The following is a 57671-nucleotide window of genomic DNA, read 5'->3' on the forward strand; positions in this document are numbered from 1 at the left end:
GCGAAAGCATCTGCGGTGCCTTCGGCATCTGTCTGCCGAGTGCTTCGGCGGCCGGAACAAAACGTTCGGCCCGTTCGGGAATATGGCTTTCGCGCAACTGATAGGTCTGCAGACAATTCGGACCAAACCTCGCGGAAACCTGATCCACGAACGTCGACAGAGCCAGATGTCTGCGGTCGTTTTCCGCCAGATCGGACTGGATGTTTTCGAAGGGCTGATGATGCAGCACATTGATACGCAGGATCTCGAAACCGAAACCGGCTTCGAGATCCTGCAATGCGGCAAGACGCTGCGAGAACAGCGCAGTGATGCGTTCTGCATCCCGCAGGGGGCGGGAAGCACCGGCGGGAAGACGAAAGACCTGCCCGTCGACCCGGAATAACACCAGTTCGAACAAACGACCGCCCACACCACGCGCCTCAAGCCCCGACAGCAAGCTTTTGGCAATCTGTCTGGTCAGGAACAGGATGTCCTCTTCCGACTGGATCGGTTCGGCAAGGCGCCGCTCCGCCGAAAGGCTGGCAACCGGCCGGCGCGGCGAAATCGCTTCTTCGTCATCGCCCCGTGCCTGGTCGAGACGCAAAAGGACCTCCGGACCAAAACGCCTGACAAGCGGCGCACGCGGCGTTCGCATGAGGTCACCAACACATTTCAGACCGAGTTTATGCAGGGCTGCGACCGTCTTTGGATCAAGCCGCAGCGCGGCAACCGGCAGCGGCGTCAAAACATCTTCGCGATCCTCATCACTGACGATACGATCGGCACCATGACGGCAAACCGCCCACGATAGGCCAGGCGAGGAGGAAATCGCACCGCGTACCTCAAACCCCATCTGGGTGAGACGTTTGAGAATGTCTTCCAACAGGCAGGCTTCCCCCCCCACGAGATGCGCACAGCCGGTGACATCAAGGAAAAGGCCATTCCTTCCTTCCAGCGCCACCAGCGGCGTGTACCGATCGCACCAATCGGCAACGGCTTCGAGAAGTCGCTGATCGGCAGCCTGATCCTCATCGATGACGATCACGCCGGGGCAGATGGCACGAGCTTCGGCCAAGCCCTGCCCTGATCGTAGCCCCCACCGCATGGCCTCGTCACCACAGGCGACGATCCGCAGGGTATTGTCGACATGGGCAACACAGACGACAGGTCCGGCGTCAGGATGCCCGGTGGAACGCCAGGCGTTTCCCCATTTTTTCCTGAGCACCCTGTCGATCGACAGACGCGGAAAGGCGAGCGCCAGAATGCGCTGTTGGCCTGTTTGAACCAGCAGATTTGACTGGCGTGCTGACGAAAAAGCGGCGGTCATGAGAGTTCCATTCCAGAGATAAGGAAAGCAAGGCCGGATTTCGGCTCCTTTCCAGAGTGAGACGAAAGACGGAATGCCCGATGCTGCCGCCAAGCATGGTTCCATCAGCAAGATACCGGTTCGCTGCCGGCGCAGTTTCGATAAGAAAGCGGAAACCGGCGCTGCTCGCCTCCTGCTCCCCGGCGTGCCGCAGGACAACAAGGTGCCGTCCCGACGCCTTGGCGCGAAGACTAAGCCTTCGGCTTTCGGTGAGCCCGAAATGCTTGAGGTTGCCGCTCACCTCAAGGATCGTCATCGCAAAGGCGCCGCTTGCAACTGCCGCTTCCGCAAGCCACAGCGCATCCTCCAGCTTGCGCGGCCGCGCATGCAGAAATGTTTCGGGTGCTATGCCGAAATCCTGAAGTCCCGATGCGTAGGGCATGCCGGCTTCCAGCACCGCGAGACGATCGGCGATCCAGAGGATCGGCAGTTCGTTTTCTCCCGACTGACGAACTGAAAGGCCATCCACCCGGTTTTGCAAAAGCGCTGCGATCGCCAGGGCAAACCCGCTTGCTGCACCGGCATCCTTCATGGCGCTGGAACGGATTTCCGTGAGACCATCCAGCGGTAGGCCGCCATCCAATGCCCCATCCAGCGCATCTATGCCAAAAGAAAGCCTGCCCCGCTTTTCCTGCGCATCCTGAATCTCATCAGCCCTGTCATCCGATGCATCAAACGACCGGTTATCTCGACCCTCCATGCGGGCTATGGTTTCACGCAGGGCAAAAACTGTCTCCTGCGTCACAGCTTTTCCAGCCATGACGTCAGCTCCCATTCGGATATGTTCACTTTATGTTCTTATGGATTCCAGAGCTGGCTTGAGGAGTCAACAGCAATGTGAAATGGTTCCCATCCGGATTGCGCGAACCCTTGAATCCGCACTCGAAAAATTTTCTCAAAAAGCATATATGCATGGCCATAAGGAGTACCCATGGCCCGTATCGACCAGACAGACGATTGGCGTGATCGACATGCACCCACCATCAGTGCCTTTGAATCGCTTGCGATCGAGGCTTATGGTGTCTTGCCTGCCGAATTCAGAGCACTCACAGCCAATCTGACGATCGAGATCGAGGATTTTCCCGATGACGACGTCTTTGAAGACATGGCTTTGGAGACGCCTTTCGACCTGCTCGGCCTTTTCGAAGGCCGCGGCCTTTCCGAACGCTTCACCGTAGAGACCGGCGAGTTGCCGAACCGGATCAGGCTCTATCGTCGTCCGATCCTGGATTATTGGGCGGAAAACGAGGAGACGCTGGGCGATATCATCACCCATGTGCTGATCCACGAAATCGGCCATCATTTCGGCCTTAGCGACGACGACATGGAGCGGATCGAGGAAAGTGCCGATGCCGCCGCAGCTGCGGAACGATGACGCTTATTGCTCGCCGAGTTTCATGTCGGGATGGTAGTCCTTGCCTTCGACAGTCTTGGTCACGGGCTGGGCGCACTGCATTTCGCCTGTCTTGGCGTTAAACGCGTAGGCTGGCGAACCTGCCAGCTCCCATCCCTTGTTTAGGGCGAGTGTCACCTTGTGGCAAAATGCGGCGTCATCAACTCCAGTGAGAAGGCGATAAAGTTTCATGCGCGTGTCCTTCGTTCTGCTATAAGCCTTGATTGTTCGACCAGTTTTTCCGCCTGCACCAGATGCAGGCGCTCGACCATTCGGCCATCCATGGTGATGACGTTGAGATTTTGGGTTTCGGGTCGGGCAAAGGCGGCAATGATCGCCTGCGCCTCTTCCACCGCTTCGGATGCGGGACCAAAGGCCTGATTGGCGGCTTCGATCTGGGCCGGATGGATCAGCATCTTGCCGTCAAACCCCATGTCACGGCCCTGTTCGCATTCCGCTTCGAAAGCTGAAGAATCCCTGAAATCGTTGAAGACGCTGTCGATGACATCCAGACCATAGGCGCGGGCCGCCAGCACCACCTGCATCATCCAGGGCACGAGATAGATACGGCCGGCACGAGCCGGGACGCCGGTATCCTTGCGCAGATCGTTGAGACCGATCACGAAACAATCAAGCCGATTTTCGGCGGACTGCGCCATCCGCGCGATCTCGACCGCATTGGAAACACCGCGTGCGGTTTCCATCATCGCCCAGATGCCCAGATTTGGTGATGTACCCGTGAGCCGTTCTTCAAGACCGGCAATCGATGCAACATCGTCCACTTTGGGCAAAGCAACGGCATCCGGCAAAAGATCTCGAACGAGTTCAAGATCGTCCTGACCAAACTCTGAATCAAGCGCATTTATGCGAATGATGACTTCACGCCCTTGAAGCGGACTTTCCGCAAAAAAACGCCGCAGATTGCACCGCGCTTCTGCCTTCTTTTCCGGCGCCACTGAATCTTCGAGATCGAAAATCACCGCATCGCAATCAACGATATGGGTCTTTTCCAGAGCTCGCTGGTTGATGGCAGGAACACTGAGAACGGATCGGCGCAGTCGGACAATTTCTGAAGAAACAGGCATGACGCTTTGTGCCAAGCTTTCAACGCACGCGCAATATCGTGATCACGCCTTGATCATGCCCAGCACCCCACCCCTCTTGCAAGCGTCGCGGGAAAGGCCCACATTGCCTGTATCGAAAGGGATAAAACCATCATGCAGAACGTCCGCGCTTTCTTTTTTGCTCTGTCCGGCATTGCCGTCATTGCATTTGTGGCTGTCCTCACCGCGTCTCTGACGGTTGCCTTCGCTGGCATGCTAGCAATTTTCACCGGCATTCGCCTGCTTTCGGCTCGGCTGAAACCGGTTCCTGTCCGCACCAGAACTGCCAAGCAGGAAAACATGCGCGTCTGGAACGACGGCCGCGGAACGATCATCGATCTCTGAGATCAACCGTACCGACAGGTACCGTACCGGTTAAACACGAATCGACCTTCAAATTCGGGCGGTTTTGCTCTATTGGCATGATCTTCTGTACGAGATGAGCACCCGAAGGTTTGCCATGGAAAAGTTCACCACCCTGACCGGCGTTGCCGCACCCCTGCCGGTTGTCAATATCGACACTGACATGATCATTCCGAAGGATTACCTGAAGACGATCAAGCGGACCGGTCTTGGCAAAGGACTTTTCGCGGAAGCCCGTTATAACGAAGATGGCAGCCCGAACGCCGATTTCGTGCTCAATAAACCTGCCTATCAGAACGCCAAGATCATTGTTGCCGGCGACAATTTCGGTTGCGGCTCTTCGCGCGAACACGCGCCGTGGGCTTTGCTCGACTTCGGCATCCGCTGCGTGATCTCGACGTCATTTGCCGACATCTTCTACAATAACTGTTTCAAGAACGGCATTCTGCCGATCGTCGTTTCGCAAGATAATCTCGACAAGCTGATGGATGACGCTTCGCGCGGCTCCAATGCCATCCTGTCGATCGATCTCGAAGCGCAGACGATTTCCGGTCCCGATGGCGGCTCGATCACGTTCGATATCGATCCGGCGCGCAAGCATATCATGCTCGAAGGTTTGGACGACATCGGCACGACCCTGAAGAACGACGCAAGCATCGGCAGTTTTGAAAACAAGATGCAGGCCGAGCGCCCCTGGCTCTAATTGGAGCCATCGCGCCACAGTCGTGAAACGGATTTCTTCAGGCGCCTTCCGGCATTCCATCCCAGCCTGATAAATATCATATCCGGCTCCGCCCTTCGGCAGGTTCGGGCGGAGATCCAGGCATCGCGCAAAGCGAGGCAAGGAGGGTGAGCCTGCGAACGCAAGGGAACATCATGTCCAATACAATCTTCCTTCTACCTGGTGACGGCATCGGCCCCGAGGCGATGGGCGAAGTGCGCAAGATCATTGCGCATATGAACGACACCATGGGCACGGGTTTCATCCTTGACGAAGGTCTTGTCGGCGGCTGCGCCTATGACGCACACGGCGTTGCCATTTCGGAAGAAGACATGGCCAAGGCCATGGCGGCGGACGCCGTTCTGTTTGGCGCCGTCGGCGGTCCGAAATGGGATAGCGTTCCTTACGAGGTTCGCCCGGAAGCCGGTCTGCTGCGCCTGCGCAAGGACATGCAGCTTTTTGCAAACCTGCGCCCGGCAATCTGCTATCCGGCACTGGCCTCCGCTTCCTCGTTGAAGCCGGAATTGGTCGAAGGTCTCGACATCCTCATCGTTCGCGAACTGACCGGTGGTGTTTATTTCGGGGAACCGAAGGAGATCATCGATCTCGGCAATGGCCAGAAGCGTGGCATCGATACGCAGATCTACGACACCTATGAAATCGAGCGCATTGCCGGCGTCGCCTTCGAACTGGCACGCACGAGACAGAATGCTGTCTGCTCGATGGAAAAGCGCAACGTCATGAAATCCGGCGTGCTCTGGAACCAGGTCGTCACCGAGGTCCACAAGCGCACCTATTCCGACGTCAAGCTGGAGCACATGCTGGCCGATGCCGGCGGCATGCAGCTCGTGCGTGCGCCAAAACAGTTCGATGTGATCGTCACCGACAACCTGTTTGGTGACATGCTGTCGGACGTTGCTGCCATGCTGACAGGCTCACTCGGCATGCTGCCGTCCGCATCGCTTGGCGCACCCGATGCCACTACTGGCAAGCGCAAGGCGCTTTACGAGCCGGTTCACGGTTCGGCCCCGGATATCGCTGGCAAAGGCATCGCCAACCCGATCGCCATGATCGCATCGTTTGCGATGTGCCTGCGTTATTCGTTTAACATGGTGGCCGAAGCCTACCGTCTGGAAAAGGCGATTGCGACCGTGCTCGACAAGGGTATCCGCACCGGCGACATCATGGGTGAAGGTTGCCGTCAGGTCGGTACGTCCGAAATGGGTGATGCGATCCTCGCAGAGTTCGTCGCCACATCTGCCTGATGATGGACTGACACAAATGTGTTGGGTTTTCTGCTACTTCGTTATTGGCCCGGCTGGCTTTCGCTTGCCGGGCTTCCCATATCCCTGTTCCCGTAAGCCATAGCGGCCATTGAAGAACAGGTGAGCATGACATCGACATTTTCCAAGCTACGACAACGCAGACAACGTCATGGCGGCGGCCCAGCCTCTCCCGCATGGTGGCCATATGCCCTTGTAGCCGTCAACCTCATCCTGATTGCCTTCTGCACGCTCGATGCGCCCATGGGCGCTTATGCAACGCATACCCCAAATGTTCTTCTCCCGATCGGTGAAAAGGTCACGGACTTTGCCCGCTCCGGCTGGATCCTCGTCGTTGCGGGACTCTTGTTCCTCGGCGCATTTATCTATTCACGCCGACCCATGCCGCATCGCAAGCGCTTTAAGGTCATCTATACCACGCACATAGCCGCCTATATTTTTCTGTCCGTGGCGATATCCAGCCTGATCGCCAACATTCTGAAAATTGCCATCGGTCGCGCAAGACCTACCCAATATGAAGAATGGGGTACGTTTGGCTTCTCACCGCTGCATGGAAACTTCAACTTCGAGAGCTTTCCCTCAGGCCATTCGACTGTTGCTGGCGCTTTCATGGCGGCCTTGGCGCTTCTTTTGCCGCGCTATCGGATTTTCTTTCTTATCGTAGCTCTCTGGCTCGGCATGGCCCGTGTCATCATCGGCGTACATTATCCGAGTGACGTTTTTGCCGGGCTTTCATTTGGCGCATGGACAGCATTCGTGACTGCCATTGCATTTTCCCGCTATGGCATCCTGTTCAGTTTCACTCGAGGTCGTTTACCGCGTCTACGCCGACCGCTCCGATTGCGGCCGTCAAAGACATCGGAGACGGTCTGACGACGGCCTTCCCGATATTCAGGAAGCATGACTATCGGGTTTGAGCGGAATATCTATGAAATCAAAAAGAATGCTGCGGGCGAGTGCTTCATCTGCATTAATTATGGACCCTTGCAGCTCCCCCAGCGCTTTGGCGATATTACGATCGGCGTGATTTGCCTGCGCGCGCATGATCTTGGGATGCTGCGTGTTGAGAGCATTGGAAGCGTCATAAAAAAGCTCCTCAAAAAGCTTCTCGCCAGGCCTTGTGCCCGTCACCTGAATTTCGATGCTGCCAAGGGTATTTTGCTGGTTTCGAACATTAAAACCAGCAAGACGGATCATGTTTTCGGCAAGATCACCGATCCGCACCGGCTGGCCCATATCAAGCAGAAACGTGTCCCCGCCCGTAGACATTGCACTTGCCTGGACGATGAGTTCCGACGCTTCCTGAATGGACATGAAATAACGCGTCATGTCCGGATCCGTCACCGTCACCGGCCCGCCATTGGCGATCTGCTCACGAAACAACGGAACAACCGATCCGTTTGAACCAAGAACATTGCCGAAGCGTACAGCACAGAAGTGCTGACCGCCATGTTTGGCGGCTTCCATTGCCTTGTCACGAATGATCAGTTCGGCCCAGCGCTTGGTCGCGCCCATAACGTTGGTTGGCCGCACAGCTTTGTCCGAAGAAATGAGAACAAACTTCTCGACACCAGCCGAGAGAGCGACATCTGCCACAGTCAACGTGCCGAAGACATTGTTGCTGATGCCTTCCAGTACATTTGCTTCCACCAGAGGCACATGCTTATGGGCCGCAGCATGATAAACGACTTCCACACCATTACGAACGATCGCGCTGCGCACCTGCGCGGCATCGCGAACAGACGCCAGTACGGGCACAACGTCACAATGCCCTCCACCGCGCAGTTCACGATCGATCCTGTAAAGGGCAAATTCATTTGCTTCGAAAAGCACAAGGGATTTTGGTTGCCATTGCGCGATCAGTCGACACAGCTCTGACCCGATAGATCCGCCAGCGCCCGTCACCATGACAACCCGGTTCTGCAAGACATTGCGCAACAGATTTTGATCCGGTGGGACGAAGGAGCGTCCCAGCAATTCATCGATTTCGATCTCGCGAATTTGGTTTACGAGATACCGCCCGTCAACGAGATCGGTAATATCCGGTAATGTCCGAATTTTAACACCAAGCCCACTCACCAGGCTGATCACCGCCTGACGCCTGTTGAGAGGAATTGAGGACATGGACAGGATGATTTCCTGGATCCCATATTTCTCGATTAATCGGGGCAGCTGATTTGGGGGAAAAACCCGATACCCACCGACATCGCGGCCATGGTGCTGGGGATCGTCATCAACCAATCCGACAACATAACGTTTGCCATGACCACGCAAGACAGTCGCCAATTGTACACTGGATGGTCCCGCCCCATAAATCAGCATTGGGTGCTCGTCGCGACGAATGCCCGTTCCGGTACTCAGGATCAATTTCGCCGCAAATCGGCTGCCGCCAACCAACAAGACCCCGATTGCAAAATAGAAAAACGGTACCGAACGCGGAACTATGTCTCGACCAGCCATAGCCGTCAGAAAAACCAGGATGACCCAAATGGTTGTCGAGATCGCCATTGCACGCAGGATTGTCCAGATGGCCGTGTCTGGAAGGTAGCGCAGAACAGCGCGATACAGACCCATCCGAATAAATACAGGGATAGCAATGACAGGAGCTAAAAGACCGAGCAGCAGACGTTCATCGGTAATCTGCGGGGCCCAATCGGCATAGCGCAGCGCATAACTTGCCCACAGAGCAAACATAAGCGCAGAAAAATCAAACCCGATGAGCAGGATACGTTTCCACAATCTCGGGGTCACCGTAATAAGCCGGCGCAGGAATTCGATCACGCTCATTTCACCAAACCAGACCGATATTCCAAGCGTTATCTCTTATCATCGTATCAGTTCCGCGCTTCCGGTGGACCTCTGAAACTTTCAACCGTCGCGCGCATTCCATCTTCTGAAGAAATCGGCGGCAACCATTGCAGGAGACGACAGGTCTTGCCTATATCGACCTGCAGGTTGGCAAGCAAGCGCTCTCGGTAGGCCGACTTTCCTAAAAGTTGCAAAACGGCACCCAGAAATGGCACTGGAATCGGCAAATGTATCGGCTTTTTTCCCTGCAGCTTTGCCAGTCTGGAAAACAGATCTGCGGTAGAAAGATCGATGCCGTCGCTGACGAGAAAAATCTGGCCTGCCGCTTGAGGATGCTCTGCAACCCGCGCCAAGAGGTCGCATAGGTTTTCGACATAAACCATCGAGCGGCTATTGGTAACTGCACCAAAAACCGAAGGCAGCCCACTACCTGCCCATTTCAACATCAGCGCGAAATTGGCCGGCACATCCGGCCCGTAAACAAGCGGAGGGCGGACGACAGTGATTTCCATGCCGGTTTCACGACCAAGCTGAAACAGGCGCCGCTCCGCCTCCAGTTTCGAACGTCCGTATTCATCAACCGGTTTTGGCATGTCGTCCGCCAGAAAAGGTTGTCTCGTGACGCTATGGCCCCCGCTTGCCTTGATCGAACTAACAAAAACGAAACGGCGCACGCCGACAGCAGCGGCCTGGCGTGCCAGCGCCAGCGTCGCTTCAACATTGACCAACCTGAAAGCCTCTGCGGGGTCGGCTTCTTCTTTCAGGACGTGTGCCCGACCTGCAAGATGAATTACGACATCGATATCGTGCAGCAGGGCTGTCCAATCGAATTGCCTTGTCATATCCCCGACAGAGATACATCCGGGTGCCGGATTGCGGCTGACTGCGCGGACGGCGGTCCCGCGCTTCTCCAGAAAAGAGATCAGGAACCGACCGATAAAGCCATTTCCGCCAGTAATCAGAATCAAAGGTGAGGTCTCCTTTCCTGCGGCATGCCGGTTAATGCCTGCCACGTCCAAAATGCCCACCCATTTCATTGTCCTTCAAGCCTGCACCGACCCATAGGCAGCCAGCGGCAAGACAAGCATAAACGATAGTTACAAAGCCGTAGGCGAAAAGCGGTGATGCAGGAAGAAATACGGTTGCCGGCAAAAGAAACACCAGATTGAAAATAGCTGCAGCACCTGTCACGCGTCGAGCGCCACCCAAACTCCGGAACAGACGTTGATAAGCATGAGAACGATGAGCTTGCGTAACATTCTCGCCGCGTAAAAATCGAACCAGCAAGGTGACCGTGGCATCTGATGCAAACAATGAAGCTATGAGAAGCCATTGCGGAACTATCATCCAACCGAACGAAATACTGAACAACGCAAAAGCGAACAGCATGAAGGCAAGAAACGTGCTGCCAGCATCTCCCATGAATATACGCGCTGGCGGCCAATTGAATATGAGAAACGATAAAGTCGAAACCGCGACAGCAGCCATCATCCACCATGTCGGCGACAAGCTTCCACCGTGACTCCAGATCACCAGCATGGCTGAAAACAGCATGATCACGGCCTGCTGGCCGGCAATACCGTCGATTCCATCCATGAAATTAAACAGGTTTATCCACCAGACACCCGCCAGCAATAGCAAGGCAACGGCGAGTGGCCAGAGAGCGGAGAAGCTTGATCCGAAAAAATCAGTGGCAACGCCGGAAAGAAAGATGGCTCCCGCAACAGCCACGGCCTGAACGAGAAAACGCAGCCGGGCCGGCAGTGGGGTCCGATCATCGATCAAACCCAAGAGAGCGATAACGAGACCCAAGCCGCACAGGCCCAGCGCTACAAGATCATTTCCGGCAAAAACCACACAGGCAATCAACGCACCAACAACAATCCCGATGCCACCGCCCGTTGGTGTTGGTGTCTTGTGCGACGAACGTGCGACAGGCGCTTGAACCAGTCCAAATCGCCCCGCATTCAAGATCATCAGCCATATGACCAGCCAACTCGATGCAGCAGCAGCAATGCAGAGAAGCAGATTCGTCATCATGACGGATATTATCGTCCTGTTTCAAAAACTTTGGATCGGTGTAAGGCGAAGCCTGCTGCATTGTCCAGCTTAACCGGCTTGCGTTACACCGCGCTTGACTCTGCCTGCAAATCTTTTAATGAATTCGCGCGAAAAGGAAGCACCATGGCCCATATGCGGTTCGACATCGCTGCCCATGTTCAGCCGGCACGGATTGCCGGAGGATGCTTCTTTGTTTCCAAAACCAAGGCCAAAACCACGACGAAAATTATCGTCTGACGTCTCTGGCCACCGCTCTCTCCCCGGTAAGGCCGGGGATCAGGATCCGGCGAATTGTGCCGGTTCCCCTCACCGCCGAGGAGAGAAGAGAAAGAGAGCATATCATGGGTTTCAAGATCGCAGTCGCAGGCGCTACCGGCAATGTCGGCCGGGAAATGCTGAACATTCTTTCCGAGCGTGGCTTTCCGGCAGATGAAGTCGTCGCACTCGCTTCCGCTCGCAGCCAGGGCACCGAAGTCTCCTACGGCGACAAGACACTGAAGGTTTCCAACCTCGAGCATTACGATTTTTCCGACACCGATATCTGCCTGATGTCCGCCGGTGGTGACGCTTCGAAGAAGTGGTCGCCAAAGATCGGCGCGCAGGGTTGCGTCGTAATCGATAACTCGTCGGCTTGGCGTTATGATTCCGAAGTCCCGCTGATCGTCCCGGAAGTAAACCCGGATGCAATCACAACCTTCGGCAAGAAGAACATCATCGCCAACCCGAATTGCTCGACGGCCCAGCTCGTTGTCGCTCTCAAGCCACTTCACGACTTCGCCAAGATCAAGCGTGTCGTCGTCTCGACCTACCAGTCCGTTTCCGGTGCCGGCAAGGAAGGCATGGACGAACTCTTCACCCAGACCCGCGCCGTATTCGTCGCCGATCCGGTCGAAGCCAAGAAGTTCACCAAGCGCATCGCCTTCAACGTCATTCCTCATATCGATAGCTTCATGGAAGACGGTTACACCAAGGAAGAGTGGAAGGTTCTGGCCGAAACCAAGAAGATGCTCGACCCGAAGATCAAGGTCACCTGCACCGCCGTGCGCGTACCGGTCTTCATCGGTCACTCGGAATCGGTCAATATCGAGTTCGAAAACGAGATCACAGCCGATCAGGCTCGCGACATCCTGCGAGAAGCACCGGGTTGCCTTGTCATCGACAAGCACGAGAACGGTGGCTACATCACCCCGCTCGAATCCGCCGGTGAAGATGCGACCTATATCTCGCGCATCCGCGAAGACGCGACTGTCGAGAACGGCCTCAACATCTGGGTCGTTTCCGACAATCTGCGCAAGGGTGCAGCCCTCAATGCCATCCAGATTGCCGAACTTCTTGTCAATCGTGGCCTGATCAAGCCGCGCAAGCAGGCCGCTTGAACCATTTAGTAAGCATGTAATACTAAAAACCCCGCTGAAAGGCGGGGTTTTTAAATACGAATCGCAGCAAGGATCACGAACTGTTCATGCTTCCTTGCGTTGCGAGCGTCGAAAACTCTGCCATAAGCTTAATATCGGTGGCCCTGCAGTGAGTAACCTGATCGCTGCTTTAACAGAACGATGGACCTGACACGCATGAAAAAGCTTTTGCTCTCCGGTATACTCGCAATCGGCTTCGGCTTTTCCGCGGCACCCGCTCTGGCAGCGGCGTGTGGAAACGACAGCAGCGGCTTTGCCAACTGGGTCCAGGATTTCAAGCAGACGGCTCCATCAAAGGGTATATCACCGTCGGTTCTCGACCGCGCCTTCGCCAATGTCAGCTACAACCGCGATACGATCCGCGCGGACCGCGGTCAGCGCAGCTTCAAGCTTTCCTTCGAGGAATTCATGAAGAAGCGTGGAGGCCAGGCGATCATTTCGCGTGGCAAGACGATGAAGAAGAACAACGCCTCGCTGTTTGCATCCATCGAGCGTCGTTACGGCGTTCCGGCTGGTCCGCTCCTGGCAATCTGGGGCATGGAAACCGGTTTCGGCGGCTATATGGGTAACCAGCACACGCTTTCCGCTGTCGCGACGCTTTCCTATGACTGCCGCCGCTCGGCATTCTTCACCGAGCAGCTTTATGCTGCCTTGCAGCTTGTTGCGCGTGGCGACCTGAGCGTGACGGCCAAGGGCGCGGCCCATGGTGAAATCGGCCAGACGCAGTTCCTGCCGCTGAACGTCATCCGCTATGGTGCCGATGGTGATGGCGACGGCCATATCGATATGGTCCGTTCGCGTGCAGATGCCCTGGCATCCACCGCTAATTTCCTGCGTGGCCATGGCTGGCGCGCTGGCGCCGGCTATCAGCCGGGCGAACCAAACTTTGTTGCTATCCAGGGATGGAATGCTGCTTCTGTCTATCAGAAGGCAATCGCCTATATGGGCGCCCAGATCGACGGCCAATAAGCCGTCGATCTCATTTCAACGAATATGATGCTCAGAGGTCAGGGCGGATAAAATCGCCCGCCTCGTTCATGATCCAGAGCTCGCCGCTCGAAATATCGAACCACGCGCCGTGGACGTTGAGTTCACCTTCTTCGTGAAGCGTCTTCACGAATGGAAAGCTCATCAGATTGGTGATCGAGTTGCGGATAGAGACGCGCTCGAGCGCGGTCTGGCGCTCGCCTTGTGTCATCAGATCATTGTTCTGGATCTGCTCGGCGGCGGGCTTCAGAAGCTGCATCCACCTGCCTATGAAATCGCCGGGAGAAAGTGGCTCCATATCCGGGTCAAGAGCCGCCTTGATGCCACCGCAACGACCGTGTCCCATGACGACGATATTGCTGATCTTGAGCACCTGGACGGCATATTCAACAGCCGCAGATGTCGCGTGATACTGGCTGTCCGGCTCGAAAGGCGGCACCATGTTTGCAACGTTGCGAACAACGAACAATTCACCGGGACCACAGTCAAAGATAAGTTCCGGTGCCGCGCGTGAATCGCAACAGGCAATCAACAGCGTATGAGGGGTCTGGCCCTGCTCGGCAAGCACGCGATAACGTTCGCGGGCATCGGCATAGCGGCCGTTCATGAAGTTGCGGTAACCCGCGAGCAAAAGTTCGGGAAAAGTGTCCATGAGAAGACGCTTATAGCGCACGCTGACGGGAATCAACGTGCACGATATCGCCTTATCGGCGAACGTTCTGCAAAGGGTGAATCAAACGGCGCAACTGTACCATCGCCATGGGCGTCGCCAGGCTGGAAGCGTCGGTCTCAAGTGCCAGTTCATCACCACCGCGTTTGGCCGTCCGTGCCAGCACTTCGTAGACGCTGGCCGTCGCCATCTGCAGGGACTTTTCCTCATCCATGCCAGACAGCAGGCGGGCAAGAAAAACCGCAGCCAGCAAATCGCCCAGGCCGTTCGGCGGATTGTCGATCAGGCGATGTTCGGCCAAGAGCGCGAGCTTGCCTGTCAAATAAAGATTGCCGGTTCCACCGGTCATCATGGGCACGGCCGAAGTCACCAGCATTCGGGCCGGACCAAGCGCCACGGCCGCATCCATGATTGCTGCATTGGTTTCAAGCGCGGCACCGGAAAGCCAGGCCAGTTCATATCGGTTTGGTGTTGCCAGCGATGCAAGCGGGATAAGTTCGTCGCGGATAGCCTCCGCTGTCGGCAGAGGGATGTAGAGCCCGCCGAGATCACCCATGACGGGATCGCATACATACATCACGTCCGGATTTTTCTGCCGCAGGGCCCGAATGAGGCGCGCAACCGCCTTGGGTTGGCCCGGATGACCGAAATACCCGGTCAGTACAGCTTTGACCTCACCGATCCATGGTGCCGCGATCAGATCATCAATGACCTTCTCGAACTCTTCTTCAGGAAAGACCATGCGTGTCGAGCGGCCATGCCCGGGATGCCAGGGCAAAACAACTGTCGGCAGTGCCCAGACCGGAAATCCCAGTGTTTCCAAAGCGAACACGGCAGCCCGGTTGCCAACCGACCCGCGCACGACGTGACTGGAAATGACGATGACAGCGCTTGGGTTTTCGGACATGGCAAAGACTTTCGATCGAATGCGTTGTTGATCAGTTTTTCAGGCCTTTATGTCAACAAGTCTTCGCTGATCGGTGGAATAACCGGGTGGCAATCGGTTAACATGAGACAAATGTCTGCTTCGCGTCGTCCGCGTCAGACGCCAATAATATGATCTGGGAGAGGAATGCCCGTGGATAAGAAGCGCAATCCGAAAAAAGACAAGCAGATCGACGCGGCACGCCGCATCGCCACCAAGAATGCACTCGATCCGCATCTCCTCTTCAGCCGGGCCAGCAAGGATGACCTTGCAGATTATACCCCCGAAATGCTTGCTCTTTCCGCAGAGGAAGCACGGAAGGCCCTGGCAGGCTGGGATCAGAAGACCGCGCACGTTCTGATCGAAGCAGTTCCCGGTATAGAACCGGCCGGGACAGCAGTCTCAGTGCTGACGATCATCGATCGCAACCAGCCCTTCCTTTATGATTCCATCATGGGCGAGGTGACGAGCAGCTATCGTGACCTGACTCTGACCGTTCACCCCATCCTGCACGTCGAAAACGGCAAGGAACCGGTCTTTCAACCAAGCGACGCACCGGCCGATCCCGAACACACGGTCAGCCTGATCCAGATTCACATGCCGTTGCTGAGCGCGGAACAGGCAAGTGATCTGGAACAGCGCATCGGCAAGGTTCTGGAGCAAGTTCATCTGGCGATCGTGGACTGGCAGGCTATGCTTGCCCGCCTTGAGACCGCGATCTCTGAACTCTCGGCGATCTCTCGCAAAAAGACCGATCGTGACGAAGCGCTGGCCTTCCTTGAATGGCTGCGTGACGACAACTTCACCTTCCTCGGCATGCGCGAATATACCTATTCGGGCAACGGTGCCGAAGCCCGCTTCGAGCGCGCCACTGAACGCGGCCTCGGCATTCTGTCCGATCCGGACGTTCTCGTTCTGCGTCAGGGCAAAAATGCCGTGATGACCACGCCGGAAATCCTCGAATTCCTTGAAGGACCTGATTTCCTGATCGTCACCAAGGCCAACGTCAAATCCGTTGTCCATCGCCGTGCCTATATGGATTATGTCGGCATCAAGCGCTTTGACGAATCCGGCAAAGTCATTGGCGAACTGCGTGTCGTCGGCCTGTTCACGGCAACGGCCTATACCCATTCCGTCAGTGAAATTCCGCTCATCCGCGCCAAGAGCAAACGCATCAAGGAGCATTTCGGCTTTGACCGTCTGAGCCATTCCGGCCGCATGCTGAAGAACACGCTGGAATCCTATCCGCGTGATGACATGTTCCAGATCCACCCCGATGTTCTGATAAAGTTCTGCGAACAGATCATGGAACTGGCGGAACGCCCGCGCGTGCGCGTTCTGCCGCGTATCGACCAGTTCGACCGTTTCGTGTCAGTGATTGTTTATGTTCCACGTGAAAACTACAACTCATACGTACGTGAAAAGGTAGGTGACTACCTTTCCAACATCTACGAAGGGCATGTTTCCGCCTATTACCCCGCTTTCCCGGAGGGCGGGATAGCCCGCGTCCACTTCATTATTGGCCGAACCGGCGGCAAGACGCCGCGCATTCCGCAGCAGAAGCTGGAAGCGACCATTCGCGATATTGCGACCCCCTGGAGCGAACGATTTGCAACCCTCGCGGGGCCGCACCAGCCCACACTCCATACGACCCAGGCCTATCAGGAGACCTTTACGCCGGAAGAGGTGTTCGGTGATCTGGCGGATATCAATGCCTGCGTCGGCGGCGAGCCCATCCGCATCGAATTCTATCGCAGCAGTGACGATGACGAGGCCACGCTTTCGCTGAAAATCTTCCATCAGGCCGGCCAGCTTTCACTGTCACGCCGCGTGCCACTTCTGGAAAATCTCGGTTTTCAGGTGCTGAGCGAGCAGACGTTCGAACTGGAAGTGGAAGCCGAAGGTGGCCGCACGCTGGTCGTTGTGCACGATATGGAATTGCGGATCGATGGTAGCCACCGCATCGACTTCGCACGCCAGTCACAGCAGCTCGAAGAGGCATTCCTCGATGCCTATTTTGGCCTGATCGACAATGACAGTTTCAACAGGCTTGTTCTGCTTTGCGGCGTTTCCTCACGTGAAGTGACGGTGCTGCGTGCCTATGCCCGTTATCTGCGCCAGACAGGCATCGTTTATTCGCAGAACCATATCGCCGACACGCTGGCACGTTACCCGACGATCGCCGCCGATCTGCTGAAACTGTTCCATGACGGCTTTGACCCGAAACTGAGCGACAAGAAGCGGGACAAAAAGCTCTCCGAGCGCCATGCCGAAATCGAAACGGCATTGGCTGATGTGCCCAACCTCGACGATGACCGCACGCTTCGCCGTTTCGTCAACGTCATCGATTCGACCCTTCGCACCAACTATTTTCAACGCGACGAAAGCGGCAAGCCAAATGCCATGCTGGCGTTCAAGCTGGATCCGAAACAACTCGACAACCTGCCGGAGCCGCGTCCGTTCCGCGAAATGTTCGTCTACGGTACCGAAGTCGAGGGCGTGCATCTGCGTTTTGGCAAGGTCGCCCGTGGCGGCCTGCGCTGGTCCGATCGCGGCGAGGATTACCGCACCGAAGTGCTGGGCCTCGTGAAGGCACAACAGGTCAAGAATGCCGTCATCGTGCCGGTCGGTGCCAAGGGGGGCTTCTTCCCGAAGAAACTGCCGGTCGGCGGCACGCGCGACGAAATCTTCAATGCTGGTCGTGCGGCCTACATGACATATATCCGCACGTTGCTGTCGATCACCGACAACATCATCGATGGTGAGGTGGCCGCGCCCAAGAATACGGTGCGCGTCGATGACGACGATCCCTATTTCGTTGTTGCCGCCGACAAGGGTACCGCCACCTTCTCCGACACGGCTAACGGCCTTGCGCAGGAAGCCGGCTTCTGGCTGGATGACGCTTTTGCCTCGGGTGGTTCCGCCGGTTACGACCACAAGAAGATGGGCATCACGGCCCGCGGCGCCTGGGAAACCGTCAAACGCCATTTCCGCGAGCAGGACATCGATATCCAAACCACCCCCTTCACCGTTGCCGGTGTCGGCGACATGTCGGGCGACGTGTTCGGCAACGGCATGCTGCTGTCACGCGAAATCCGCCTGATCGCCGCTTTCGACCACCGCGACATCTTCATCGACCCGAATCCGGATACGACAAAGAGCTTCGCCGAACGTGGGCGTATGTTCGCCCTGCCCCGCTCCAGTTGGCAGGATTATGATCGCTCGGTCCTGTCCGAGGGAGCAATGATCATTTCGCGCTCGGAAAAATCAGTAAAGCTGACGCCGGAAGCCGCTGCTGCGATCGACCTTGGCAAAACGACTGCGACACCGTTCGAAATCCTGACTGCTATTCTAAAAAGCCCCGTCGATCTGCTGTGGTTCGGTGGTATCGGCACCTATATCAAGGCCGCTTCCGAAACCGATGCCGAAGTCGGCGACCGCGCCAATGATCCGATCCGTGTTACGGCCGGCGAACTGCGCGCCAAGGTCATCGGCGAAGGCGCCAATCTGGGCGTCACGCAGAAGGGCCGTATCGCCTATGCGCTGAACGGTGGCCGATGCAATTCGGATGCGATCGACAACTCGGCAGGTGTCAATTCCTCCGACGTCGAAGTCAATATCAAGATTGCGCTGAGCCCCGCGATGAAGGAAGGCCGCCTGCCGCGTGAAAAGCGCAACCGCCTCCTGACTTCGATGACGGAAGAGGTCGCGGCGCTTGTCCTGCGCAACAACTACCTGCAATCGCTGGCAATCTCGCTATCCGAGCGCAAGGGTATTCGTGATCGTGAAGTGCTGTCCCGCCTGATGTCGGTTCTCGAATCCCGTGGTCAGTTGAACCGCAAGGTCGAAACCTTGCCGGATGATACGACCATGGCCGACCGGTACATTGCCGGCAAACCATTGACCCGGCCGGAAATCGGCGTGCTTCTTTCCTACGCGAAGATCGTTCTGTTTGACGACATTCTCGAGAGCGCGCTGCCGGACGATCCTTATATGGCAGACACTTTGGCCGACTATTTCCCGGCCGGCATGAAGAAGGCTTATGCGGCGGACATCGCCGGACACCGCCTGCATCGTGAAATCGTTGCGACATTGCTTGCCAACGAAACGATCAATCGGGGTGGGCCGGGTTTTGTTCAGCAGATGGTCGACATTACCGGCTGCGCGCCGGCAGATGTCGTCAAGGCCGCGTTCCTCGCCCGCGAAAGCTTTGGCCTGACCCAGATCTGGAAGGAAATTGACGCGCTCGACAATGTTCTTCCGGGTGCGACCCAGAACATGCTCTATGCACATGTCGAGGATATTTTCGCCGACGCGACCCGGTTGATCCTGCAGACCAAAACCGCCGATGGTCCGCTGGAAGCAGCAAGCCGCCGCCTGGCAACGGCGATCAAGGGTATGCGGACATCGTTGAAAGATCTGCCGGCCGATACAGAACTGGAAACAGCCGGTATCTCGGAAGATCTTTCGCAAAAGCTGCGTGCCCTGCCGACCCTCGTGCTCGCGCCGGAAATCATGGTCGTCGCCGAACGCACCAGCGAACCTTTGGCCCGTGCGACGGAAGCCTACTTTGCCGTCAGCGAAATCTTCCGCATCGGCCGGTTGCTGGAAGCAGGCGAAAGGGTGGCGACCAGCGATCATTATGAAAGCCTGGCACTGACCCGCAGCCTGCAGCAGATCACCGTTGCCCGCCGGGACATCGTCATTGCCGCCTTGTCCGCACATGCAAAAGACAAGAAGCCGGTCGAGGCCTGGTATGCCGGTGATCGTCAGCGCGTGAACCGCATCAGCGGCGAACTTATCGCACTCAGCGACGGCGCGGATGTGACTTTGGCGAAGGTAACGGTGGCTGCCGGCCTGCTGGGCGATCTCGCCCACCGCAGCGCCAAGTAATCACTGATATAATCATCCATGGAGACCGGCCCCATGTCGACCGACCACCCTGCCCCAGATCCGAGAACATCACGTCTTGGCATCTGGGGCTGGATGTTGTTCGACTGGGCCGCTCAACCTTTCTTCACGGTCGTTACGACCTTTATCTTCGGGCCCTATTTCGTGGCCCGAATGACCGAAGATCCGGTCGCGGCTCAGGCCGCCTGGAGCAATATGGCAACTGTCTCATCGTTGCTGATCGCTATTCTATCACCGGTTCTCGGTTCGATCGCCGATGAATCCGGCTCACGAAAGCCGTGGATTGCCTTTTTCGCCGTCATCAAGGTCGCCAGCTTAGCCATGCTTTGGTTTGCAGCACCTGGCTCACCGATCATATGGCCGCTGCTGTTCATGGTTCTGGCGTCGCTTGCGGCGGAATTTTCGATCGTCTTCAACGACTCGATGATGCCACGGCTTGTGAGCGAAAAGGAAGTCGGGCGTATTTCCAACATCGCTTGGGGGTTGGGTTATCTCGGCGGAATGCTGGTGCTGATCCTCGTGGTCGCGCTGCTGGCCGGCGATCCGCAATCCGGGCGGACGATCATCGGCACGACACCGCTGTTCGGTCTCGATCCGACAACAGGCGAGGATTCCCGCGTAACCGGCCCGCTGTCGGCAGCGTGGTATCTGATCTTCATTCTGCCGATGTTCCTGTTCACCCCGGATGCGGCAAAGGGCCTGCCGCTACGCCAAGCAATCGCCTCGGGCTTGTGTCAGTTGCGCGGCACGATCGGCGAGCTAAAACACCGGCCGCATTTGCTGCGCTTTCTCGTGGCCCGCATGCTCTATCAGGATGGCGTCAATGGTCTTCTGATCCTTGGCGGCGCCTTTGCTGCCGGCATGTTCGGTTGGGCAACCATCGAGATCGGCATTTACGGTATTATCCTGAACGTGGTTGCAGTGTTCAGCTGTATTGCAGCAGGTTGGGTAGACCGCGCGATAGGCTCGAAAACCGTGGTCATCATCAGCCTGACGCTACTTTTGACCGCAACAGTGGGCATCATCTCGACAAGCCCTGGCAATGTGTTTTTCGGCCTACTGCCGTTATCGGCGGAAGATAGTGGTGGCCTGTTCGGCACGGCCGCGGAAAAAGCCTATATCCTTTTCGGTATGCTGATCGGCATCGCCTTCGGACCGGTGCAGGCATCCTCCCGTTCCTATATGGCGCGCAGTGTTAGCCTGTCGGAAGCGGGTCGTTATTTCGGCATCTATGCGCTGTCAGGCAGGGCCACGAGTTTTCTCGCCACGTTGTCCTTTTCCGTCGCAACCTATGCCACAGGCTCCGCGCATGTCGGCATGGCAACGCTGACCATCTTTCTCTCGGCAGGCCTCGTGCTTTTGATCAGCACGCCTGAGCCCAAAACGAGGCCGGAAGAGCTTCCGACCTCGTAAATTTTGCACTCAATGGCGGAAGTGGCGCATTCCGGTGAAGACCATGGCAACGCCATGCTCATCGGCAGCCGCAATCACCTCGGCATCGCGCATCGACCCACCTGGCTGGATGACGGCGGTCGCGCCTGCGGAAATGGCCGACAACAGGCCATCCGCAAACGGGAAGAAGGCCTCCGAGGCAACCGCCGAACCCTTGGTCATCGGCTCGGCCCAGCCCATAGCCTTGGCGGCTTCTTCAGCCTTGAGGCCGGCGATGCGCGCGGAGTCGATGCGGCTCATCTGGCCGGCACCAATACCGGCTGTCTGGCCTTCCTTGGCGTAGACGATAGCGTTCGACTTGACGTGCTTGGCAACCTTGTAGGCGAACTTCAGGTCTTCCAGCTCGGTCGGCGTCGGCGCGCGCTTGGTGACGACACGCAGATCGAGATCTTCGATCATGCCGTTGTCGCGGGTCTGGACCAGCAGGCCACCGGCAACGGTCTTTGCCGTGATGCCGCGCGAGCGCGGGTCCGGCAGGCCGCCGGTCACCAGAAGGCGCAGGTTCGGCTTCTTGGCGATGATCGCCTTGGCCTCTTCCGACACTTCAGGCGCGATGATGACCTCGGTGAACAGTTTGACGATTTCTTCCGCGGTCTCGCCATCCAGCAACTGATTGAGCGCGATGATACCGCCGAAGGCAGACGTGCTGTCGCAGGCAAGTGCCCGCAGATAGGCATCCTTCAGCGTAGAGCCGGTAGCAACGCCGCAGGGGTTTGCGTGCTTGATGATCGCACAGGCAGGCCCTTTGTCGGCCGTAAATTCGCCGATCAGCTCGAAGGCACCATCGGTATCGTTGATGTTGTTATAGGAAAGCTGCTTGCCCTGCAGAAGAGTGGCCGTGGAAACACCCGGACGGTTCTCGCCGGTTACATAGAAGCCGGCGCTCTGATGCGGGTTTTCGCCGTAACGCATTTCTTCCTTCAACACCCCGCCGATGGTGCGGTAGCGCGGGATCTCGATATCGAGCGCTTCGGCGAACCAGTTAGAAATCGCCGTGTCGTAAGCCGCGGTTCGGGCATAGGCCTTTGCCGCCAGTTTCTGGCGGAAAGCATAGGCTGTATGGCCATCATTGCTGCCCAGCACCTCGATCAGCGCCGGATAATCAGATGGGTCGGTGACAATAGTGACATAGGCGTGGTTCTTCGCCGAGGCACGGATCATGGCCGGGCCGCCGATATCGATGTTTTCAACCGTCGTCGGGTAGTCCCCACCGGCCGCACGCACTTCCTCGAACGGATAGAGGTTGATGACGCTGAGATCGATGCCACCGATGCCATGTTCCTTCATGGCAGCAACGTGGTCTTCGTCATCGCGGATGGCGAGAAGACCACCGTGAACGCCCGGATGCAGCGTCTTGACGCGACCATCCATGATTTCCGGAAAACCGGTCACTTCTGAAACATCGGTGACCTCAAGGCCGGCAGCGGCGATTGCCTTGTGGGTACCGCCGGTCGACAGAAGGCGCACCCCCTGCTCCGCCAACGCCTTGGCAAGCTCGATGATACCGGTCTTGTCCGAAACCGACAAAAGCGCGGTACGAATTTTCACCTTGTCGGGAGCGGGAATTTTTTTGGACACGACGGCCATCGGGCTTCTCCATCTGGTCGCGCCCGCAGACGATCGGGCGCCCTCAAGGCGTCGCGTTAGCACAGGTTTGACAGAGAAGGAACCGCACTATTCCGATCGTTTCAGCATCCAGCGGATTTCATTCACCATCGGCAGGGTGAAGGTTATCGTCAACTGCTCCGTCTCGCGCACGCCGGAGACATCCGCAAAGAAGATATCCTCCTCGATTTCCACCTCGAGCCCCGGCGCCGTGAACAGCCATGCGTCACCATCCGGCGCGTCCATCAATACCGTTTCACCATCGATACGCGACAAGGAGATTGAAGGATGGATGTGAAAGCGGGCGACGGCCGCAAGCTCCTTGCCGCTGCCGCGTGTATTGCCATCGGGCATAATGAATTTGTCATGGCCCTTGATCTTCGTGCCCTTGACGTTCATGCCGATCTCACGGGCATGCAGATACCCGAAGCGCGCGAGATAGCCGTCATGCGTTGCACTCAGCCAGTCATTGCCCTGCGTATCTTCGGATCGATCGCAATGAACGATGCTGAACGGCTCCATGACAGCAAGGCCCAATGGCGATTTCGTGAGCCTTGAAGACGAGGTTTCGCTCAAAGTTACCGTCGAATGAGTGGCGGTTGCGCGGGCAAGCGTCCGGTAGCTGCGGCCGGCAAATTTTGGCATGCCCGCGTTGATAATGTAGCGATGTCGGCCAGCTGACATTTCAAAGGCAAGGCAACCCGCATGGGCCGAATGTGCCGCTTGAGCCGACTGTGGCGATCCGGTGTCGACAATGACGGTTGTTTCACCGGCTGCCAGCCTGTGATAGTGGATATGGGGCAGAGCCTTGAACGGTTTTCCAGAGGTCTCGTCATATCTCAACACTGACAGAAGTTCGGTAGCCGGCGTAGCGCTCGCACCATTGAACAATGCAAGATCACCATCCTGATGCCTGAAAAAACGCAGGGCTGGATACATGCGATCGATTGTCGGAATGAGTTTTTGCGGGATGTCATGACCGAGATTGATATAGGTTTGTCTCAGCGGCAGGAGATCAAGCAACAAGTCCAGAACAAGGCGGGGGTTGCGGGAGGCATGGCCCCCATCAGCCAAAATCTGCCGCTCCAGTTCGCGATCAAGTTTCAGTCCCTGGCGCCGCACCGCAGCCGCAGAATTAGGCATGGCTATCGCCGCCATCGCGAGCGCGATCTGCAGCCTTAGCCGGGTTTCTGTTTCGGGCAGATAATCGCCGATCTTGCGCAGATACTTTGCCTGGTAGGCAAGGCTCTTCATAAAGCGGCGGTAGAATCCGCTATCGCTTCCCTGCAGTATGACGGTCGAATGAGAGAGCAAGGCAATCATTCGCTCAGCGACGACATGCGGCTCCCAGGCAATGCCGGAAATTCTTTTGCCGTGGAGCGCTATCCAGCTTGCCGTAATGGAACGGGCATTTGCGCAAGCTGCATCCGTTTTCGCGGTTCGGATATGGCGCAGCCAAGAAAAGGAATGCAGTCGTTCCGCAAAGCCACGTGATGGCAATTGCAACGTGAACGGAGATTCACCGTCCGTCACCAATACGCGTCCAGCCAACGGAAAACGCCCCTCAAGAATTTCCTCGGCAATATAGGGGTCGGTGGCTCGCAAATCAGTCGGGGCCACAATCAGACGATCTGGAACTCGCAAGGTTGGGCGCGTTAAAGGCATGCGCAATGCCAGCCACGCCAGGCAGAACCTGTAACGTGCCTGCTGCAGGCCGGCGGACAACGATCCCCGGCGTTCTGCGGCGTGACTCGACAATCAAAAAACTCCGACAAGCGTAACGCGCCAGCCGCTATGCGGCGGCGGAATCATCCTGCAAACCTAAAAAAGTATTGTCTTTTATGATGAAGAAACGGTTAGCGAGGGGAAAGCACGGCGGCAAAGAACCCATCCATGCCACCTGCAAACCCGTCTACCGGCGGCAACATTGCCGGAGTGGTACGGAATTCCCCAAGAGAGGTGATCGCTTTTTCCAACCCCGGCCATGCTACCGGATCGACCGGAACGCGGACAAGGTTCGGGTTGTCCGCCAGAACCTTGGCAACGACGGTTTCACCTTCAAGCGGATCAAGCGAGCAGTTCGAGAACACCACCAGACCGCCCGGCTTCACCAGAGTGATTGCATGACGGAGCATGCGCTCCTGCAGAACGGCCAGTTTACCGATATCCTCAGGTCCTTTGGTCCAGAACACATCCGGATGGCGGCGGGTCGTGCCGGTGGAAGAGCAGGGGGCGTCAAGCAGAACACCGTCCAGCAGTTCATCCGGTTTGAAATCAAAGAGATCGGCCTGGCGCACCTCGACCGACAGCTTGAGACGATCAAGGTTTTCCTGCAGCCTGCGCACACGATTAGCGGATTGCTCGATAGCGACCACATCTGCACCCGCCGCGGCAAGCTGCGCCGTCTTGCCTCCAGGGGCAGCGCAGAGATCGGCAATACGCTTGCCCTTCAGATCGCCAAACAGTTTGGCCGGAATGGCGGCAGCGGCATCCTGGACCCACCAGGTACCATCCTCATATCCTTCAAGCCCCGAAACCGAACCATCGAAGGCCGGAAGTCGCACGCTGCCGGTGGCCAGTATCCGGCCATTCAACTTGCTCGCCCAGGCTTCGGGATCGGCTTTGACTGTCAGATCGATCGCAGGCGGCCAGAGTTGTGCTTCGGCGATGCGCATCGCGTCGTCTGCCCCATAGGCCTTTGCGAGGCGAGCGTGGAACCAAGCCGGCACGGGCGAGATTTCGGATGTTCTTGCGAGAAGATCGTCCTTTTCCCGTACCATGCGACGCAGCACCGCATTCACCAACTTGGCAAAACGGCGGTTACGCGGATCGCGATTGGCCTGTTCAACGGCGAGATCAACGGCTGCGTGCGCCGGCACATCAAGATGCAGGATCTGCGCAGCGGCCACGATGAGAACGTGATGAAGAGCGCGCGCACCTTCCGGAAGCGGTGCATCGATCAACGAAGCGATGGCAGCTTCGAGACGCAGGAGATGACGCAGCGCGGTCGTGAGAATGGCACGCGTCAACGCCCGGTCAGCATCACTCAGAGCCTTGTAGGCAGCATTGCCCTGGTTGAGATCCAGCATGCCATCAAGGGAAATCTTGCGATCGATCACCGCGCCGAGAAACTTGGCAGCGGTCATGCGCACTTCCAGGCCCGGCTTGTCGGATGCGACCGGGCGAGAGGGCCGCGCACCGTTTGTCGATTTGGAAGGCTTCTTGTTTTTATTCTCGTTCAAGACCAGGGACCTTTGCGCGGTTCATCAGAGCCGCGGCCCCAGCCTGTATTGGGTACGGAACGTGCGGCGCGCTGCGGTCTAGCAGCCTGAAAGCCGCCAGTCGAGGCAGTAGAAGCAAAGGAGGATGCCATTTCCTGCAAGGCAGCGATGCGGTTCTCGGTATTTGGGTGGGTAGAGAACAGATTGTCCATGCGCTCACCCGACAGCGGATTGATGATGAACATGTGCGCGGTGGCTGGATTACGCTCGGCGTCGTAATTGGGGATAGCATGCGCAGCACCGGAGATCTTAGCAAGCGCCGAGGCAAGCCACATCGGATTGCCGCAGATTTCCGCCCCGCGACGGTCGGCTGAATATTCGCGTGTGCGGCTAACAGCCATCTGCACAATCATCGCCGCGAAAGGCGCAACGACCATCGCCACGATCGTGCCGATCACACCCAACGGATTGTTGGAACGATTTCCGCTGAAGAACATGGCGAAATTGGCAAGCATGGAAATAGCACCGGCAAATGTCGCAGTTATCGTCATGATCAGGGTGTCGCGGTTCTGAATATGCGCCAGTTCATGCGCCATCACACCTGCCACCTCTTCCGGCGTCAGGCGCTCCAATAGACCCGTCGAGGCGGCAACGGCAGAATTCTCCGGGTTGCGACCTGTGGCAAACGCATTCGGCTGCGGGTTGTCGTAAACGTAGACGCGCGGCATTGGCAGGCCGGCATTGGCCGACAGATCACGGATCATATGAAACAGTTCGGGCGCATTGCGCTCGTCCACTTCCTGCGCATGATAGGCAGACAGAACCATCCTGTCGGAATTCCAGTAGGAAAACAGGTTCATGCCGGCAGCGATCACCAGTGCGATCATCATACCGCCCTTGCCTCCGATCAGCAGGCCAATCCCCATGAACAGCGCTGTCATAAAGGCCAGAAGCATGGCGGTGCGCATCATATTCATCGTCATCTCTCCCGTTGCCAGTAAACCGAAGGGTTTTCCATTCTCGTTCAACGGCCTATGATGTGGTGAATTCAGCCTGTTTTTTCAATGAACCATCCGGTGAGCGGAATGCAAACTGCCGATAATGACAATGCCGAAACCGTAATAGAACCTGTTACTGACCCAAAGCCACTCTCACCTGCCGCACAACGCGCGCTGCAAGAGGCCGAAGAGCGCCGCCAGGCAACGGTTCAGGCGGCGCAGATGCCGGAAGAATTCGGCGGTCGTGGCGGCGCCGATCCCGCGCGATTTGGCGACTGGGAAATCAACGGCCGGGCTATCGATTTTTAAGTAAATATTCCTATTGAATTCTGAGATGAATTGGAATTTATTCCTTTCATGTCAAACTTTCTCTCACTCGCCTGTGCTCTTCTGCTTGTCTTTGCCACAGAGGTGTTGGCACGAGACGAGGTTGTTGGCCCGGTTGAGGCCGAAATCCTGCGTGTCGTGGATGGCGACACCTTGCTGGTGGAGGCACGACCATGGCCGCAACAGCGTGTGGAAGTCTATGTGCGCATACGCGGCATCGATGCCCCCGAAATAAGGTCGAATTGCCAGCAAGTCCGTGAAGCGGGAGCGGAGGCCCTGCGGGTGCTGGAAAACTTGGCTGAGCGGTCAGCGAAAATCCAACTCACCCACATTTCGGGCGACAAATATTTTGGCCGGATCGTTGCCGACGTGGCGCTGACGGATGGAAGCAGTGCAGCCGAGAGCATGCGGTCGGCGGGGGTCGTCCGAGATTATTACTGTGGTCGCAAGCAGAGAGAAACCTGCGGAAGCTGAACTGATTGTTCCCACCAAACCTCATCTGCCCTTATTTTCGAGCAGAGCTTCGACAAGAGCCATATTCGGTTCGAAATATGTTTCGAAGTGAGCACGACCTCTCGCCTGCGCTTCATCAATCCGCTGCTTGTCCAGCATGGAAGCGAGCTGCATCGCATTGGCCATGGCGGATTCGTCCATGATCGACTGGTGAGTGGCTGGATAGATCCAGGCAAAGCCCTCGATCAAATCGCGCTCGACACCTTTGCCTTCGACATAAAGCAGGCCGAGCTCGTTGGAGGCACGAAAATCTCCCTCTTGGCGGCAAATTCATACCATTTGGCAGCAGCGGCATTGTCCTGTTCCGTGCCTTGCCCCTTGCGATAGGATTGCGCGAGATTGAATGCCGCCAGTACGCTGCCGCCCTCTGCGCCCCTGCGGTAAAGCTCGACTGCCCTGCCAAAATCCTGCGCCACCGCCTTGCCCTCGGCATAAGCGACACCGAGATTGAAATAAGCTTGTTCGTCACCACTGGCAGCCGCCTTTTCAAGTTCCTGCATGGCAAGCGGGTAGTTGCCCTTCTGATAGGCGGCAATGCCTTTTGCGGTATCGGAAAGGGCAGGGCCCGAAAACACCGACAGCAGAGCCGACAAGATACCCATTCGTAGCAATCCCTTCATGTCGCGGCCTTCCTGATCAATCCTCGAAACATTTATAGGGCCGGTGCCAGAAGCGCACAGATCAACCGCCCAAATAAATGGCGCGAAGGAGAAGGGGCCGATGAACGGCCCCTTGTGGATCATGCTTCGATCTTGTTTTGACGATTTTCGATCAGATCATCGACAACGGCTGGATCAGCAAGCGTCGAAGTATCCCCGAGAGCACCAAAATCATCCTCAGCGATTTTTCGCAAAATACGTCGCATGATCTTGCCCGAACGGGTTTTCGGCAGGCCGGGCGCAAACTGGATCTTGTCCGGCGTGGCAATCGGGCCAATCTCGTTGCGGACATGTTTGACGAGTTCCTGTCGCAGCGTATCGGTCCCCTCATTACCGGCCATCAGGGTCACGTAACAATAGATGCCCTGGCCCTTGAGACCGTGCGGATAACCGACCACCGCCGCTTCCGAAACGAGATTGTGCGAAACCAGAGCCGATTCCACCTCGGCCGTACCGAGACGATGACCGGAAACGTTCAAGACGTCGTCGACGCGACCGGTGATCCAGTAATAACCGTCCTCATCCCGACGGCAGCCATCGCCGGTGAAATATTTCCCCTTGTAGGTGGAGAAATAGGTCTGCACGAAGCGTTCATGATCACCATAAACACTGCGCATCTGGCCCGGCCAGCTGTCGATGATGCAGAGATTGCCGTCGGCAGCACCTTCCAGCACGTTGCCTTCGTTATCGACAAGCTGCGGCTGCACGCCGAAGAACGGTGTCGTTGCTGAGCCGGGCTTGAGGTCCGTGACGCCGGGCAGGGGGGTTATCATGTGGCCGCCGGTCTCGGTCTGCCACCACGTATCAACGATCGGGCAACGTTTGTCGCCGACGACGTTGTAATACCATTCCCACGCTTCGGGGTTGATAGGCTCGCCCACGGTGCCGAGTAGCCGCAGACTGGAGCGTGAAGAACGGGTCACAAAATCGTCGCCGACACTCATCAGTGAGCGAATGGCCGTTGGCGCCGTGTAGAAAATGTTGACCTTATGCTTGTCGACCACTTCCCAGAAGCGGCCATTGTCCGGGAAATTGGGCACACCCTCGAACATCAGCGTCGTCGCGCAATTCGCCAGTGGCCCGTAGACGAGGTAGGAATGTCCGGTCACCCAGCCGACATCGGCGGTGCACCAGTAGATATCGCCGTCCTGATAATCGAACGTGTATTCGTGCGTCATTGCCGCATAGACGAGATAGCCACCCGTCGTGTGCAGCACGCCTTTCGGTTTACCGGTAGAGCCCGAGGTGTAGAGGATGAACAGCGGATCCTCAGCCTTCATTTTTACCGGTTCGCAGTGCCCCTTAACGGTGGCGATTTCCTGATGGTACCAGAGGTCACGGCCTGGCGCCCAGTTGGTCTTGCCGCCGGTGCGGCGCACGACCAGAACCTTGTTGACGGTCACATACTGGCGAGCGGCAATGTGGATGGCCTTGTCGGTGTTTTCCTTGAGCGGCACCGGCTTGCCGCCGCGTACGCCTTCATCGCAGGTAATAACGAACGTGGATTCGCAATCGATGATACGACCAGCCAGAGCTTCCGGCGAAAAGCCTCCGAACACGACCGAATGCACGGCGCCGATGCGCGCGCAAGCCAACATCGCATAAGCTGCTTCCGGGATCATAGGCATGTAAATGGTCACCCGGTCACCCTTCTTGACGCCGTGCTTTTTCAGCACATTCGCCATGCGGCAGACCTGATCATAAAGCTGGTTATAGGTGATCTTCTTGTCGATATAGGGGTTGTCACCTTCCCAGATGATCGCCGTGCGCTCCCCATGCGTCTTCAGATGCCTGTCGATGCAATTATAGGAAACATTGGTCAGCCCGTCCTCGAACCACTTGATCGAGACCTTGCCCTTGAAGGAGGTGTTTTTGACCTTTGTATAGGGTTTGAACCAGTCGATCCGCCGGCCGTGCTTGCCCCAGAACTTGTCCGGATCCTCAATGCTCTCTTCATACCATTTTTCGTATTTCTCCTTGTCGATCAGCGCCTTCGCCCTTGTCGACTTGAGAACCGGATAAATTTTTTCGGACATGAAACTCCTCCCTCATTTGCGAGCCGACACCTTGCATCCATCAACGTGCGACATTCTGACATTCATACAAATTGGGGCAGGGGCGGCAATTAGACAAATGGAGATGAGAAGAGAGAATGTGATCTTCGGGATTGCGTTTCTGAGAATTGCAATTCTGTCCCAAATCGATTATACGGCGTCTAATTCCCGGAAATGGTGGTTGATACCCACGGCCCGCGACACCGGCGCGGACGGACAGAGGAACTATATCCATGGCTCAACAATTGCTCATGCCGAAGGCCACCGCAGTATGGCTGGTCGATAACACGGCGCTTTCCTTTGATCAGATTGCCACCTTCTGCAAACTTCATCCGCTTGAGGTGAAGGCAATTGCCGATGGTGAAGCCGCTCAGGGTATCAAGGGCCTCGACCCGATCTCCACCGGCCAGCTTTCGCGCGACGAAATCGCTCGCGGTGAAGGTGACATCAATTACAAGCTCAAGCTTTCGGAACCAAAAGTTCGCGTACCTGAATCCAAGCGCCGTGGCCCGCGCTACACCCCGGTTTCCAAGCGTCAGGACCGTCCCAACGCCATTCTCTGGCTGGTTCGCAACCATCCGGAACTGAAGGACACGCAGATTTCGCGTCTCGTCGGCACCACCAAGTCGACGATCGAACAGATCCGTGACCGCACACACTGGAACGCCACCAACCTGACCCCGATGGATCCGGTAACGCTCGGCCTCTGCAGCCAGATCGACCTTGACCTCGAAGTCGAACGCGCCGCCAAGAACCGGCCGCTGCCGACGGCCGCCGAGCTCGGTGCTTCGCTACGTCCGGCCAACGAAACAGAGAACCTCGACTTCGGTTATCGCAACGAGCGCGAAGAAGAGAAGGAAATCGATGCGGATGCCGTTTTCGCGAAGCTCAGCTCGCTGAAATCGACCCGCACGGAAGAGGAGGACGAAGACAACTTCTAAGTCGTCTCGTTCTTTTATCTTTAAGCCCAAAACAAAACCCCGCCGATATGATCGGCGGGGTTTTGTTTTATCTGGATCAGAAGCCGGGATAACCGGCTTCTCTTTTCTCATGCGGCTTGAAGGGTCGCCTTCAGCGGAATTTCGACATCGATCTCGAGGATCGACATGTTCTCGTCGCGGTCCATCTTCACGTGAACACGATCAGCGTCGAGTTCGACATGCTTGGCGATGACGGCGAGGATTTCCTCACGCAGGATCGATACGAGATCGGAGCCGGCAGATGCGCGTTCATGAGCCAGCAGAACCTGCAGGCGCTCGCGCGCCATCGGCGCCGATTTGTTCTTGCGGAAAAGACCAAAAATACTCATGCGGCCTTCCTTCCAAAAATCTTACCGAAAATACCTCGCTTATCGCCAGGGATAGAGATCGGCAGCTGTTCGCCGCGGAGGCGGCGTGCAGCTTCGAAATAGGCCATGGCCGGCGCGCAACGTGCATCCGCCAAAGTCACCGGTGCACCCATATTGGAGGCGCGCAGCACGTCGCTGCTTTCCGGAATGATCCCGATCAGCGGGATCGACAGGATTTCGAGAACGTCATCAACCTTCAGCATGTCGCCTCGTTCGGCGCGCACCGCATCGTAGCGGGTGAGCAAAAGGTGCTTTTCCATGCGCTCGCCACGTTCGGCCTTCAGCGTCTTGGAATCGAGCAGACCGATGATGCGGTCCGAATCACGCACCGACGATACTTCCGGATTGGTGACAACAACCGCCATGTCGGCATGGCGCATGGCGAGCGTGGCGCCCCGCTCTATACCGGCGGGGCTGTCGCAGATGACCCAGTCGAACACGCGCTTCAGTTCGGTGATGACGCGGTCGACACCTTCAGTGGTCAGATTGTCCTTGTCACGGGTTTGCGAAGCAGGAAGCAGGAACAGGCTTTCGAGGCGCTTATCGCGAATCAGTGCCTGCGTAAGCTTGGCTTCGCCCTGAATGACGTTGACCAGATCGTAGACGACCCGGCGCTCGGCACCCATGACGAGGTCAAGATTGCGAAGGCCGACATCGAAGTCCACCACAACAACCCGTTCGCCATTCTGCGCCAGCGCTGCGCCGAGGGCGGCGGTCGACGTTGTCTTGCCGACCCCGCCCTTGCCGGATGTCACCACGATGACTTTGCCCATCTTTATCTCCTGTTTCCTGCCGTTTCCCGGCTTAGATAATTGTCGAGGCCATGATCGAATCACCATCCAGCCAAAGCTGAACGGGCTGCCCTACCACTGACGGCGACATGTCCTCGATCATTTTGTAAATGCCATCTATAGCCACCAACTCTGCCTCAAGCTTGCGGCAGAAGATTCTCGATGCAGAATTTCCGATCGAGCCAGCCATGGCACGGCCGCGAAGTGCTCCGTAAATATGGATCGAACCGCCAGCGATAACCTCGGCGCCGGAAGCTACAGAACCGACGATTGTCACATCCCCCTCGGGGAAGATGATCGACTGGCCTGAACGCACAGGCTCATTGATGATCAGCGACTGAGCAACAGCGCGGACCTGCGGAAATTCAGCTTGACCTGGTGCATCGGACGCGGTTTCGGCTTCGTCAGATACCGTTTCGCGTTCCTTGACCTCGATATCGGCAGCAGGCTTGCCGCCTTTCATGGCCGGCGGCATGCCCGGACCAAGCATAGAAGGCCGCGCACCCTCTATGCCCATGATTCGGACATTGCGCTCCGCCAGTTGCTCGAAAAGCTCCTTCAGCTGAACCTTGTCGATGGCAAGACCAGTGACATCCAGCACAACAGGGCGATCAAGAAAAAAGCCCGCGGATCGGGAGGCAAGGTCGTCCAGCCTGACGAGCCAGTCATCAAGCGGCAGGTCGGGTGAAAGAACGAGCGCCAGGAAGGAGCGGCCCTTGATGCGGATTGAGCGTGCGTCAGTTAACACTTTGGTCATCTACGTAAAGAAATCGTTGCGAATTCATTAACGCGCACATGGTTAACAAATCGTTAACAATCACTATTTGAGGCAGCAAATGGCCTGCTTGAAGACACCGCTTCAAACAGGCTAAGCCGTTAGGGAAAAATGCTTTTATCGGCCGCTGGAAATGTAAACGGGCTTTTGCAAGGCAAGCGACACCATCTCAAGCGTGGCAGGATCTTCGATCGTTGCCGGCATGCTCCAAACTTCACCATCCGCAATCTTCCGCATCGTGCCCCTCAGGATTTTTCCCGAGCGGGTTTTTGGCAATTTCGGCAGAATGAAAGCGGTACGAAATGCGGCCACCGGGCCGACACGTTCACGAACCATATTAACGACCTCCTGGATGATGGCTGATTCGCTGCGGGTTACACCATTCTTGAGGACCAGAAAGCCATAAGGCACCTGTCCCTTGATCGCATCCGCGACGCCAACCACGGCACATTCGGCAACATCGGGGTGAGAAGCGCAGACTTCCTCCAGAGCGCCCGTCGACAGGCGATGGCCCGCACAGTTGATGATGTCGTCGGTGCGCGCCATGACGAAGATGTATCCGTCGTTGTCGATGAGTCCGGCATCGGCCGTCTTGTAATATCCCGGAAACTCTTCAAGGCATGTTTCACGGAAGCGGTCGTCAGCCTCCCAGAAAGTGACTAGGCAACCCGGCGGCAATGGCAGGCGGATCGCCAGATTGCCCAGAACGCCTCTTTCCAGAGGCTTGCCGCCATCGTCGAGAACATCAACTGCAAAGCCCGGCATGGGCACGGTCGGCGATCCGTGTTTCACGGGAAACGCTTCCAGACCTATCGGATTGGCAACAATGGCCCAGCCGGTTTCCGTCTGCCACCAGTGGTCGATCACCGGAATGCGAAGCAACGCTTCCGCCCAATGCAAAGTCTCCGGGTCAGCACGTTCGCCCGCGAGGAAAAGCATTCGCAGGCTGGAAAGATCGCGCCCGGATACAAATTTCCCTTCAGGATCATCGCGCCGGATGGCCCGAAATGCCGTCGGTGCGGTGAAAAGCACATTGACCCGATATTGTTCAACCACGCGCCAGAACGTGCCGGCATCCGGGGTGCCGACCGGCTTACCTTCGAACAGAACAGTCGTGACGCCGGCCAGCAGCGGGCCATAAACGACGTAGGAATGGCCGACTACCCAGCCGATGTCGGAGGCAGTCCAGGAAACATCACCCGGTTTCAGCCCGTAAATGTTTCGAATGGACCAATGAAGCGCGACCATGTGCCCGCCATTGTCACGCACCACGCCTTTCGGCTTTCCGGTCGTGCCAGATGTGTAGAGGATGTAAAGCGGGTCGGTGGCTAATACGGGCACACAGGGGACCTCGGACTGCTTTTCCCTTTCCGCCGCAACCAGCTCGGCAAAATCCAGTTCGCCATGCTCCGCCCTTAGATCGACGCGTAACTGATCACGCTGCAGGATAAGACGATGGGACGGTTTGGTTACGGCGAGATCGATCGCGGCATCGACGAGGGGCTTATAGGCAACCACACGCCCGGGTTCGAGCCCGCAACTGGCGGCGATGACCACCTTGGCGCGCGCACTATCCAGACGTGATGCGAGTTCCTGTGCCGCAAAGCCGCCGAACACGACGGAATGAATGGCTCCGATACGTGCACAGGCCAGCATGGAAAACACCGCCTCTGGCACCATCGGCATGTAGATGACAACACGATCGCCCTTTGTCACGCCGAGATTTTGCAGAACCGCGGCGACGGCCGTGACCTCCTGGAGAACATCATTGAAGGAAAAGATTCGGCTGGCGCCGGTCATGGCACTGTCGAAAATAATGGCCGGGTCGTTTCCTCGGCCAGCGGCCACGTGCCTATCGACGCAATTGTAACAGGTGTTGGTGATGCCTCCGACGAACCATCGGCCATAAACACCCTGCGCCGGATCGAAGACTTGGTGCGGTGGCTCGAACCAGTTCACGTCCCTGGCGGCCTCGGCCCAATACCCCGCTGGATCCCGTTTCCACTGCTCGTAAACGTCGGCATAGCGGCTGGACATATGACTTCTCCTCCCACGCGAACCAAAGCTCGCGTGAACAGTTTAGGCAGAAGTCATCAAAACGAAAATCCGACGAAGGGCGAAGGCCCCTCAGCGTGAACCGAAAATGGCCGAACCGACGCGCACGCTGGTTGCGCCGAACTGGACGGCGGTTTCAAAATCGCCCGACATGCCCATCGAGAGTTTTGCGATGCCGTTTTCCTGCGCAAGTTTGCGCAGCAATGCGAAATACGGACCGGGATGATCGTCCGCAGGCGGTATGCACATCAATCCCTCAATATCGAGCGACAGATCCTCGCAGCAATAACGAAGGAAAGCGGCAGTGTCCTTCGGCGCGATACCCGCCTTTTGCGATTCGAGACCGATATTCACCTGAACATAGAGACGCGGCTTGCGATCCTGCCTGGTCATTTCCTGAGCAAGAGCAGCAGCGATCTTTTCCCGATCCACCGTCTCGATCACATCGAACAGTGCGACCGCTTCGGCCGCCTTGTTGGATTGCAGCGGGCCAATGAGATGCAATTCGACGTCGGGGCTTTCTTGTTTCAGGATCGGCCACTTTGCCTGGCTTTCCTGCACGCGATTTTCACCGAAAATACGCTGCCCGGCAGCAATCACCGGTCGGATGTCTTCGACCTCGAACGTTTTCGAGACTGCAACCAGCTGGACTGCACCAGCAGATCGGCGGCCAGTTTTTTCCGCGGCCTTGATACGGCCTTGAACCTCGGCAAGTCTCTGTTCGACAGTCATTGGTATCTCCAGCATGTATGCAGATCAGCGATTAACCGGCAGAGGGCCGAATGCCAAGCCTTTCCGGCCTTTCAGCCTGACCAAAAGTCCGGCAAAACTTGACGCTCGGATGGTTTCGTGGTGAAGGTCAGCCCAAACGCATCATATTCCGGAAATCGATAAAAATGGCCAGTGAACGTTACAATCCGCGCGACGCCGAGCCTCGCTGGCAGGCGCGCTGGAATGAAGCCAAGACCTTCCAGACGGACAATAGTGATCCTCGCGAGAAATATTACGTCCTCGAGATGTTCCCCTATCCGTCGGGTCGCATTCACATGGGCCACGTGCGCAACTATGCCATGGGCGATGTCGTTGCGCGTTACAAGCGCGCGCGCGGCTACAACGTCTTGCACCCGATGGGCTGGGATGCATTCGGCATGCCGGCGGAAAATGCCGCCCGCGACAACAAGGTTCACCCCAAGGAGTGGACCTACCAGAACATCGCTTCCATGAAGACGCAGCTGAAGGCCATGGGCCTTTCGCTGGACTGGTCGCGCGAGTTCGCAACCTGCGACGTCGACTATTATCATCGCCAGCAGATGCTTTTCCTCGACATGATGGAAAAGGGTCTGGTTTACCGCAAGCAGTCCAAGGTCAACTGGGACCCGGTCGATAACACCGTTCTGGCCAATGAGCAGGTGATCGACGGTCGCGGCTGGCGCTCCGGTGCGCTGGTGGAACAGCGTGAACTGGTTCAGTGGTTCTTCAAGATCACGGAGTTCAGCCAGGACCTGCTTGACGCGCTCGACAATCTGGATCAGTGGCCGGAAAAAGTCCGGCTGATGCAGAAGAACTGGATCGGTCGCTCGGAAGGTCTGGCGCTGCGCTGGGAACTGACGGCCGACAGCCAGACTGAAGGCGGTGCTGCGGACATCGAGGTCTATACCACGCGCCCCGACACACTGTTCGGCGCATCGTTCTTGGCCATTGCCGCCGACCATCCGGTTGCCCGGGCTATCGCTGAGAAGAATGCTGAAGCTCAGACTTTCTGCGAAGAATGCCGCCAGGCCGGCACCTCGCTGGCTGCTCTGGAAACAGCGGAAAAGAAGGGCTTCGATACCGGCCTCAAGGTCAAGCATCCCCTCGACCCTAATTGGGAAGTGCCGGTCTACATCGCCAATTTCGTACTGATGGACTACGGCACAGGCGCCATTTTTGGCTGCCCATCCGGCGACCAGCGCGACCTGGATTTCGCACGCAAATATGGTCTGCCGGTCGTGCCGGTCGTCATGCCCGCCGATGGCGATTCCGCGACCTTCACGGTAGGCGACGAGGCCTATGACGGCGACGGCGTGATGATCAATTCGCGTTTCCTCGATGGCATGACCACCGAAGCCGCTTTCGACACGGTTGCGGCGAAACTTTCCGAACAGGTGCTGGGCAACGTCCCACAGGCCAGCCGCAAAGTGAATTTCCGTCTGCGTGACTGGGGAATTTCTCGCCAGCGTTATTGGGGCTGCCCGATCCCGGTCATCCATTGCGAAGTCTGTGGCGTCGTACCGGTTCCAAAAAAGAACCTGCCGGTACAATTGCCCGATGACGTGACGTTCGACCAGCCCGGCAACCCGCTCGATCGCCACGCCACGTGGCGTCACGTCTCCTGCCCGCAGTGTGGACATGATGCACGTCGCGAAACCGACACGATGGATACGTTCGTCGATTCGAGCTGGTATTACACCCGCTTCACTGCACCGTGGGAAAACGATCCGACCGACCCGACCGTAGCCAATCACTGGCTGCCGGTCGACCAGTATATCGGCGGCATCGAGCACGCGATCCTGCACCTGCTTTATTCGCGCTTCTTTACCCGCGCTATGCAGGCGACTGGCCATGTGGGCGTAAGCGAGCCTTTCAAGGGCCTGTTCACTCAGGGCATGGTGGTGCACGAAACCTACCGCCGCGGATCGGGCTCGAACGGCGAATGGATTGCCCCGGCTGATCTGCGCATCGAGGAAGTTGATGGTAGCCGCAAGGCCTATCTTCTCTCCACGAACGAGGAGATTGCGATCGGCTCCATCGAAAAGATGTCGAAGTCCAAAAAGAACGTTGTCGACCCGGACGACATTATCGCATCTTACGGTGCCGACACGGCGCGTTTCTTCGTTCTGTCGGATTCTCCGCCGGAACGTGACGTCATCTGGTCCGAAGCTGGCGTCGAGGGAGCACATCGCTTCGTACAGCGCGTCTGGCGTTTGATCTCGGAAGCTGCAGACACCCTCGTTACCGTCGAGGAGAATCCGGCTAAGGATGGTGAGGCGCTCGCAATATCGCAGGCTGCGCATAAAACGCTGCAGGCGGTTCAGGCAGATTTCGACAAACTGGCCTTCAATAAGGCTGTGGCACGCATCTACGAGTTGGTTAATACGCTGGCAGCGCCGCTGACGGCTGTCGCCGCTGGTGGCAAAGATGCAGCCTATATCGCTGCTGTCCGCAACGCCGCCGAGATTCTGGTTCAAATCGTTGCGCCGATGACGCCACACCTTGCAGAAGAGTGCTGGAAGGTTCTCGGCGGTACTGGCTTGGTAGCTGAAACGCCTTGGCCATCATTCGACACCACTCTCGTTGCCGATGATGAGATTCTCCTGCCAGTTCAGATCAACGGTAAGAAGCGCGCTGAATTGACAATCGCGCGCGACGCGGATCAAAGTGCCGTTGAGAAGGCTGTGCTTCAACTGGACGCAGTACAGACCACGCTCGAAGGGCGGTCCCCGAAAAAGATCATTGTTGTCCCACAGAGGATCGTGAACATTGTTGTCTAACGTCACCAGAGATTTTCTTCGTATCGGCCGCACGGCGTCTATTGCCGCCGTGCTGGTGGCATTGGCCGGTTGCCAGGTCAAACCGCTTTATGCCGTATCACCAGCGGGTACCAGCACCGGGCAGCAGATAGCCTCTATCGAATTTTCGCAAGCTGACGACCGTATCGAACAGGTCGTCCGCAACGAACTTATCTTCCTGACTTCGGGCGGAGCAGGTGAGAGCAAGAATCCTGCCTACAAACTTACGATGAATGTCACCTCGTTCAGACAGAACGTCCTTGATGAGCAAGTAACCAACAACCTCATCCCTGGACGCGTGACACTTACCGCAGATTACGCCTTCACGCGCCTATCTGATGGTAAGGTTCTTCGGACGGCGCAGCGGAGGTCGACTGCGCTTCTTGATGTTTCAGCGCAGGAATTCGCCGAGATGAGAGCCTATCGTGATGCGGAAAGCCGGGCCGCAAAGCAACTTGCAGAATTTATCAGAGGCGATATAGCGACGGCGGTCGGCCGCCAGTAACGGCGCCTATTATGGTTGAGATAAAATCTCATGACTTCGATCGTTTCGCGAAGTCTACGATTGCCAGCTACCGGATTTTCTTGGTTTACGGGCCTGATAGAGGGCTCGTTTCCGAGCGCGCAGCTGTTATTGCTGCCAAAAGCGGCGTGCCAATCAATGATCCCTTCGCAATGGTGCGGCTAGATTCATCGGACCTTGCTGGCGATCCCGCGCGCGTAGCAGACGAGGTAGGCGCCTTTGGTCTCTTCGGTGGTAAAAAGCTGATTTGGGTTAAAGCAGGCGGCACTGAAAAACCTCTGGTCGAGGCACTACAAATACTTTCAGGTGAATCACCCTCCGAAAACATCCTGCTCATAGAGGCGGGTGATGTAAAAAAAGGCGCCGGCGTTCGCAAAATTGGTGATAGCGCGCAGTCGGTGGCTTCGATCCCATGTTACGCAGATGATGCGCGCGCTATGAATTCTCTCATAGAGGATGAGCTTCGGGCTGAAAATCTCACGATCACTTCGGCAGCGAAAGAACGGTTGCTGGAAGCTCTTGGCGGTGATCGCATTGCATCACGCGGGGAGATTAAAAAGCTTGCTCTCTATCGAAGCGGGCAGGGGAGTATCGATGAGCAACATGTTGTCGATATTATCGGTGACGCCAGTGCAGTTTCGACCGATGATGCCGTCGATGCCGTCCTGGATGGCGATGTCGAACGGTTGAACCTCGCCTTTTCCAAAGTGGTAGCCTCTAAAACTCCGATATTTTTGATTCTGCAATCTTGCCTACGCCAGTTTCAGACATTGGATATCATGCGATCCGAAATGGATGACAAGAATACGCAGCCGGCGCAGATCATGCAAACACTTGGTCGGCATATTCACTTTCGTCGCAAACCAATCATGGAACGCGCGCTTCATCGTTGGTCATCACAAATGATAGCACGTGAATCGGCAAGAATTCAGTCGGCGATCCTTCAGACCCGTCAGCGGCAGAGCCTGGAAGACAGCATCGCGTTCCACCTGCTGATGTCCATCACTTTGCAATCCGCCCGAAATACACCGGGCAGACGCCGTTAATCCATAAAAATCAATAACTTAAGATCGACGCTCCAGAAGACGGCAAATTTCCTCAAGCTGGTCCAGTGTTTTGTAGGAAATACGGACCTGTCCACCGCTGCCACGGTGATTAATTGTCACATCCAGCCCAAGTGCGTCTGATAGCGTACGCTCCAGTGCCAGCGTATCAGAATCTTTTTGATCCATTTTCGGCATGGATGCAGGCTGCGTCTGCGCCTTGATATCGTTCTGCGCAAGGCGCTCCGCGTCTCGAACAGACATGCCCTTCGACACGATCGTTCGAGCCAGACCGGCAGGATCAGAGGTCGAAACCAGCGCTCTGGCATGCCCTGCCGACAGATCGCCAGCAGCCAGCATATCTCGCACGGGGTTAGGAAGTTTCAACAATCTCAGGCTGTTAGCTACGTGGCTACGGCTTTTTCCAATGATATCACCGAGATCATTCTGGGTATAACCGTGCTCCGCGACCAACAACTCATAGCCTAACGCCTCTTCCAAGGGATTAAGATCTGCTCGCTGCACATTTTCAACAATAGCGATCTCAAGCGCGGTCCTGTCATCAACATCACGAACGATGACAGGAATCTCGACCAGGCCGGCCAACTGCGCCGCCCGCCAGCGTCGCTCGCCGGCTATAATCTCAAAATTTCCATCAACCGTTCGTACAACAACAGGCTGCACTATGCCGTGCTGCCGAATTGAACTCGAAAGGTCCTGAAGCTCACTCTCATCAAAATAGCGACGAGGGTTGCGGGGATTGCGACTGATATGCTCGATCGGAACCATGCGATCCGGGCTGACCGCCTTAGGCGATTCACCAACCGGTGTAGATTGGTCCATCTCACCGATCAGCGCAGCAAGACCTCTTCCGAGTCGGCGTTTCGAAACATCATCATTCATATCAAAGCCCTATCCCAGCTGGTCAGGCGGCTTTACGCCGACGTTCTCGCTGTATCACTTCCGAAGCCAACTGCAGGTAAGCCTGACTCCCCGCACATTTCAGATCGTAAAGGATAGCGGGCTTGCCATAAGAAGGAGCTTCAGAAACGCGTACGTTTCGAGGAATGAGGGTGTGATAAACCTTGTCACCCAAATAGGTCCTTACGTCATTAACAACCTGCTGTGCGAGATTATTGCGAATATCAAACATCGTTAGAACAATGCCTTGGATATCCAAAGCAGGATTCACTGTTTGCTTAACCTGATTGACCGTTTCGAGAAGCTGGCTAAGACCTTCAAGAGCAAAAAACTCGCATTGCAATGGCACGAGAACAGAATGCGCAGCGGCCATCGCGTTAATCGTCAGCAAATTAAATGATGGCGGGCAATCCAGGAGAATATAGGAATACGTCTTCGCGCCGTCACTTTGAAGCGCCCTCTTCAATCGGAAAGCTCGATCTGAAGCTTGCCCGATTTCCATCTCCAAACCTAGGAGATCCATAGTCGAAGGAACAATGGAAAGGTTAGGAACCGCTGTGGAAACGACGGTCTCGGTGACGGTATGGCTACCCATCATGAGATCGAAAGATGACAATTTACGATCACGACGATCAATACCCAAGCCAGTACTGGCGTTCCCCTGAGGGTCCAGATCGACAATCAAAACCTGCTCGCCGATGGCGGCCAAAGCTGTGGCTAGATTGATTGCCGTCGTGGTTTTGCCAACACCACCTTTTTGGTTGGCGATCGTGATAATTCGATTGAGCTCGCTCATTCTGCTATCCAGATGATCAGTTGGCCTTGCGCCGGAGCCCTGCAATTTCCAAAACAACGGAATCTTTTTCTACGGCACTTTGATGTTCTATCAGATCAAACTGCCACCTACTATTCGCTTTCACCGTTTCCTGACGATAATCCCGGCCTTTGTGAAAGAAAGCGCGACATTCCGGATTTATGGCCATCCACGGTTCAGAAAAATCACATAAGAGATCAAGGTCGGCGAGGGCCCTGGCGGAAATTGCGTCCACCTTACCGATTTTTAGAGGAGCGTCTTCGATTCGCGAGATATGCACGCTGCCTAGACCACCAGTTTCAAGCAATGCCTGGCGCAAGAACGCAGCTTTTTTCTGATTGCTTTCGACCAGATAGACCCATCCACTACCCATTTCTTTGAGAAAAATGGCAGTTATCACGCCTGGAAAACCGCCGCCTGATCCCAAATCAGCCCAGGTTTGAGGGTTTGGCGAAAGCTGAAATATTTGCGCGCTGTCGGCGACATGGCGGTTCCATAGATCGGGCAATGTCGAGGGGGCAACAAGGTTTATAGACTTGGCCCATTTCCGAAATAGCTCAGAAAAATGTTCCAGTCGTTCCCATGTTTCACGTGAAACATCTTTGCCGTTTATCTGCATCAAGAGACTCGCTGGGCGCGTTGTGTATCAATTTTCCGAAGGACCGCCAATAACAAAGCCAAGGCCGCAGGTGTCATTCCATCCACAGCAGCCGCTTGAGCCATATTCTTTGGTCTGGCTGCCGCCATCTTCAACTTTAATTCGTTAGACAAACCACTGAGCACGCTAAAGTCGAATTCATCTGGAATCAGCCGTTGTTCTTCACGTCGCGTGGCGGTAATGCCGGATTCCTGGCGTTCCATATAGACCGCATAACCGGCCTCGATTTCCAAGGCATCATATACACTGGCCGGCTTGTCTGACAGATTTGACCATACGCGCCGCAGATCATCCATGCCGACATCCTGATAAGACAGCAATTCATAAGCGCTTCGCCGCTGCCCATCCTGATTGACTTTAATACCGAACCTTGCCGCTTCCTGAGGAGTGAGAGTCACCGCTTTCAACTGTTCTCGAACCGACTTCAAATCTTTTTCAAATTGATCGAAACGCTCTCGACGCGAAAGGGACGTAAGTCCCAATTCATTCGCAATTGGTGTCAATCTGATATCCGCATTGTCTGCGCGAAGCGACAGGCGGTACTCTGCCCGAGACGTGAACATCCGATAGGGCTCAGTGATTCCGCGCGACGTCAGATCATCGATCATCACGCCGATGTAGGCTTCCGTACGGCTTAATACCGCTGACGGCCGCTCACCAACCAGCAAGGCAGCATTCAATCCAGCTACAAGACCCTGCGCCGCCGCTTCCTCGTAGCCGGTGGTGCCATTAATTTGGCCAGCAAGAAAAAGACCTGGCAATTTTTTTACTTCCAAACTTTGGCTTAGCTCGCGAGGATCAATGTGGTCATATTCAATCGCATAACCCGGCTGCACGATTCTGACCTTTTCCAAGCCGGGAATGGTGCGAATAAAGGCATCCTGAACATCCGCGGGCAGAGAGGTCGAAATTCCATTCGGGTAGACGGTCGGATCATCTAGACCCTCTGGCTCCAGAAAAATCTGATGCCCATCACGCTCGCCAAACCGGGTGATCTTATCTTCGATAGATGGGCAATAACGCGGTCCGACGCCTTTGATTTCACCGGAATACATCGCTGAAAGACGAATGTTGTCTGAGATGATGGCATGCGTGGCATTTGTTGTACGCGTGACACCGCAAGCGATCTGCGGATTTCTGATCTCATCCGTCATAAACGAGAAGGGTGTCGGAACCTCATCGGCCCCCTGTTTATCGAGACTATCCCAATCGATCGTTCGACCATCCAGTCTTGCAGGTGTACCGGTCTTCAGGCGGCCAAGCCGCAAGCCCAGCGTCAGCAGGGTGTCAGATAAACCCAGGGACGGTGCTTCTCCCATCCGTCCCGCAGGCGTCTTTGCGTCACCAATGTGAATCAAACCCCGCAGAAAGGTACCCGTTGTCAGAACGACCGCACCGGCGGAAAAAGTACGGCCATCTTTCAGTACGACGCCCGATATTTTTTGGCTGCGCGTGGCAAGATCAAAAACATCTCCCTCGATTACGTCGAGATTTAGATGATTAAGCATCTCAGCCTGCATAGCGATCCGATAAAGCTTGCGATCTGCCTGCGTTCTTGGACCGCGAACTGCCGGGCCCTTTTTTCGGTTCAAAAGACGAAACTGTATACCGGCAGCATCGGCCACCCGACCCATCAGTCCATCAAGTGCATCGACTTCGCGAACGAGATGACCTTTACCGAGGCCACCAATTGCCGGGTTGCAGGACATGGCGCCGATGGTCGCAATCTGATGGGTGATGAGAGCTGTTCGCGCGCCGGTACGGGCAGCCGCGCTTGCCGCCTCGCAGCCGGCATGGCCGCCACCGATGACGATGACATCATAACTCGCCACATTCTGCTCCATTCATTTCGAAACCGAATCGGATTGTTTCACGTGAATCACTTGCCGATGCAAAATTCCGAGAAAATAATATCCAGCAGATGTTCGACATCTACTTTACCGGTAATCCGGCCCAATTCCTCGGCTGCAAGCCTCAGGCATTCCGCCCGCATATCCAGTTGCGAACCCTCTAATGCTTCCTCGATGAAATTGGAAGCACTATGTAGCAATTGAGCATGCCTTATCCGGCCAGGTTTCAGAAAAGAAATCGCATCCCATCGTTTAGCGACGCTGGCCGCAATAAGCGATTTAAGCTCATCAAGCCCTTCACCGGTCTTGGTCGATATAGCTATGTCCCGCACAACCGCCTGAGGTTTAATATCGGATTTTGTGCCTACTCGCCAAACAGGGACGGCTTCCGGAAGGGTAAAAGCATCGGTTGGTTCTTCATCATCGCTGAGCAGCAAGATCAAGTCCGCACGTTCGAGAACGAGCTGGGCTCGGCGTATACCTTCCTTCTCGACAATGTCTGAAGTTTCGCGAATGCCTGCGGTATCAAAAAATCGGACGAGAAATCCGCCCAAATCCAGATCCACATGCAAGATGTCCCGCGTTGTTCCTGCAATTTCTGTGACGATCGCCACATCTCTTTTGGCTAACGCGTTTAACAGACTGGACTTGCCGACGTTTGGTGCGCCGACGATGGCAACTTGATAGCCATCCCGGATAATTTCCGCAGAGTGTGTCGCAACTAGTTGAGCGTCGATTTCCAGCTTCAACCGACGGACATTGATCCATACAGCCTCGGAAACAGATCCTGGCACGTCATCTTCGTCAGCGAAATCGAGTTCAGCTTCAATAAGAGCCCTAGCTCTTGTCAGCTCAAGTGCCCAGCCTTCATAAATAGCGGAAAGACCACCGTCACTTTGCTCAAGTGCCAAGCGTCGTTGCATCTCGGTTTCCGCCCGCAGAAGGTCGGATAAGCCCTCAGCCTCAACAAGATCAAGCTTGCCATTTTCCAAGGCGCGTTTGGAAAATTCACCGGCCTCGGCCAATCTCATGTCCGCGGCGTTTAATTCTGCGTAGAGCGCAGAAACAACTGCCTGACTTCCATGGAGATGGAGCTCAACAGAATCCTCTCCCGTAAACGAATTGGGAGCAGGAAAGGTAATCACCAACCCACGATCAATAACGCTTCCATCCGTCTTCCTGATCGTTCGGAGATAGGCATGGCGGGGGAGGGGAAGCGGGCCCGCCAGATTTTCGGCAACCAGAATGGCTTTTGATCCACTGATCCGAAAAACAGCAAGCCCTGCCGGCAGAGAACCGCTCGACAGGGCAAAAATCGTATCATCAGCCCGCATTATTCAAACCTCAACGCGCGGCAGAATCCGGCTAAGGATCAAGTGTTCATCGATTCGAAGAAGTCACCGTTATTCTTCGTCTGCTTGAGCTTGTCGATGAGGAACTCAATAGCATCTGTCGTGCCCATCGGAGCCAAGATACGGCGGAGAACAAAAATCTTCTGAAGATCCTGGCGGGGAACAAGAAGGTCTTCCTTACGGGTACCCGACTTGAGGATATCCATGGCCGGGAAGATGCGCTTGTCGGCGACCTTGCGATCCAGAACAATTTCCGAGTTACCGGTACCCTTGAATTCTTCGAAGATGACTTCGTCCATGCGGCTGCCGGTATCGATCAGGGCCGTCGCAATAATTGTCAGCGAACCACCTTCTTCGATGTTTCGTGCTGCACCGAAGAAACGCTTCGGGCGTTGCAAAGCGTTGGCATCAACACCGCCCGTCAGAACCTTGCCGGAAGATGGCACAACCGTGTTGTAGGCGCGGCCGAGGCGAGTGATTGAATCCAGCAGAATAACAACATCTCGGCCATGTTCGACCAGGCGTTTCGCCTTTTCGATTACCATTTCGGCAACCTGAACGTGACGAACCGCAGGCTCGTCAAAGGTCGACGAAACAACCTCGCCCTTAACGGAGCGCTGCATGTCCGTCACTTCTTCCGGACGCTCGTCGATCAGAAGAACGATCAGATAGCATTCTGGATGGTTGGCAGTGATGGAATGAGCAATGTTCTGCAACAGCACCGTCTTACCGGTACGCGGCGGCGCTACGATCAGACCGCGCTGGCCCTTGCCGAGCGGCGCAACAAGATCGATAACGCGCGCAGAATTATCCTTCGAGGTGGGAATATCGAGTTCCATCTTGAAGCGCTCGTTCGGGTAGAGCGGCGTCAAGTTGTCGAAATGAACCTTGTGGCGAATCTTTTCCGGATCATCGAAATTAATCGTATTGACCTTCAGAAGGGCGAAATAGCGCTCACCCTCCTTCGGACCACGGATCGGGCCTTCGACCGTATCGCCGGTCTTGAGGGAGAAACGTCGGATCTGCGAGGGGGAGATGTAGATATCGTCTGGACCTGGCAAGTAGTTGGCATTGGCGGAGCGCAGGAAGCCAAAACCGTCTTGCAGAACCTCAACAACACCTTCACCGATGATCTCAACGTCCTGGCTGGCAAGAACCTTCAATATGGCGAACATCAACTCCTGCTTACGCATGGTGCTGGCGTTCTCGACCTCCATCGATTCGGCGAAGGCCAGCAAATCGGTCGGAGATTTGCTCTTGAGTTCTTGAAGCTTCATTTCAGCCATGAAGGAAGGACCATTTCAATTTCGAGGGGAAGCCGTGTCGGTGGAATTCGTTTCCGCGGAGAAATCCGCAGACAGTGAACCTGCACACATGCACGAGAGAAGAGATGGTCGCGAAAATAGCGATTCCCCCCTCTTACCGCAAGGGGGGAATAACCGCAATTCTTCACACAGAAACGTCAGAACGGTTTGACGACAACGAAAATAACGATTGCGATCATCAGAACCGTCGGGATTTCGTTGACCAGCCGCCAATAACGCGCCGTTCTGCGCGGTCCGTCCTTGGCAAATTGCTTGACGCTGCGTCCAAACATCACATGCACGATGGTCAGAAGCACGACCATGGCTATCTTGGCATGCAGCCAGCCGCCCTGAAATTCGTAAACAGTCCAGGCGAGATACAATCCCAAGATCCATGACAGCATCATGGCCGGGTTCATGATCACCCGATAGAGGCGCTGCTCCATCATCTTGAATGTTTCCGATTGGGCCGATCCGATCGGGGCATCCGTGTGATAGATAAAAAGACGGGGCAGATATAGCAGACCTGCCATCCACGAAATCACGGCGATGACATGCAGGGCCTTGATCCAGAGGAAGATGTCATCCGGGCGCCAGAACAGGACCGCGAGAAGCAGAAGAACGAAAATAACAAGCGCAACAGCAGCACGACGCTTGGCTCGTTGACCGGGTTTTTCGTCCGTCTGCAGCTCATGGCCACTCATCGACCAAAACTCCGGACCCGATCGACCAGCGCTGTCACATGATCCGGGTTGGCTTCAGGCGTGATCCCGTGGCCCAGGTTGAAGATCAGCGGCCTATTGCCGAGCGTCTGAAGTATCCGATCGATCCCATCATCGAGAGACTTTCCACCGGCGACAACGCGCATGGGATCCAGATTGCCCTGCACCGGTCCGTCCTTTTGCAGTTCAGCCGCAAAGCTCAATGGCACGGACCAATCGAGGCCGATGGCATCTGCTCCTGTCTTCTGGCGATAGGTTTTCAAGTTAAAGCCGGCGCCTTTCGCAAAGGCAATTATCTTGGCGCCCGGGCGTCGCCCCCGAACCCCTTCGATGATCCGCGCCACCGGCGCAATGGCGAAGGCGGAAAATTCTTCTTCACCCAATACACCGGCCCAGGAATCGAAAATCTGTACGGCATCGGCACCGGCATCCAGCTGACCAACGAGATAGTCGACCGAGATATCCGCCAGTTGCATCAAAAGCGAATGGAAGGCTTGAGGATGCTTGTAGGCAAACAGTCGGGCAGGAGCCTGATCAGGCGTTCCCTTGCCGGCGATCATGTAGGTAGCGACGGTCCAAGGCGCGCCACAGAAGCCGAGAAGGGTTGTCTGGGATGGTAGCTCACGACGCAGGCGACTGACTGTTTCAAAGACAGGCTTCAGGTGAGCCATGACATTGGAAGCATCGAGACTGCCAATGCCATCCGCATCAATCGGATCCATCTGCGGTCCGACACCTTCGAGGAACCGGACATTCCTCTTCAGAGCATCAGGGATGACGAGGATGTCAGAAAACAGGATGGACGCATCAAAGCCATAACGCCGGATCGGCTGCAGCGTCACCTCCGCTGCCAATTCCGGATTATAACAGAGATCCAGAAAGCTTCCGGCCTGTGCCCGGGTTGCCCGGTATTCCGGCAGATAACGTCCTGCCTGCCTCATAAGCCAGATAGGGGGAGGGGAGACGGTTTTCCCGTCGAGCACTTCGAGGATCGTTCGGCGCACGTCCGTCACTCAGGTCTCCTAAAATTAAATATCCTATATAAAGGATTCTTCTATTTCTTAGAGTCTGTGAGTAGCAAGGACTAAAGCCTTTGCCAGCATTTTCCACTGCCGGAGGATTCAGATAGATCGCAGATGAACTCTTTAGCAGGTTTTCGCTCAAAACTCGAACACATGGAAAATGATTATTATATTCATATGCTTGCTTGATACTTTTTTCGCTTAAGCCTGTGGATGAGTTGTGAATTAACCTATAACAGCGACGAATTGTCCACTGCATCCCGAATAGGCTCGAAAAGCTTTTCGTGCGATCGCCATTTGTGGATAAATCGGCAGTTATCCGAGTGACCGAAGCGAGTTCGGACCGTCGCGTCGATCTCTCCCGGACTATCAACAGGGGAACAAGTTTAGCGTGGAGAACAGGAAAAATTTCTTTCATCTGCACCTCATTTCTGACTCAACGGGCGATACGCTTGTGTCAGCCGGTCGTGCAGCCGCCGTCCAGTTTACCAATGCTGTCCCTGTCGAGCATGTCTATCCGCTGATCAGAAATCGGCGGCAGCTGTTGCCGGTTCTCGAAGAAATCGACGAGACGCCAGGCATTGTCATTTATACGATCATGGATGCAGAACTTGCCGCGTTGATCGAAACGCGGTGCCTTGAAATGGGGGTTCCGACAATCAATCTGCTGGAGCCTGTCATGACGGTCTTCCAGAAATTCCTCGGTGCGCCATCACATCGGCGGGTCGGCGCCCAGCACATTCTTAATGCAGAGTATTTCGCCAGGATCGAGGCGTTGAACTTTGCAATGGATCACGATGATGGCCAGTTGCCTGAGGATTATGAGGATGCCGACGTGGTGATCATCGGCATTAGCAGAACCTCAAAAACACCGACGAGCATCTATCTTGCTAACCGCGGCATCAAGGCCGCCAACATTCCGATCGTACCGGGTGTTGAATTGCCGCCGGCGCTTTTGACCGCTACACGGCCGGTCATTGTCGGTCTAGTTGCGACGACGGATCGAATTTCGCAAGTTCGGGAAAATCGCGAGCTCGGAAGCTCGGTTTCCTATGATCACGGACATTATATCGATCGGGCGGCGATCAACGAAGAACTCAAATATGCTCGTGCGCTGTGTACCAGACACAACTGGCCGATTATCGATGTGACCCGCCGGTCTATCGAGGAGACGGCCGCGGCCATCGTTGCACTACGGCCGAGGCTGCGGTAAGGCGAATCCAGACCCCAATGTTCAGGATCCGCTGTGACAGTTCCCCTTGTTCTTGCATCTTCCAGCCCATTCCGGCGCATGTTGATGACTAATGCCGGCCTGACATTTGACCATCAGGCTGCCGATATAGACGAGCGTGAAATCGAAGCGGGCCTCGTGGATGCCGATCCGGAAAAGGTGGCGACTGTTCTCGCAGAGGAAAAAGCGAAAAACGTCTCCGCAGTGAGGCCGGGCTGTTTTGTCATCGGCTCTGATCAGACGATGTCCCTTGGGAAACGAATTTATCACAAGGCAGCAGACGCAGTTGAAGCCAAGGCAAACCTGCTGTCCCTGTCCGGCAAAACGCATCGTCTCAACAGCGCCGTCGTTATTGTTCGCGATGGCGAGGTCGTCTGGGATCATGTCGGCCATGCCGATTTGACGATGAGGGAACTTTCTCCGGAATTCATCGAGCATTATATGAGCCGGACTGGTCCGGATGTCTTGAAAAGTGTCGGATCCTATCAGCTGGAAGGTGTTGGCATTCAGCTCTTCTCAGAAATCGACGGCGATTATTTTACGATCGTTGGATTGCCGATGTTGGCACTTTTGCAAAAACTGCGCGAACTGGGAGCGATCCATGCTTGATTCACGTGAAACGAAAGCTCGCGCTTTTGTGGCAGGTTTCCCTATCGGTCATTCCCGCTCGCCACTCATTCACAATCATTGGATTAGGCAGTTCGGCATCGATGGTCATTATGAAGCGTTGGAGATCGCGCCCGAAAAGTTCGAGGCTTTCGTCGCGGACCTGAAAAAAGGCGAAAGTTATAGCGGCGGCAATGTCACTATTCCGCATAAGGAAGCCGCCTATCAGCTCGCTGACAAACCGGATGAGCTCGCCGAGGAACTCGGCGCTTCCAATACGCTGTGGTTGGAAGATGGATTGCTCCATGCGACCAATACCGACGGACATGGCTTCACAGCCAATCTCGATCACTATCGAGCCGGGTGGGACCAAGTAAACACAGCGGTCATTTTGGGTGCCGGCGGTGCTAGCCGATCGGTTATCCAGTCGCTGCGAAACCGCGGTATCAAGGAAATTCACGTAGTCAACCGAACCATTGATCGAGCGCGTCAACTTGCCGATCATTTCGGGCCAACCATTTACGCCCAGCCGATGGGCGCATTGTCAGAAGTGCTCAAAGATGCCGGTCTGTTCGTGAACACGACGTCGCTCGGCATGGATGGGGCAAAGGCAATGCCGATCGATTTCACGCCGCTGGCCAAAGATGCCCTCGTTACGGATATTGTCTATGTGCCGCTGAAAACCAATTTTCTGATCCAGGCAGAGGAACAGGGATTTTCGACCGTCGATGGTTTGGGCATGCTCCTTCACCAGGCTGTTCCCGGTTTCGAAAAATGGTTTGGCCGGAGACCGAATGTGGAGATGGAAGTTCGCCAGCTTGTTATCGATGATATGGATCGCCACTGATGATCATCATCGGTCTTACCGGCTCCATCGGAATGGGAAAAACGACGACGGCAAGATTTTTCTCGGAAGAGGGCATTGCGGTCAACGATGCGGATGCGGTCGTTCATGACCTTTACAAAACGGATGCGGTTGAACCGGTTGGACGAGAATTTCCTGGAAGTGTGAAGAACGGTGCCGTCGACCGACAGGAACTGTCGAAGCAACTCGCGGAGCAATCAGACGGTTTCAAGCGACTTGAGGCAATCGTTCATCCACTCGTGCGTGAACGAGAGCGTCGGTTTCTCGATCGCCAGAAGCAGGCAGGTGCCGATATTGTGGTGCTCGACATCCCTCTTCTTTTCGAAAGTGGTCGGGATGATGTTATGGATACAATCGTTGTCGTAACCAGCGACCCTGAGATTCAGCGTGAACGGGTATTGGCGCGCCCGGCAATGACGGAAGAAAAATTTCGACTTATTCTTTCACGTCAGACGCCCGATCGGGAAAAACGCCAAAAAGCCGATTTTCTGGTCGATACCGGCAATGGAATGGACCCCGCGCGAACCCGCGTTCGAGCCATCATCAAAAGCCTTCGGGCGGGAATATTGAGCGAGAAGACAGATGCGTGAGATCATTTTCGATACGGAAACCACGGGACTCGAATCCAAGGTCGACCGTGTGATCGAAATCGGCGGTATCGAGCTTGTCGATCATTTTCCGACCGGTCGTACCTTTCACAAATACATTTCGCCCGGTGACCGCAAGGTACATCCGGACGCATTGGCCGTGCACGGCCTGACCGATGAGTTCCTAAAGGACAAGCAGACCTTCGCGGAAATTGTCGCGGAGCTTCAGGAGTTTTTTCACGACGCGAAATGGATCGCTCATAACGCCAACTTCGACATCGGCTTCATCAATGCCGAATTCGAACGTCTCGGTATACCGCCAGTCGAGAGCGAACAGGTTGTCGATACCTTGGCGATGGCGCGTCGGAAACATCCGATGGGACCGAATTCGCTCGATGCACTTTGCCGTCGTTACGGCATAGACAATTCGCATCGCACCAAGCACGGCGCCTTGCTCGACTCCGAACTTCTGGCCGAAGTTTATATCGAGATGATAGGTGGCCGGCAGACCGCGCTCGGGCTGGTCGAGGAAAAAAAGGTCGTCAGGGTGATTGAGGAAGATGACGATGGCGTCGTCTTCGATATCCCTCCGCGCTCACGGCCACTTCCACTCCGCTTGTCGCCGGCCGATGTGGCAGATCATCAAAAGCTGATTGCCGGGATGGGCGACAAGGCGATCTGGAAACGATACCAATAAAAAAAGCCCGGTTTTAGCCGGGCTTTCTCATATTGGGAATTTAAAAGCTCAGCTGTCGAGAGCCTGAACCTTCGAACGGGTCTGCTCTTCGGCTATGCGCTGCGTGAACATCTGCGCAAAATCGATCGGGTCGATCATCAGCGGCGGGAAGCCGCCGTTGCGGGTTACGTCGGCAATGATCTGACGCGCAAACGGGAAAAGCAGGCGCGGGCACTCGATGAACAGAACCGGCAACATGTGTTCCTGCGGGAAACCGGTGATGCGAAAGACGCCGCCATATACCAGTTCAGCTGCGAAGACGACCTTGTCACCGTCCATAGCCTGGGCGTTCAAAGTCAGAACAACGTCGAAATCCGAATCCGACAGCGGGTTCGCATTGACGTTTACATTGATGTTGATCGCCGGTGCGGTGTCACGGGCCTGCAAGGAACGCGGTGCGCCTGGATTTTCAAAGGACAGATCCTTTGTGTATTGCGCAAGGATGCTGAGCGACGGGTTGGAAGCCTGGGTCTCTGTTTCGTTTGCCATTGGAATTCCTCGCGGCTTTTGACAGTTGAGGCCGTCTAACATTTCAGTTTAATGCTTACAACCCTGCGGCATAGGGCTGAGCGCGATCAGTCTTTGCGGTTATCAGGATCCGACCATGGAGATGAAGGATTTGGACCGCGGGTGAAATCGTTTTCGTCCAGGTCGAGCACGTTCGGTTTATCCGATTGCCGCGCATTTTCGTGATTGCCTGACCGGTAGGAAGCGGATGTACCTCGCGCGGTCCGCATGACGACGACCCGTTTTCCGATCAGCGACCAAATGAAATGGCGAACCGGCGGAATGAAGAGAAGAAGACCTATGATGTCGGTAAAAAAGCCTGGCAGAATAAGAAGGATGCCTCCGATGACGACCATGGCGCCGCTCACAAGCGACTTGCCTGGCAATCTTCCTTCCTGGCTCTCGCGGTTCGCTTCCCGCAAAACGCCCATGCCTTCGACCCGGAGCAGGATCGCGCCGATGAAGGAAGTCAGGATGACGAGTGACAGTGTCGGCCACAAACCGATGGCATTGCCGACCAGAACAAATCCGGCAATTTCGATCAGTGGCAGACCGAGAAACATGATCGGCAAAAGAATGAGAGGCATCGCGCCGTATTTCCTGTCTTTTAGGCAGGCCGGATTTCCGGCTGCACATTTGAATGATTGGCAGTTGCGGACTATATGTGAAAGTCAGCCAACAATTTAAATGATCACTGCGGGTGAAGATGGGCGCGAACGATTTTATTACACTGTTTTTTCTGGTCGCTGCAGTGCTGATTTTCCTGCAGCTTCGCAGCGTGCTTGGTCGACGTACCGGTCATGAAAAGCCGCCGGTCGATCCGTTTTCAGCGCGTGATACGGTAAAACCTGCTGCCGACGATGGTAAGGTTGTGACTTTGCCACGTCGCGATCAGGTCGACGAGGAACAGCGCTGGGCTGACGTCGACGCGTTTGCCAAGCCGGGCACCGAGCTCAACACGCAGATTCGTGAACTTGTTCAGGTTGATCCGAGCTTCAATCCCAAGGAATTCGTCAAAGGCGCCGGCATGGCCTATGAAATGATCGTGATGGCATTTGCCGATGGCGATCGCAAAAGCTTGAAAGACCTGCTTTCGAAAGAAGTCTTTGACGGCTTTGATGCGGCTATTTCCGAGCGTGAAGCTCGTGGGGAAGTGGTGAAGTCGAGTTTTGTCGGTATTGACAAGGCGGATATCGTCAAAGCAGTCGTCAACGATTCCGAAGCCCAGATCACCATCCGTATTGTCAGCCACCTGATTTCTGCGACCTATGACAAGGCCGGAACGGTTGTCGATGGTGAAGCTGATGCTGTTGCCGAAGTCACCGACATCTGGACCTTTGCGCGCGACACTCGCTCACGTGATCCGAACTGGAAGCTGATCGCCACCGAATCCGAACAATGAGCACGATCGACTACGTTCTGACGCCAACGACCTTTTCTGATCTCGTCGGCTGGGACGAAGATGATCCGTCGCCACTGTTTGCAGCAATGCGTGACTGTCTCGACCACATCGAGGCGGTCAAACCATATCGCCCGGGTTCATTGGGACTGACAACAGATGACCTGTTGCCGCTGTTGAAAGCGGCGGCGGGTTTTTCATTATCCAGCCCCGAGGCTGCTCGACATTTCTTTGAAGAGCATTGCACGCCTTTTATGATCCGAAGGCAGGATGAAAAACATGGTTTCGTGACCGGCTTTTTTGAACCCGAGGTGGATGTTTCCGATCATCCGGACGAGATTTACCGTTATCCGTTTTATCGTCGTCCATCGAACTTGATCGATATCGATGATGACAACCGTCCATCCTCCATCGATCCCTCTTATGCTTTTGCCAGATGGCGGGATGGCAGGATCGACCTTTACCCGGATCGCGGCGAAATCGACCGCGGATATCTGCAAGGGCAGGAGCTGGAGATCGCCTGGGCCAAATCCAAGGTCGATGTCTTTTTTACGCATGTTCAGGGTGCCGCCCGACTGAAGTATCGCGGTGGTCGTCTTGGTCGCATCACCTATGCAGCCAAGGCTGGTCACGCCTTTTCTGCGATTGGCCGTTTGTTGATCGACCGCGGCGAGATCGATTCAGCAACGGTCTCCATGCAGACCATTCGTGACTGGCTTCTGGAGAATCCGGCTAAGGTTGACGAAGTTCTCTGGCATAACCGATCCTACATATTCTTTCGGGAAGCACCGGTCGCCGGTCTCAACCAAGGGCCGATCGCGGCCGCCAAGGTGCCGTTAGTGGCTGGTCGCTCACTGGCAGTCGATCGTCTGATCCACACCTTCGGCTTTCCGTTTTTCATTCGCTCGCAAACCGTGACGCATCTGGATGCAGGCAAACCCTTTGCCCGCACCTTGATTGCCCTTGATACCGGTTCGGCGATTGTGGGCCCGGCGCGCGGGGATATTTTTACGGGCTCCGGCTATGACGCGGGTGAGCAGGCAGGAACGATCAAGCATCCGGCAGACTTCTACATCCTTGTTCCGAAGGTTGCTGCGGCAAGGTTTGTGTCATGAAGGGCGATCGCAAGCTGAGCGCTGAAGACCGCATTCTCTGGGGCAAGGTTGCCCGTTCTGCCAAACCCATGCCGGGGCGGCTCGAGGATTTGCTGAAATTCGAAGCGATTTTCGAGGAGCCGGCCGAAGAGGTGCGCGATAAGAGGTCGATATCCGCTTCCGGTGTCAAGAACACCACAGAGCCTGATGTGACGCCAAGAGCCATTCAGCCTGATCGGAAAATCCATCACCCGCTGGAAAAACCTGTGAAGCGAAAGCTGGCGCGCGGACATCTCGTTCTGGACGCACGCATTGATCTTCATGGTCTCATCCAGAGCGATGCGCACGGTATTCTTCTTGATTTTCTGCTTCGTGCCCACGACCGCGGGCTGCGGCATGTCCTGGTGATCACGGGCAAGGGAAGCTCGTTTGGCAGCGAAGGTGCACTTAAGCGCGCCGTTCCGCTGTGGTTTTCCAAGCCGGAGTTTCGTTTTCTCATTTCCTCATACGAAGCGGCGGCCCGTCAGCACGGAGGAGATGGCGCGCTTTATGTGCGTCTTAGCCGTCGGGTCGGGAGCGGCACATGACGCCGTTTGGTAGGGCATTGCGCGAGTTGCGCCAGCGCAAAGGGGTGAACCAGGCTGAGATGGCGGCGGCTATTGGGGTGTCGGCCGCCTATCTCTCCGCGCTTGAGCATGGGCACAGAGGAAAACCAAGCTTCGACTTTCTCCAGCGGGTTGTCGGTTATTTCAATATCATCTGGGATGAAGCGGAAGAGCTGTTCATGTTGGCACAAGCGTCCGATCCGCGCGTGGTGATCGACACGAGCGATATGCCGCCCGAATATACCGCTTTTGCTAATCGCCTGGCCAAGGAGATTCGCTCTTTGTCGCCGGACATGTTAGAGCAAATGACAAAGGTTCTAGAAAGTGGCCGCCTTTCTGGCTGAGTGCCACATAATCCCGGGTTAAATGCGCGGAATATGCCTCTGCGCTTTGGAAATCTTCCCGGATTTCTTATATTCAGTGGCACGAAATACGGTGATTCGCCAGATCGCCGCACCACGTTAATTGGAAAGATCATTGATGAGCGAAACACCCGTCAAC

General features: G+C 55.9%; 56 protein-coding genes (2 of these 56 cut by a window edge). 25 read left to right on the forward strand and 31 right to left on the reverse strand.

Annotated elements, in window-relative coordinates; all coding sequences use genetic code 11:
- Both GAO09_RS07880 and GAO09_RS29940 read right to left on the reverse strand, forming a co-directional pair.
- On the reverse strand, positions 1-1204 hold the 5' portion of the coding sequence (locus tag GAO09_RS07880) for a Y-family DNA polymerase (protein WP_338015056.1). 296 nt of this gene lie to the left of the window's left edge; only the first 1204 of its 1500 coding nucleotides appear in the window; its start codon is at positions 1202-1204; its stop codon lies beyond the left edge, outside the window.
- Positions 1155-2105, reverse strand: a complete 951-nt coding sequence (locus GAO09_RS29940; RefSeq protein ID WP_235937973.1) for an ImuA family protein — start codon at positions 2103-2105, stop codon at positions 1155-1157. The genes GAO09_RS07880 and GAO09_RS29940 overlap by 50 nt, the downstream gene beginning before the upstream one ends.
- Before the next feature lie 171 nt (positions 2106-2276).
- Here GAO09_RS29940 and GAO09_RS07885 point away from each other — a divergent pair, with 171 nt between their 5' ends.
- Positions 2277-2720 (forward strand): metallopeptidase family protein, encoded by a 444-nt coding sequence (locus GAO09_RS07885; RefSeq protein WP_153353481.1) that lies wholly within the window; start codon positions 2277-2279, stop codon positions 2718-2720.
- A gap of 3 nt (positions 2721-2723) precedes the next feature.
- Here the strand turns inward: GAO09_RS07885 and GAO09_RS07890 are convergent, their stop codons facing one another.
- Both GAO09_RS07890 and GAO09_RS07895 read right to left on the reverse strand, forming a co-directional pair.
- Positions 2724-2930, reverse strand: coding sequence for a DUF1737 domain-containing protein (locus GAO09_RS07890; RefSeq protein ID WP_153353482.1), 207 nt, complete (start codon positions 2928-2930; stop codon positions 2724-2726).
- Positions 2927-3823, reverse strand: coding sequence for an HpcH/HpaI aldolase/citrate lyase family protein (locus GAO09_RS07895; protein ID WP_153353483.1), 897 nt, complete (start codon positions 3821-3823; stop codon positions 2927-2929). The genes GAO09_RS07890 and GAO09_RS07895 overlap by 4 nt, the downstream gene beginning before the upstream one ends.
- A gap of 132 nt (positions 3824-3955) precedes the next feature.
- Here GAO09_RS07895 and GAO09_RS07900 point away from each other — a divergent pair, with 132 nt between their 5' ends.
- From GAO09_RS07900 to GAO09_RS07915, 4 genes are all read left to right on the forward strand, one after another.
- On the forward strand, positions 3956-4186 hold the full coding sequence (locus GAO09_RS07900; protein ID WP_153353484.1) for a hypothetical protein: 231 nt from the start codon (positions 3956-3958) through the stop codon (positions 4184-4186).
- A 115-nt stretch (positions 4187-4301) separates the two neighbouring features.
- Positions 4302-4907, forward strand: a complete 606-nt coding sequence (gene leuD, locus GAO09_RS07905; protein WP_153353485.1) for a 3-isopropylmalate dehydratase small subunit — start codon at positions 4302-4304, stop codon at positions 4905-4907.
- 173 nt (positions 4908-5080) lie between these two features.
- The gene (gene leuB, locus GAO09_RS07910) at positions 5081-6190 is read left to right on the forward strand and encodes a 3-isopropylmalate dehydrogenase (RefSeq protein WP_153353486.1); all 1110 of its coding nucleotides are present in this window, start codon (positions 5081-5083) and stop codon (positions 6188-6190) included.
- 126 nt (positions 6191-6316) lie between these two features.
- On the forward strand, positions 6317-7081 hold the full coding sequence (locus GAO09_RS07915; RefSeq protein ID WP_153353487.1) for a phosphatase PAP2 family protein: 765 nt from the start codon (positions 6317-6319) through the stop codon (positions 7079-7081).
- An 18-nt stretch (positions 7082-7099) separates the two neighbouring features.
- Here the strand turns inward: GAO09_RS07915 and GAO09_RS07920 are convergent, their stop codons facing one another.
- From GAO09_RS07920 to GAO09_RS07930, 3 genes are read right to left on the reverse strand one after another with little or no spacing between them, the layout of a single operon-like run.
- Positions 7100-8995, reverse strand: a complete 1896-nt coding sequence (locus GAO09_RS07920; protein ID WP_153353488.1) for a polysaccharide biosynthesis protein — start codon at positions 8993-8995, stop codon at positions 7100-7102.
- 47 nt (positions 8996-9042) lie between these two features.
- On the reverse strand, positions 9043-10053 hold the full coding sequence (locus tag GAO09_RS07925; RefSeq protein ID WP_153353489.1) for an NAD-dependent epimerase/dehydratase family protein: 1011 nt from the start codon (positions 10051-10053) through the stop codon (positions 9043-9045).
- On the reverse strand, positions 10016-11056 hold the full coding sequence (locus GAO09_RS07930) for an MraY family glycosyltransferase (RefSeq protein WP_153353490.1): 1041 nt from the start codon (positions 11054-11056) through the stop codon (positions 10016-10018). The genes GAO09_RS07925 and GAO09_RS07930 overlap by 38 nt, the downstream gene beginning before the upstream one ends.
- 362 nt (positions 11057-11418) lie before the next feature.
- On the opposite strand from GAO09_RS07930, the gene GAO09_RS07935 reads away from it, so the two are divergent.
- Together GAO09_RS07935 and GAO09_RS07940 are read left to right on the forward strand one after the other, a co-directional pair.
- On the forward strand, positions 11419-12453 hold the full coding sequence (locus GAO09_RS07935; protein ID WP_153353491.1) for an aspartate-semialdehyde dehydrogenase: 1035 nt from the start codon (positions 11419-11421) through the stop codon (positions 12451-12453).
- 195 nt (positions 12454-12648) lie between these two features.
- Entirely contained in the window at positions 12649-13461 is an 813-nt protein-coding gene (locus tag GAO09_RS07940) for a lytic murein transglycosylase (protein WP_235937974.1), read from the forward strand.
- Positions 13462-13492: 31 nt separating this feature from the next.
- On the opposite strand, the gene GAO09_RS07945 is transcribed toward GAO09_RS07940, so the two are convergent.
- Both GAO09_RS07945 and pdxY read right to left on the reverse strand, forming a co-directional pair.
- Positions 13493-14131: a carbonic anhydrase gene (locus tag GAO09_RS07945; protein WP_153353493.1), complete on the reverse strand. Its 639-nt coding sequence runs from the start codon at positions 14129-14131 to the stop codon at positions 13493-13495.
- 52 nt (positions 14132-14183) lie between these two features.
- Positions 14184-15056 carry a pyridoxal kinase PdxY gene (pdxY, locus tag GAO09_RS07950; protein ID WP_153353494.1) on the reverse strand — a complete coding sequence of 291 codons (873 nt, stop codon included), beginning with the start codon at positions 15054-15056 and terminating at the stop codon, positions 14184-14186.
- Between the two features lie 171 nt (positions 15057-15227).
- On the opposite strand from pdxY, the gene GAO09_RS07955 reads away from it, so the two are divergent.
- Together GAO09_RS07955 and GAO09_RS07960 are read left to right on the forward strand one after the other, a co-directional pair.
- Complete coding sequence (locus GAO09_RS07955; protein ID WP_324184984.1) at positions 15228-19967, forward strand: NAD-glutamate dehydrogenase; 4740 nt, start codon at positions 15228-15230, stop codon at positions 19965-19967.
- 33 nt (positions 19968-20000) lie between these two features.
- The gene (locus GAO09_RS07960; RefSeq protein ID WP_235937975.1) at positions 20001-21398 is read left to right on the forward strand and encodes an MFS transporter; all 1398 of its coding nucleotides are present in this window, start codon (positions 20001-20003) and stop codon (positions 21396-21398) included.
- Positions 21399-21407: 9 nt separating this feature from the next.
- On the opposite strand, the gene purH is transcribed toward GAO09_RS07960, so the two are convergent.
- From purH to htpX, 4 genes are all read right to left on the reverse strand, one after another.
- On the reverse strand, positions 21408-23024 hold the full coding sequence (purH, locus tag GAO09_RS07965; protein ID WP_153353496.1) for a bifunctional phosphoribosylaminoimidazolecarboxamide formyltransferase/IMP cyclohydrolase: 1617 nt from the start codon (positions 23022-23024) through the stop codon (positions 21408-21410).
- Between the two features lie 87 nt (positions 23025-23111).
- Positions 23112-24707: a heparinase II/III family protein gene (locus GAO09_RS07970; RefSeq protein ID WP_153353547.1), complete on the reverse strand. Its 1596-nt coding sequence runs from the start codon at positions 24705-24707 to the stop codon at positions 23112-23114.
- 191 nt (positions 24708-24898) lie between these two features.
- A complete protein-coding gene (locus tag GAO09_RS07975; protein ID WP_410768159.1) occupies positions 24899-26290 on the reverse strand; it encodes an RsmB/NOP family class I SAM-dependent RNA methyltransferase in 1392 nt (463 codons plus the stop codon).
- Entirely contained in the window at positions 26281-27240 is a 960-nt protein-coding gene (gene htpX / locus GAO09_RS07980) for a zinc metalloprotease HtpX (RefSeq protein WP_153353498.1), read from the reverse strand. The genes GAO09_RS07975 and htpX overlap by 10 nt, the downstream gene beginning before the upstream one ends.
- A gap of 108 nt (positions 27241-27348) precedes the next feature.
- Here htpX and GAO09_RS07985 point away from each other — a divergent pair, with 108 nt between their 5' ends.
- Both GAO09_RS07985 and GAO09_RS07990 read left to right on the forward strand, forming a co-directional pair.
- Positions 27349-27570, forward strand: coding sequence for a DUF1674 domain-containing protein (locus GAO09_RS07985; RefSeq protein ID WP_153353499.1), 222 nt, complete (start codon positions 27349-27351; stop codon positions 27568-27570).
- 48 nt (positions 27571-27618) lie between these two features.
- On the forward strand, positions 27619-28062 hold the full coding sequence (locus GAO09_RS07990) for a thermonuclease family protein (protein WP_153353500.1): 444 nt from the start codon (positions 27619-27621) through the stop codon (positions 28060-28062).
- Positions 28063-28083: 21 nt separating this feature from the next.
- Here GAO09_RS07990 and GAO09_RS07995 read toward each other — a convergent pair whose 3' ends face one another.
- The 3 genes from GAO09_RS07995 to acs all read right to left on the reverse strand — a co-directional run bounded on the left by GAO09_RS07995 (position 28084) and on the right by acs (position 30796).
- A complete protein-coding gene (locus GAO09_RS07995; RefSeq protein WP_209018643.1) occupies positions 28084-28242 on the reverse strand; it encodes a hypothetical protein in 159 nt (52 codons plus the stop codon).
- Between the two features lie 44 nt (positions 28243-28286).
- Positions 28287-28703 (reverse strand): tetratricopeptide repeat protein, encoded by a 417-nt coding sequence (locus GAO09_RS08000; RefSeq protein WP_209018644.1) that lies wholly within the window; start codon positions 28701-28703, stop codon positions 28287-28289.
- A 137-nt stretch (positions 28704-28840) separates the two neighbouring features.
- On the reverse strand, positions 28841-30796 hold the full coding sequence (gene acs, locus GAO09_RS08005; protein ID WP_153353503.1) for an acetate--CoA ligase: 1956 nt from the start codon (positions 30794-30796) through the stop codon (positions 28841-28843).
- A 251-nt stretch (positions 30797-31047) separates the two neighbouring features.
- On the opposite strand from acs, the gene GAO09_RS08010 reads away from it, so the two are divergent.
- A complete protein-coding gene (locus GAO09_RS08010; RefSeq protein ID WP_153353504.1) occupies positions 31048-31755 on the forward strand; it encodes a DUF1013 domain-containing protein in 708 nt (235 codons plus the stop codon).
- Between the two features lie 107 nt (positions 31756-31862).
- Here GAO09_RS08010 and minE read toward each other — a convergent pair whose 3' ends face one another.
- The 5 genes from minE to GAO09_RS08035 form a co-directional block, all read right to left on the reverse strand.
- A complete protein-coding gene (gene minE / locus GAO09_RS08015; RefSeq protein WP_153353505.1) occupies positions 31863-32123 on the reverse strand; it encodes a cell division topological specificity factor MinE in 261 nt (86 codons plus the stop codon).
- Positions 32120-32935 (reverse strand): septum site-determining protein MinD, encoded by an 816-nt coding sequence (minD, locus tag GAO09_RS08020; protein WP_153353506.1) that lies wholly within the window; start codon positions 32933-32935, stop codon positions 32120-32122. Before minD ends, minE begins: the two co-directional genes overlap by 4 nt.
- A 31-nt stretch (positions 32936-32966) precedes the next feature.
- Entirely contained in the window at positions 32967-33710 is a 744-nt protein-coding gene (gene minC / locus GAO09_RS08025; protein WP_153353507.1) for a septum site-determining protein MinC, read from the reverse strand.
- A gap of 135 nt (positions 33711-33845) precedes the next feature.
- A complete protein-coding gene (locus tag GAO09_RS08030; protein WP_153353508.1) occupies positions 33846-35765 on the reverse strand; it encodes an AMP-binding protein in 1920 nt (639 codons plus the stop codon).
- Between the two features lie 90 nt (positions 35766-35855).
- A complete protein-coding gene (locus GAO09_RS08035) occupies positions 35856-36515 on the reverse strand; it encodes a YggS family pyridoxal phosphate-dependent enzyme (protein WP_153353509.1) in 660 nt (219 codons plus the stop codon).
- Between the two features lie 164 nt (positions 36516-36679).
- On the opposite strand from GAO09_RS08035, the gene leuS reads away from it, so the two are divergent.
- The 3 genes from leuS to holA are packed head-to-tail and all read left to right on the forward strand — an operon-like array spanning position 36680 to position 40900.
- The gene (gene leuS / locus GAO09_RS08040; protein ID WP_153353510.1) at positions 36680-39313 is read left to right on the forward strand and encodes a leucine--tRNA ligase; all 2634 of its coding nucleotides are present in this window, start codon (positions 36680-36682) and stop codon (positions 39311-39313) included.
- A complete protein-coding gene (locus GAO09_RS08045) occupies positions 39306-39836 on the forward strand; it encodes an LPS assembly lipoprotein LptE (RefSeq protein WP_153353511.1) in 531 nt (176 codons plus the stop codon). The genes leuS and GAO09_RS08045 overlap by 8 nt, the downstream gene beginning before the upstream one ends.
- 11 nt (positions 39837-39847) lie before the next feature.
- Complete coding sequence (gene holA / locus GAO09_RS08050; protein ID WP_153353512.1) at positions 39848-40900, forward strand: DNA polymerase III subunit delta; 1053 nt, start codon at positions 39848-39850, stop codon at positions 40898-40900.
- 18 nt (positions 40901-40918) lie between these two features.
- Here the strand turns inward: holA and GAO09_RS08055 are convergent, their stop codons facing one another.
- The 8 genes from GAO09_RS08055 to hemE form a co-directional block, all read right to left on the reverse strand.
- Positions 40919-41800 (reverse strand): ParB/RepB/Spo0J family partition protein, encoded by an 882-nt coding sequence (locus GAO09_RS08055; protein ID WP_153353513.1) that lies wholly within the window; start codon positions 41798-41800, stop codon positions 40919-40921.
- Between the two features lie 22 nt (positions 41801-41822).
- A complete protein-coding gene (locus tag GAO09_RS08060) occupies positions 41823-42614 on the reverse strand; it encodes a ParA family protein (protein WP_153353514.1) in 792 nt (263 codons plus the stop codon).
- Between the two features lie 16 nt (positions 42615-42630).
- Positions 42631-43251 (reverse strand): 16S rRNA (guanine(527)-N(7))-methyltransferase RsmG, encoded by a 621-nt coding sequence (gene rsmG, locus GAO09_RS08065; RefSeq protein ID WP_153353515.1) that lies wholly within the window; start codon positions 43249-43251, stop codon positions 42631-42633.
- Entirely contained in the window at positions 43251-45122 is a 1872-nt protein-coding gene (mnmG, locus tag GAO09_RS08070) for a tRNA uridine-5-carboxymethylaminomethyl(34) synthesis enzyme MnmG (RefSeq protein ID WP_324184986.1), read from the reverse strand. The genes rsmG and mnmG overlap by 1 nt, the downstream gene beginning before the upstream one ends.
- A gap of 47 nt (positions 45123-45169) precedes the next feature.
- Positions 45170-46474: a tRNA uridine-5-carboxymethylaminomethyl(34) synthesis GTPase MnmE gene (gene mnmE / locus GAO09_RS08075; RefSeq protein WP_153353517.1), complete on the reverse strand. Its 1305-nt coding sequence runs from the start codon at positions 46472-46474 to the stop codon at positions 45170-45172.
- A gap of 38 nt (positions 46475-46512) precedes the next feature.
- Positions 46513-47778: a transcription termination factor Rho gene (gene rho / locus GAO09_RS08080; protein ID WP_112730558.1), complete on the reverse strand. Its 1266-nt coding sequence runs from the start codon at positions 47776-47778 to the stop codon at positions 46513-46515.
- A gap of 176 nt (positions 47779-47954) precedes the next feature.
- Positions 47955-48500, reverse strand: a complete 546-nt coding sequence (gene hemJ / locus GAO09_RS08085) for a protoporphyrinogen oxidase HemJ (protein WP_153353518.1) — start codon at positions 48498-48500, stop codon at positions 47955-47957.
- Complete coding sequence (gene hemE / locus GAO09_RS08090) at positions 48497-49531, reverse strand: uroporphyrinogen decarboxylase (protein WP_324184987.1); 1035 nt, start codon at positions 49529-49531, stop codon at positions 48497-48499. The genes hemJ and hemE overlap by 4 nt, the downstream gene beginning before the upstream one ends.
- Before the next feature lie 400 nt (positions 49532-49931).
- Between hemE and GAO09_RS08095 the strand changes: the two genes are divergently transcribed.
- From GAO09_RS08095 to dnaQ, 5 genes are read left to right on the forward strand one after another with little or no spacing between them, the layout of a single operon-like run.
- Positions 49932-50753, forward strand: coding sequence for a pyruvate, water dikinase regulatory protein (locus GAO09_RS08095; protein ID WP_324184988.1), 822 nt, complete (start codon positions 49932-49934; stop codon positions 50751-50753).
- Positions 50754-50786: 33 nt separating this feature from the next.
- The gene (locus GAO09_RS08100; RefSeq protein ID WP_324184989.1) at positions 50787-51380 is read left to right on the forward strand and encodes a Maf-like protein; all 594 of its coding nucleotides are present in this window, start codon (positions 50787-50789) and stop codon (positions 51378-51380) included.
- A complete protein-coding gene (locus GAO09_RS08105; protein ID WP_153353549.1) occupies positions 51373-52224 on the forward strand; it encodes a shikimate dehydrogenase in 852 nt (283 codons plus the stop codon). Before GAO09_RS08100 ends, GAO09_RS08105 begins: the two co-directional genes overlap by 8 nt.
- Positions 52224-52832: a dephospho-CoA kinase gene (coaE, locus tag GAO09_RS08110; protein ID WP_153353519.1), complete on the forward strand. Its 609-nt coding sequence runs from the start codon at positions 52224-52226 to the stop codon at positions 52830-52832. The genes GAO09_RS08105 and coaE overlap by 1 nt, the downstream gene beginning before the upstream one ends.
- Entirely contained in the window at positions 52825-53526 is a 702-nt protein-coding gene (dnaQ, locus tag GAO09_RS08115; RefSeq protein ID WP_153353520.1) for a DNA polymerase III subunit epsilon, read from the forward strand. Before coaE ends, dnaQ begins: the two co-directional genes overlap by 8 nt.
- A gap of 48 nt (positions 53527-53574) precedes the next feature.
- Here the strand turns inward: dnaQ and secB are convergent, their stop codons facing one another.
- On the reverse strand, positions 53575-54054 hold the full coding sequence (gene secB / locus GAO09_RS08120) for a protein-export chaperone SecB (protein WP_153353521.1): 480 nt from the start codon (positions 54052-54054) through the stop codon (positions 53575-53577).
- A gap of 86 nt (positions 54055-54140) precedes the next feature.
- A complete protein-coding gene (locus tag GAO09_RS08125; RefSeq protein WP_153353522.1) occupies positions 54141-54659 on the reverse strand; it encodes an FxsA family protein in 519 nt (172 codons plus the stop codon).
- Positions 54660-54778: 119 nt separating this feature from the next.
- On the opposite strand from GAO09_RS08125, the gene GAO09_RS08130 reads away from it, so the two are divergent.
- The 5 genes from GAO09_RS08130 to gyrB all read left to right on the forward strand — a co-directional run.
- A complete protein-coding gene (locus GAO09_RS08130) occupies positions 54779-55474 on the forward strand; it encodes a Tim44/TimA family putative adaptor protein (RefSeq protein WP_153353523.1) in 696 nt (231 codons plus the stop codon).
- On the forward strand, positions 55471-56586 hold the full coding sequence (gene mltA / locus GAO09_RS08135) for a murein transglycosylase A (protein WP_153353524.1): 1116 nt from the start codon (positions 55471-55473) through the stop codon (positions 56584-56586). The genes GAO09_RS08130 and mltA overlap by 4 nt, the downstream gene beginning before the upstream one ends.
- Positions 56583-57152 (forward strand): Smr/MutS family protein, encoded by a 570-nt coding sequence (locus GAO09_RS08140; RefSeq protein ID WP_153353525.1) that lies wholly within the window; start codon positions 56583-56585, stop codon positions 57150-57152. Before mltA ends, GAO09_RS08140 begins: the two co-directional genes overlap by 4 nt.
- The gene (locus GAO09_RS08145) at positions 57149-57514 is read left to right on the forward strand and encodes a helix-turn-helix domain-containing protein (RefSeq protein ID WP_153353526.1); all 366 of its coding nucleotides are present in this window, start codon (positions 57149-57151) and stop codon (positions 57512-57514) included. Before GAO09_RS08140 ends, GAO09_RS08145 begins: the two co-directional genes overlap by 4 nt.
- A gap of 136 nt (positions 57515-57650) precedes the next feature.
- Positions 57651-57671, forward strand: partial view of a DNA topoisomerase (ATP-hydrolyzing) subunit B gene (gene gyrB, locus GAO09_RS08150; protein ID WP_153353527.1) — the 5' end (the start) only. It continues 2415 nt past the right edge of the window; the window shows 21 of its 2436 coding nt (coding positions 1-21); it begins with the start codon at positions 57651-57653; its stop codon lies off the right edge, out of view.

The organism is Endobacterium cereale (assembly GCF_009617585.1).
In the GTDB taxonomy this organism is placed as follows: domain Bacteria; phylum Pseudomonadota; class Alphaproteobacteria; order Rhizobiales; family Rhizobiaceae; genus Neorhizobium; species Neorhizobium cereale.

Bases quoted from the DNA above. Each gene is read 5' to 3' on its own strand.
- GAO09_RS07985 (WP_153353499.1), top strand. From the start codon at position 27,349: ATGCAAACTGCCGATAATGACAATGCCGAAACCGTAATAGAACCTGTT.
- GAO09_RS08130 (WP_153353523.1), top strand. From the start codon at position 54,779: ATGGGCGCGAACGATTTTATTACACTGTTTTTTCTGGTCGCTGCAGTG.
- secB (WP_153353521.1), bottom strand. From the start codon at position 54,054: ATGGCAAACGAAACAGAGACCCAGGCTTCCAACCCGTCGCTCAGCATC.
- GAO09_RS07940 (WP_235937974.1), top strand. From the start codon at position 12,649: ATGAAAAAGCTTTTGCTCTCCGGTATACTCGCAATCGGCTTCGGCTTT.
- GAO09_RS07930 (WP_153353490.1), bottom strand. From the start codon at position 11,056: ATGATGACGAATCTGCTTCTCTGCATTGCTGCTGCTGCATCGAGTTGG.
- GAO09_RS08105 (WP_153353549.1), top strand. From the start codon at position 51,373: ATGCTTGATTCACGTGAAACGAAAGCTCGCGCTTTTGTGGCAGGTTTC.
- minE (WP_153353505.1), bottom strand. From the start codon at position 32,123: ATGAGTATTTTTGGTCTTTTCCGCAAGAACAAATCGGCGCCGATGGCG.
- GAO09_RS07945 (WP_153353493.1), bottom strand. From the start codon at position 14,131: ATGGACACTTTTCCCGAACTTTTGCTCGCGGGTTACCGCAACTTCATG.
- GAO09_RS08140 (WP_153353525.1), top strand. From the start codon at position 56,583: ATGAAGGGCGATCGCAAGCTGAGCGCTGAAGACCGCATTCTCTGGGGC.
- GAO09_RS08010 (WP_153353504.1), top strand. From the start codon at position 31,048: ATGGCTCAACAATTGCTCATGCCGAAGGCCACCGCAGTATGGCTGGTC.
- htpX (WP_153353498.1), bottom strand. From the start codon at position 27,240: ATGAATATGATGCGCACCGCCATGCTTCTGGCCTTTATGACAGCGCTG.
- pdxY (WP_153353494.1), bottom strand. From the start codon at position 15,056: ATGTCCGAAAACCCAAGCGCTGTCATCGTCATTTCCAGTCACGTCGTG.
- GAO09_RS07920 (WP_153353488.1), bottom strand. From the start codon at position 8,995: ATGAGCGTGATCGAATTCCTGCGCCGGCTTATTACGGTGACCCCGAGA.
- GAO09_RS07995 (WP_209018643.1), bottom strand. From the start codon at position 28,242: ATGGACGAATCCGCCATGGCCAATGCGATGCAGCTCGCTTCCATGCTG.
- minD (WP_153353506.1), bottom strand. From the start codon at position 32,935: ATGGGCAAAGTCATCGTGGTGACATCCGGCAAGGGCGGGGTCGGCAAG.
- GAO09_RS08060 (WP_153353514.1), bottom strand. From the start codon at position 42,614: ATGAGCGAGCTCAATCGAATTATCACGATCGCCAACCAAAAAGGTGGT.
- mnmE (WP_153353517.1), bottom strand. From the start codon at position 46,474: ATGCGGGCTGATGATACGATTTTTGCCCTGTCGAGCGGTTCTCTGCCG.
- GAO09_RS07900 (WP_153353484.1), top strand. From the start codon at position 3,956: ATGCAGAACGTCCGCGCTTTCTTTTTTGCTCTGTCCGGCATTGCCGTC.
- GAO09_RS07960 (WP_235937975.1), top strand. From the start codon at position 20,001: ATGTCGACCGACCACCCTGCCCCAGATCCGAGAACATCACGTCTTGGC.
- minC (WP_153353507.1), bottom strand. From the start codon at position 33,710: ATGACCAAAGTGTTAACTGACGCACGCTCAATCCGCATCAAGGGCCGC.
- GAO09_RS07935 (WP_153353491.1), top strand. From the start codon at position 11,419: ATGGGTTTCAAGATCGCAGTCGCAGGCGCTACCGGCAATGTCGGCCGG.
- leuB (WP_153353486.1), top strand. From the start codon at position 5,081: ATGTCCAATACAATCTTCCTTCTACCTGGTGACGGCATCGGCCCCGAG.
- dnaQ (WP_153353520.1), top strand. From the start codon at position 52,825: ATGCGTGAGATCATTTTCGATACGGAAACCACGGGACTCGAATCCAAG.
- GAO09_RS07890 (WP_153353482.1), bottom strand. From the start codon at position 2,930: ATGAAACTTTATCGCCTTCTCACTGGAGTTGATGACGCCGCATTTTGC.
- hemJ (WP_153353518.1), bottom strand. From the start codon at position 48,500: ATGAGTGGCCATGAGCTGCAGACGGACGAAAAACCCGGTCAACGAGCC.
- leuD (WP_153353485.1), top strand. From the start codon at position 4,302: ATGGAAAAGTTCACCACCCTGACCGGCGTTGCCGCACCCCTGCCGGTT.
- rho (WP_112730558.1), bottom strand. From the start codon at position 47,778: ATGGCTGAAATGAAGCTTCAAGAACTCAAGAGCAAATCTCCGACCGAT.
- GAO09_RS29940 (WP_235937973.1), bottom strand. From the start codon at position 2,105: ATGGCTGGAAAAGCTGTGACGCAGGAGACAGTTTTTGCCCTGCGTGAA.
- GAO09_RS08145 (WP_153353526.1), top strand. From the start codon at position 57,149: ATGACGCCGTTTGGTAGGGCATTGCGCGAGTTGCGCCAGCGCAAAGGG.
- holA (WP_153353512.1), top strand. From the start codon at position 39,848: ATGGTTGAGATAAAATCTCATGACTTCGATCGTTTCGCGAAGTCTACG.
- GAO09_RS08035 (WP_153353509.1), bottom strand. From the start codon at position 36,515: ATGACTGTCGAACAGAGACTTGCCGAGGTTCAAGGCCGTATCAAGGCC.
- GAO09_RS07895 (WP_153353483.1), bottom strand. From the start codon at position 3,823: ATGCCTGTTTCTTCAGAAATTGTCCGACTGCGCCGATCCGTTCTCAGT.
- GAO09_RS07925 (WP_153353489.1), bottom strand. From the start codon at position 10,053: ATGAAATGGGTGGGCATTTTGGACGTGGCAGGCATTAACCGGCATGCC.
- rsmG (WP_153353515.1), bottom strand. From the start codon at position 43,251: ATGCAGATAAACGGCAAAGATGTTTCACGTGAAACATGGGAACGACTG.
- GAO09_RS07990 (WP_153353500.1), top strand. From the start codon at position 27,619: ATGTCAAACTTTCTCTCACTCGCCTGTGCTCTTCTGCTTGTCTTTGCC.
- coaE (WP_153353519.1), top strand. From the start codon at position 52,224: ATGATCATCATCGGTCTTACCGGCTCCATCGGAATGGGAAAAACGACG.
- GAO09_RS08055 (WP_153353513.1), bottom strand. From the start codon at position 41,800: ATGAATGATGATGTTTCGAAACGCCGACTCGGAAGAGGTCTTGCTGCG.
- purH (WP_153353496.1), bottom strand. From the start codon at position 23,024: ATGGCCGTCGTGTCCAAAAAAATTCCCGCTCCCGACAAGGTGAAAATT.
- leuS (WP_153353510.1), top strand. From the start codon at position 36,680: ATGGCCAGTGAACGTTACAATCCGCGCGACGCCGAGCCTCGCTGGCAG.
- GAO09_RS07915 (WP_153353487.1), top strand. From the start codon at position 6,317: ATGACATCGACATTTTCCAAGCTACGACAACGCAGACAACGTCATGGC.
- acs (WP_153353503.1), bottom strand. From the start codon at position 30,796: ATGTCCGAAAAAATTTATCCGGTTCTCAAGTCGACAAGGGCGAAGGCG.
- GAO09_RS08000 (WP_209018644.1), bottom strand. From the start codon at position 28,703: ATGGGTATCTTGTCGGCTCTGCTGTCGGTGTTTTCGGGCCCTGCCCTT.
- GAO09_RS08030 (WP_153353508.1), bottom strand. From the start codon at position 35,765: ATGTCCAGCCGCTATGCCGACGTTTACGAGCAGTGGAAACGGGATCCA.
- GAO09_RS07885 (WP_153353481.1), top strand. From the start codon at position 2,277: ATGGCCCGTATCGACCAGACAGACGATTGGCGTGATCGACATGCACCC.
- GAO09_RS08125 (WP_153353522.1), bottom strand. From the start codon at position 54,659: ATGCCTCTCATTCTTTTGCCGATCATGTTTCTCGGTCTGCCACTGATC.
- GAO09_RS07970 (WP_153353547.1), bottom strand. From the start codon at position 24,707: ATGCCTTTAACGCGCCCAACCTTGCGAGTTCCAGATCGTCTGATTGTG.
- mltA (WP_153353524.1), top strand. From the start codon at position 55,471: ATGAGCACGATCGACTACGTTCTGACGCCAACGACCTTTTCTGATCTC.